49 protein-coding genes and 1 pseudogene (2 of these 50 only partly in view) are annotated in these 56,607 nt (G+C 72.8%); 24 read left to right on the top strand and 26 right to left on the bottom strand.

Annotated features, from left to right (window positions below; translation table 11 throughout):
- The 3 genes and pseudogenes from ACFZDE_RS04360 to ACFZDE_RS04350 form a co-directional block, all read left to right on the top strand.
- Positions 1-334: the end of a protein-arginine deiminase family protein gene (locus ACFZDE_RS04360; RefSeq protein ID WP_391197479.1), read on the top strand. 1,628 nt of this gene lie to the left of the window's left edge; the window shows 334 of its 1,962 coding nt (coding positions 1,629-1,962); its start codon lies off the left edge, out of view; its stop codon occupies positions 332-334.
- Positions 313-549 (top strand): annotated as a pseudogene (locus ACFZDE_RS04355) (transcriptional regulator); the annotation flags it as partial. The gene ACFZDE_RS04360 and the pseudogene ACFZDE_RS04355, both read left to right, overlap by 22 nt.
- Before the next feature lie 215 nt (positions 550-764).
- Positions 765-1,568, top strand: a complete 804-nt coding sequence (locus ACFZDE_RS04350; RefSeq protein ID WP_391197234.1) for a hypothetical protein — start codon at positions 765-767, stop codon at positions 1,566-1,568.
- A gap of 30 nt (positions 1,569-1,598) precedes the next feature.
- Here the strand turns inward: ACFZDE_RS04350 and ACFZDE_RS04345 are convergent, their stop codons facing one another.
- Genes ACFZDE_RS04345 through ACFZDE_RS04335 form a run of 3 tightly spaced genes read right to left on the bottom strand, consistent with a single transcriptional unit; the run spans position 1,599 to position 4,050 of the window.
- Positions 1,599-2,678 carry an ATP-binding protein gene (locus ACFZDE_RS04345; RefSeq protein WP_391197232.1) on the bottom strand — a complete coding sequence of 360 codons (1,080 nt, stop codon included), beginning with the start codon at positions 2,676-2,678 and terminating at the stop codon, positions 1,599-1,601.
- Complete coding sequence (locus ACFZDE_RS04340) at positions 2,671-3,345, bottom strand: response regulator (RefSeq protein WP_391197230.1); 675 nt, start codon at positions 3,343-3,345, stop codon at positions 2,671-2,673. Before ACFZDE_RS04340 ends, ACFZDE_RS04345 begins: the two co-directional genes overlap by 8 nt.
- Positions 3,346-3,354: 9 nt before the next feature.
- Positions 3,355-4,050, bottom strand: coding sequence for a VanZ family protein (locus tag ACFZDE_RS04335; RefSeq protein WP_391197227.1), 696 nt, complete (start codon positions 4,048-4,050; stop codon positions 3,355-3,357).
- A gap of 128 nt (positions 4,051-4,178) precedes the next feature.
- Between ACFZDE_RS04335 and ACFZDE_RS04330 the strand changes: the two genes are divergently transcribed.
- Positions 4,179-4,703 (top strand): ATP-binding protein, encoded by a 525-nt coding sequence (locus ACFZDE_RS04330; RefSeq protein WP_391197225.1) that lies wholly within the window; start codon positions 4,179-4,181, stop codon positions 4,701-4,703.
- On the opposite strand, the gene ACFZDE_RS04325 is transcribed toward ACFZDE_RS04330, so the two are convergent.
- Positions 4,690-5,160: an ATP-binding protein gene (locus ACFZDE_RS04325; protein WP_390990034.1), complete on the bottom strand. Its 471-nt coding sequence runs from the start codon at positions 5,158-5,160 to the stop codon at positions 4,690-4,692. The two genes, ACFZDE_RS04330 and ACFZDE_RS04325, sit on opposite strands and share 14 nt — an antisense overlap.
- A 169-nt stretch (positions 5,161-5,329) precedes the next feature.
- Here ACFZDE_RS04325 and ACFZDE_RS04320 point away from each other — a divergent pair, with 169 nt between their 5' ends.
- Complete coding sequence (locus tag ACFZDE_RS04320) at positions 5,330-5,695, top strand: anti-sigma factor antagonist (protein WP_390990037.1); 366 nt, start codon at positions 5,330-5,332, stop codon at positions 5,693-5,695.
- Positions 5,696-5,856: 161 nt separating this feature from the next.
- Here ACFZDE_RS04320 and rph read toward each other — a convergent pair whose 3' ends face one another.
- Both rph and msrA read right to left on the bottom strand, forming a co-directional pair.
- A complete protein-coding gene (gene rph / locus ACFZDE_RS04315) occupies positions 5,857-8,472 on the bottom strand; it encodes a rifamycin-inactivating phosphotransferase (RefSeq protein WP_391197477.1) in 2,616 nt (871 codons plus the stop codon).
- A 256-nt stretch (positions 8,473-8,728) separates the two neighbouring features.
- Positions 8,729-9,244 (bottom strand): peptide-methionine (S)-S-oxide reductase MsrA, encoded by a 516-nt coding sequence (gene msrA, locus ACFZDE_RS04310; RefSeq protein ID WP_391197223.1) that lies wholly within the window; start codon positions 9,242-9,244, stop codon positions 8,729-8,731.
- A gap of 364 nt (positions 9,245-9,608) precedes the next feature.
- On the opposite strand from msrA, the gene ACFZDE_RS04305 reads away from it, so the two are divergent.
- From ACFZDE_RS04305 to ACFZDE_RS04265, 9 genes are all read left to right on the top strand, one after another.
- Positions 9,609-10,136: a hypothetical protein gene (locus tag ACFZDE_RS04305; protein WP_391197221.1), complete on the top strand. Its 528-nt coding sequence runs from the start codon at positions 9,609-9,611 to the stop codon at positions 10,134-10,136.
- A gap of 397 nt (positions 10,137-10,533) precedes the next feature.
- On the top strand, positions 10,534-12,663 hold the full coding sequence (locus ACFZDE_RS04300) for a hypothetical protein (protein ID WP_391197219.1): 2,130 nt from the start codon (positions 10,534-10,536) through the stop codon (positions 12,661-12,663).
- 94 nt (positions 12,664-12,757) lie between these two features.
- Complete coding sequence (gene pelF / locus ACFZDE_RS04295; RefSeq protein WP_391197216.1) at positions 12,758-14,275, top strand: GT4 family glycosyltransferase PelF; 1,518 nt, start codon at positions 12,758-12,760, stop codon at positions 14,273-14,275.
- Positions 14,272-15,690, top strand: a complete 1,419-nt coding sequence (locus ACFZDE_RS04290) for a hypothetical protein (protein WP_391197215.1) — start codon at positions 14,272-14,274, stop codon at positions 15,688-15,690. The genes pelF and ACFZDE_RS04290 overlap by 4 nt, the downstream gene beginning before the upstream one ends.
- Before the next feature lie 52 nt (positions 15,691-15,742).
- The gene (locus ACFZDE_RS04285) at positions 15,743-16,744 is read left to right on the top strand and encodes a GDP-mannose 4,6-dehydratase (RefSeq protein ID WP_390990054.1); all 1,002 of its coding nucleotides are present in this window, start codon (positions 15,743-15,745) and stop codon (positions 16,742-16,744) included.
- A gap of 68 nt (positions 16,745-16,812) precedes the next feature.
- Positions 16,813-17,526, top strand: coding sequence for a sugar phosphate nucleotidyltransferase (locus ACFZDE_RS04280; protein WP_390990057.1), 714 nt, complete (start codon positions 16,813-16,815; stop codon positions 17,524-17,526).
- A gap of 7 nt (positions 17,527-17,533) precedes the next feature.
- Positions 17,534-18,436 carry an NAD-dependent epimerase/dehydratase family protein gene (locus ACFZDE_RS04275; RefSeq protein ID WP_391197213.1) on the top strand — a complete coding sequence of 301 codons (903 nt, stop codon included), beginning with the start codon at positions 17,534-17,536 and terminating at the stop codon, positions 18,434-18,436.
- Entirely contained in the window at positions 18,433-19,095 is a 663-nt protein-coding gene (locus ACFZDE_RS04270; protein ID WP_391197211.1) for a spherulation-specific family 4 protein, read from the top strand. Before ACFZDE_RS04275 ends, ACFZDE_RS04270 begins: the two co-directional genes overlap by 4 nt.
- Positions 19,092-19,913: an endo alpha-1,4 polygalactosaminidase gene (locus ACFZDE_RS04265; protein WP_391197208.1), complete on the top strand. Its 822-nt coding sequence runs from the start codon at positions 19,092-19,094 to the stop codon at positions 19,911-19,913. The genes ACFZDE_RS04270 and ACFZDE_RS04265 overlap by 4 nt, the downstream gene beginning before the upstream one ends.
- 17 nt (positions 19,914-19,930) lie before the next feature.
- Here ACFZDE_RS04265 and ACFZDE_RS04260 read toward each other — a convergent pair whose 3' ends face one another.
- Together ACFZDE_RS04260 and ACFZDE_RS04255 are read right to left on the bottom strand one after the other, a co-directional pair.
- Positions 19,931-21,151 (bottom strand): FAD-dependent monooxygenase, encoded by a 1,221-nt coding sequence (locus ACFZDE_RS04260; protein ID WP_391197206.1) that lies wholly within the window; start codon positions 21,149-21,151, stop codon positions 19,931-19,933.
- Positions 21,148-22,542 (bottom strand): MFS transporter, encoded by a 1,395-nt coding sequence (locus ACFZDE_RS04255; protein WP_391197204.1) that lies wholly within the window; start codon positions 22,540-22,542, stop codon positions 21,148-21,150. The genes ACFZDE_RS04260 and ACFZDE_RS04255 overlap by 4 nt, the downstream gene beginning before the upstream one ends.
- A gap of 67 nt (positions 22,543-22,609) precedes the next feature.
- On the opposite strand from ACFZDE_RS04255, the gene ACFZDE_RS04250 reads away from it, so the two are divergent.
- A complete protein-coding gene (locus ACFZDE_RS04250; RefSeq protein WP_391197202.1) occupies positions 22,610-23,242 on the top strand; it encodes a TetR family transcriptional regulator in 633 nt (210 codons plus the stop codon).
- A gap of 122 nt (positions 23,243-23,364) precedes the next feature.
- Here ACFZDE_RS04250 and ACFZDE_RS04245 read toward each other — a convergent pair whose 3' ends face one another.
- Positions 23,365-23,643, bottom strand: coding sequence for a GlsB/YeaQ/YmgE family stress response membrane protein (locus ACFZDE_RS04245; RefSeq protein ID WP_390990077.1), 279 nt, complete (start codon positions 23,641-23,643; stop codon positions 23,365-23,367).
- Positions 23,644-23,852: 209 nt separating this feature from the next.
- On the opposite strand from ACFZDE_RS04245, the gene ACFZDE_RS04240 reads away from it, so the two are divergent.
- A complete protein-coding gene (locus tag ACFZDE_RS04240) occupies positions 23,853-24,746 on the top strand; it encodes an NAD-dependent protein deacetylase (protein WP_391197201.1) in 894 nt (297 codons plus the stop codon).
- 122 nt (positions 24,747-24,868) lie between these two features.
- Entirely contained in the window at positions 24,869-25,024 is a 156-nt protein-coding gene (locus tag ACFZDE_RS04235) for a hypothetical protein (RefSeq protein WP_391197199.1), read from the top strand.
- Positions 25,025-25,033: 9 nt separating this feature from the next.
- On the opposite strand, the gene ACFZDE_RS04230 is transcribed toward ACFZDE_RS04235, so the two are convergent.
- The 3 genes from ACFZDE_RS04230 to ACFZDE_RS04220 form a co-directional block, all read right to left on the bottom strand.
- Complete coding sequence (locus ACFZDE_RS04230; RefSeq protein WP_391197196.1) at positions 25,034-25,549, bottom strand: hypothetical protein; 516 nt, start codon at positions 25,547-25,549, stop codon at positions 25,034-25,036.
- Positions 25,534-27,558: a glycosyltransferase gene (locus ACFZDE_RS04225; protein ID WP_391197194.1), complete on the bottom strand. Its 2,025-nt coding sequence runs from the start codon at positions 27,556-27,558 to the stop codon at positions 25,534-25,536. The genes ACFZDE_RS04230 and ACFZDE_RS04225 overlap by 16 nt, the downstream gene beginning before the upstream one ends.
- A gap of 192 nt (positions 27,559-27,750) precedes the next feature.
- Entirely contained in the window at positions 27,751-30,759 is a 3,009-nt protein-coding gene (locus ACFZDE_RS04220; RefSeq protein WP_391197191.1) for a BTAD domain-containing putative transcriptional regulator, read from the bottom strand.
- Positions 30,760-30,926: 167 nt separating this feature from the next.
- Here ACFZDE_RS04220 and ACFZDE_RS04215 point away from each other — a divergent pair, with 167 nt between their 5' ends.
- From ACFZDE_RS04215 to ACFZDE_RS04205, 3 genes are all read left to right on the top strand, one after another.
- Positions 30,927-32,108 carry a tryptophan dimethylallyltransferase family protein gene (locus ACFZDE_RS04215; RefSeq protein ID WP_391197189.1) on the top strand — a complete coding sequence of 394 codons (1,182 nt, stop codon included), beginning with the start codon at positions 30,927-30,929 and terminating at the stop codon, positions 32,106-32,108.
- On the top strand, positions 32,108-33,475 hold the full coding sequence (locus ACFZDE_RS04210; protein ID WP_391197188.1) for a tryptophanase: 1,368 nt from the start codon (positions 32,108-32,110) through the stop codon (positions 33,473-33,475). The genes ACFZDE_RS04215 and ACFZDE_RS04210 overlap by 1 nt, the downstream gene beginning before the upstream one ends.
- 226 nt (positions 33,476-33,701) lie before the next feature.
- Positions 33,702-34,889 carry a type III polyketide synthase gene (locus ACFZDE_RS04205; protein ID WP_391197185.1) on the top strand — a complete coding sequence of 396 codons (1,188 nt, stop codon included), beginning with the start codon at positions 33,702-33,704 and terminating at the stop codon, positions 34,887-34,889.
- A gap of 28 nt (positions 34,890-34,917) precedes the next feature.
- Here the strand turns inward: ACFZDE_RS04205 and ACFZDE_RS04200 are convergent, their stop codons facing one another.
- The 4 genes from ACFZDE_RS04200 to ACFZDE_RS04185 form a co-directional block, all read right to left on the bottom strand.
- A complete protein-coding gene (locus tag ACFZDE_RS04200; RefSeq protein WP_391197183.1) occupies positions 34,918-37,077 on the bottom strand; it encodes a SpoIIE family protein phosphatase in 2,160 nt (719 codons plus the stop codon).
- 151 nt (positions 37,078-37,228) lie between these two features.
- A complete protein-coding gene (locus ACFZDE_RS04195) occupies positions 37,229-39,304 on the bottom strand; it encodes a SpoIIE family protein phosphatase (protein WP_391197180.1) in 2,076 nt (691 codons plus the stop codon).
- Positions 39,305-39,375: 71 nt separating this feature from the next.
- Positions 39,376-40,764, bottom strand: a complete 1,389-nt coding sequence (locus tag ACFZDE_RS04190) for an MFS transporter (RefSeq protein WP_391197177.1) — start codon at positions 40,762-40,764, stop codon at positions 39,376-39,378.
- Positions 40,765-41,020: 256 nt separating this feature from the next.
- On the bottom strand, positions 41,021-41,959 hold the full coding sequence (locus ACFZDE_RS04185) for an alpha/beta fold hydrolase (RefSeq protein WP_391197174.1): 939 nt from the start codon (positions 41,957-41,959) through the stop codon (positions 41,021-41,023).
- 95 nt (positions 41,960-42,054) lie between these two features.
- Between ACFZDE_RS04185 and ACFZDE_RS04180 the strand changes: the two genes are divergently transcribed.
- The 3 genes from ACFZDE_RS04180 (at position 42,055) to ACFZDE_RS04170 (ending at position 44,132) form a co-directional block, all read left to right on the top strand.
- A complete protein-coding gene (locus tag ACFZDE_RS04180; RefSeq protein ID WP_390990111.1) occupies positions 42,055-42,669 on the top strand; it encodes a TetR family transcriptional regulator in 615 nt (204 codons plus the stop codon).
- A gap of 141 nt (positions 42,670-42,810) precedes the next feature.
- Complete coding sequence (locus ACFZDE_RS04175; protein WP_391197171.1) at positions 42,811-43,545, top strand: DUF1275 family protein; 735 nt, start codon at positions 42,811-42,813, stop codon at positions 43,543-43,545.
- A 53-nt stretch (positions 43,546-43,598) separates the two neighbouring features.
- On the top strand, positions 43,599-44,132 hold the full coding sequence (locus tag ACFZDE_RS04170) for a GNAT family N-acetyltransferase (RefSeq protein WP_390990116.1): 534 nt from the start codon (positions 43,599-43,601) through the stop codon (positions 44,130-44,132).
- On the opposite strand, the gene ACFZDE_RS04165 is transcribed toward ACFZDE_RS04170, so the two are convergent.
- Positions 44,113-44,730 carry a TetR family transcriptional regulator C-terminal domain-containing protein gene (locus tag ACFZDE_RS04165; protein ID WP_391197168.1) on the bottom strand — a complete coding sequence of 206 codons (618 nt, stop codon included), beginning with the start codon at positions 44,728-44,730 and terminating at the stop codon, positions 44,113-44,115. The genes ACFZDE_RS04170 and ACFZDE_RS04165 overlap by 20 nt on opposite strands.
- A 159-nt stretch (positions 44,731-44,889) precedes the next feature.
- Here ACFZDE_RS04165 and ACFZDE_RS04160 point away from each other — a divergent pair, with 159 nt between their 5' ends.
- Entirely contained in the window at positions 44,890-45,801 is a 912-nt protein-coding gene (locus ACFZDE_RS04160; RefSeq protein ID WP_391197166.1) for an NAD(P)-binding domain-containing protein, read from the top strand.
- Positions 45,802-45,819: 18 nt separating this feature from the next.
- Here the strand turns inward: ACFZDE_RS04160 and ACFZDE_RS04155 are convergent, their stop codons facing one another.
- The 9 genes from ACFZDE_RS04155 to ACFZDE_RS04115 form a co-directional block, all read right to left on the bottom strand.
- Entirely contained in the window at positions 45,820-47,091 is a 1,272-nt protein-coding gene (locus tag ACFZDE_RS04155) for an ABC transporter substrate-binding protein (protein WP_391197164.1), read from the bottom strand.
- On the bottom strand, positions 47,088-48,230 hold the full coding sequence (locus ACFZDE_RS04150; protein ID WP_391197161.1) for a branched-chain amino acid ABC transporter permease: 1,143 nt from the start codon (positions 48,228-48,230) through the stop codon (positions 47,088-47,090). Before ACFZDE_RS04150 ends, ACFZDE_RS04155 begins: the two co-directional genes overlap by 4 nt.
- Positions 48,223-49,119: a branched-chain amino acid ABC transporter permease gene (locus ACFZDE_RS04145; RefSeq protein ID WP_391197159.1), complete on the bottom strand. Its 897-nt coding sequence runs from the start codon at positions 49,117-49,119 to the stop codon at positions 48,223-48,225. Before ACFZDE_RS04145 ends, ACFZDE_RS04150 begins: the two co-directional genes overlap by 8 nt.
- Positions 49,116-49,916, bottom strand: a complete 801-nt coding sequence (locus ACFZDE_RS04140) for an ATP-binding cassette domain-containing protein (RefSeq protein ID WP_390990130.1) — start codon at positions 49,914-49,916, stop codon at positions 49,116-49,118. Before ACFZDE_RS04140 ends, ACFZDE_RS04145 begins: the two co-directional genes overlap by 4 nt.
- On the bottom strand, positions 49,913-50,755 hold the full coding sequence (locus ACFZDE_RS04135) for an ATP-binding cassette domain-containing protein (RefSeq protein ID WP_391197157.1): 843 nt from the start codon (positions 50,753-50,755) through the stop codon (positions 49,913-49,915). The genes ACFZDE_RS04140 and ACFZDE_RS04135 overlap by 4 nt, the downstream gene beginning before the upstream one ends.
- 385 nt (positions 50,756-51,140) lie before the next feature.
- Positions 51,141-52,418: a helix-turn-helix domain-containing protein gene (locus tag ACFZDE_RS04130; RefSeq protein ID WP_391197154.1), complete on the bottom strand. Its 1,278-nt coding sequence runs from the start codon at positions 52,416-52,418 to the stop codon at positions 51,141-51,143.
- A 191-nt stretch (positions 52,419-52,609) separates the two neighbouring features.
- Complete coding sequence (locus tag ACFZDE_RS04125) at positions 52,610-53,779, bottom strand: LuxR C-terminal-related transcriptional regulator (RefSeq protein WP_391197153.1); 1,170 nt, start codon at positions 53,777-53,779, stop codon at positions 52,610-52,612.
- Positions 53,780-54,982: 1,203 nt separating this feature from the next.
- The gene (locus ACFZDE_RS04120; protein WP_391197151.1) at positions 54,983-55,903 is read right to left on the bottom strand and encodes an alpha/beta hydrolase; all 921 of its coding nucleotides are present in this window, start codon (positions 55,901-55,903) and stop codon (positions 54,983-54,985) included.
- 609 nt (positions 55,904-56,512) lie between these two features.
- Positions 56,513-56,607, bottom strand: partial view of a snapalysin family zinc-dependent metalloprotease gene (locus tag ACFZDE_RS04115; protein WP_390990144.1) — the final stretch only. The gene runs 469 nt beyond the window's last position; the window shows 95 of its 564 coding nt (coding positions 470-564); the start codon falls outside the window, past its right edge; its stop codon occupies positions 56,513-56,515.

The following is a 56,607-nucleotide window of genomic DNA, read 5'->3' as shown; positions in this document are numbered from 1 at the left end:
CCAGCAGAAGTGGCTCGCCGAGAACCCGTCCTCGCGGGCGGCGGCCGCGGCGACGGTGACGACAGGTGCGTACGTTCCCGGTGCGGTCAACGGTCTGCTCCTGGGACGCGACCGCTACCTCGCGCCACGCCAGTGGGGTCCCGTGGTCAACGGCAAGGACCTCTTCACCGAAGCCGTCACCGCCGTCTATCAGCGGGTCGGCATGAAGGTGTCGTACATCGACGACTGGTACACGTACCACCTCGGCATGGGTGAGGTGCACTGCGGCACCAACACCCTGCGCGACGCGACGGCCGCGTGGTGGCAGGGCCCGGTGGTGAACCGCACCTCGTAGACAGCCCGGATCTCGTCGGTGAACTGTCCACCCGCAGAGAGGAGTTCGGCATCCGCTGGGGCGCGCGTCCGGAGCTGGCCGCCGATCCCGGACCGACCATGACCGTCTACGCCGCCGAGCCCGGCTCACCGTCCGAACAGGCCTTGCACCTGCTCGCTTCCTGGGCCGCCACCGGCTCCGCTGCCCATGGGCAACAGAGCCCTTCCTCGTCCACATCGGCACAGCCCGAGCATTCCGGCACCGCTGACCGGGCCTTGCTCTCCCGCGAGGAAAGGCGGTGCTCGACGGGAACAACCTGCCGCGTCGGTCCGTACCATGCCTACACCGAGGCAACATGCGGCACATGAGGCGTCCGACCTGGACGCCGGACCTGGCTTCCGGACAGGCATCGTCCGCAGGGCGCCTCCAACGCCCAGGAAAGGCAAGCAGCATGTCCGAGACGACAACTCCGGCCACCGAACTGGCATCTCAGTACATCGCCCAGGTGACCGGCGACCTCGACGCGAACGTCAAGGAACAGGAACGGGTCAGTGCGGAGATCGCGTCGCTGCAGGAGCAGCTTGCCGCGCTGCAGCGCGATCACAATGTGCTGGTGAGCATGCACCAGGCGCTCGGCATCACGGCACCGCCGACCGAGTCCGCCTCCGACTCCGGCTCCGACTCCGACTCCGACTCCGCGAGTGCCGTGGTGCCCTCTCCGCGGCGGAAGAAGGACGGCGCCGCGGCCGGCGGGAAGCAGAAGGCACGCAAGTCCACCGCCGCGCCGGCGAAGCGGACGGCCCGGAAGTCCGCGGCGAAGACGACAGGCAGCGCCAAGTCAGCAGCCACCGGTGCGTCAACGGGGACCAGCGAGACTGCGGGTGCCGGCAAGGCCGCGGCTACCACCAAGGCCGCGGGCACCACCAAGGCCGCGGGTACCACCAAGGCCGCGGGTACCACAAAGAAGGCGGGCGGTGCCAAGTCCGGCGAGCCCACCCTCGTCGAGCTCATTCGCCGCCACCTGGCGGAGCAGAAGGAACCGCGCTCCGCCGCGGAGGTCTCCACCGCGCTCGGCGAGGCTCACCCCCACCGGGGCATCGCGGCCAAGGTCGTGCGTGTGACGCTCGAGGGACTCGTCGCCAAGAGCGAGGCCGAGCGTTCGAAGCAGGGCAGGTCCGTCTTCTACACCGCGCCCTCCGCCACGTCGGCGGCCGCGCCGGGGGCCGAGGCACGGACCGAGGGCTCCGGCAGCTGACCACGCGGGGGCTTGCCCGGACCCCGCCGGCTACGACGTGCCGGGAAACCGGACCGTGGCGACGAGACCGCCGGCGGGGCGGGCGACGAGGTCGAGGGTGCCGTCGTGGGCACGGACGATGCTGTGCACGATGGCCAGACCCAGTCCCACACCCGCGTGCTCGTCGGTGCGTACGCGGTCCGTGCCGCGCCGAAAGGGTTCGGTGAGGGTCGGAACCAGTTCGGGTGACACCGGCGGGCCGGTGTTCTCCACGCGCAGCACGCTCTCGCCCTGCCGTGCCTCGGTGTGGACGGTCACGGTGCCGTCGGCGGGGAGGTTGTGGACCACGGCGTTCTGGACGAGGTTCGTCACCATCCGCAGCAGGAGTTCCCTGGAACCGCCGGCCGGGGCCGCCCCGCCGGTGACGTCGAGCGTGACCCGGCGCTGTTCGGCGAGTGGCAGCAGCGTCTCGGCGGCCTCTTCCGCGACGAGGGAGAGGTCGACGTCCTCGCGGACGAAGGCCCCGCCGTCGCTGCGGCTGAGCAGCAGCAGCGCCTCGGTGAGGCCGATCGCGCGCGCGTTGACGGCTTCCAGGCGTTCGAGGAGTTCCTCGCGGTCGCGTGTGGGGTCCTTGCGCGCGACGTCGAGCAGCGTCTGCGAGATGGCCAGCGGCGTACGCAGTTCATGGGAGGCGTTGGCGGCGAACCGCCGCTGCTCGGCGACGTGCGACTCGAGTTGTTCGAGCATGGTGTCGAAGGTGTCGGCGAGTTCGCGGAACTCGTCCTGGCGGCCTTCCATGCGGATCCGGTGGGACAGCGACCCGCTGCCCGCCGTCCGGGCCGCCTCGCTGATCCGGGTGAGCGGCGCGAGCATCCGGCCCGCGAGGACCCACCCGCCGACGAGGCCGAGCACCAGCAGCAGGCCCATCGCCACGGCCGCTGCCCGACCGAAGATGCGCGAGAGGAGGTACCGGTTGGGGGAGATCCACAGCAGGCCTTGGTCGTTGTCGGGTACATAGCGCAGCAGGTAGAGCCACACCACGGCCAGCAGGACGGCGCCGGTGACGAGGACGAGTCCGGCGTAGCTGAGGGTGAGTCTCAGGCGGGCGCTGAGTCCGGGGCGTCTACGCACGGGCGCCGCCGGTGTCGATGCGGTAGCCGACGCCCGGCACCGTGACGATGACCCACGGCTCGCCGAGCCGCTTGCGCAACGCGGAGACGGTGATGCGGACGGCGTTGGTGAAGGGGTCGGCGTTCTCGTCCCAGGCCCGCTCCAGCAGTTCTTCGGAGCTGACGACTCCGCCTTCGGCGGCGACGAGGACTTCGAGCACGGCGAACTGCTTGCGGGTGAGCGCGACATGACGTCCGTCGCGGAAGACCTCCCGGCGGAAGGGGTCGAGGCGCAGGCCCGCGATCTCTTGGACGGGGGGCCGGGCGGACGCGCGTCTGCGGTCGAGGGCCCGCAGACGCAGGACGAGTTCGCGCAGCTCGAACGGTTTGGTGAGGTAGTCGTCCGCGCCGAGTTCGAATCCGGACGCCTTGTCGTCGATGCGGTCGGCGGCGGTGAGCATGAGGATCGGGATGCCGCTGCCGGAGGCGACGATACGCCGGGCGATCTCGTCGCCGGAGGGGCCGGGAATGTCACGGTCGAGGACGGCGAGGTCGTAGGAGTTGACGCTGAGCATCTCCAGGGCGGCGTCGCCGTCGCTCGCGATGTCGGCGGCGATCGCCTCCAGCCGCAGCCCGTCCCGGACGGCTTCGGCCAGGTAGGGCTCGTCCTCCACGATCAGTACACGCATGTCCGAAGCCTAGGTGGCGCGGCATACCGCCGACGTATGAGAACTCTGCCCGGGGGTGCGCCACCAGCGGCGCGACGCCAGGGCGGCCAGCACGGCGCCGGTGGCGTTCACCAGGACGTCGTCCACGGAGGACACCCGGTCCAGTCGCAGGACGTACTGCGCGGTTTCGACCAGGACCGAGCAGCCCGCCCCGAGGGCCAGGACCCGCGGCAGCGACGCCGTCGCCGCGAACCGCATCGGGGCGAAGAAGCCCAGCGCGGCGAAGACCAGAAGGTTGCCGCCGATGCCGAGCGGGCCCATCGTGGCGAGGTCCCGCAGGGGTACCAGGCTCACCCGGGCGGGCACGGTGCCGGCTCCGCCGCCCGGCATCATGGTCATCCACAGGAACGGCACCGTCCCGTAGACCATGCCCACCTCGGCCAGCGAGATCCGCCAGGGCGACATGACACCGGCGGCACCGCGGAGGCGCGCCAGCGCCCAGGCCACCATTGTGGCCAACGGCAGCCCTGCCAGGGTGAGGAGCACGACACCGTTGAACGTGTCGAAGCAGCCGTGCCAGCGGGCGGACATGCACGCCGGAGCGGACATCATGAGGGGCCCCCGTACGACGAACAGGGCGCCCGCCAGGCCGAGGACCGCCAGGACGAGGAGCACGATGCCGCGTGTGCGGCCGGGCGTTGTTGACGGGGTCGTGTCGTGAGTCATGCCTCCATTGCAGGGGCGGGGCCGTTGCCGTGGCGTATGCGCCTTTCGATACGCCGGCGATACCCCACGGCGAGGCGGAAGACGACGGACCTGCCTCGAACGCGCTCGCGCGGCGCTAGCGTGGGGCCATGATCGTATGGCTCAACGGCACCCACGGCGCGGGCAAGACGACGACCAGTGCGCTCGTGCAGCAACTGCTTCCGGATTCACGGGTGTTCGATGCCGAGAAGGTCGGCGAGACACTCATGGACATCAAGCCGGGGCTGCCTTCGACGAACAACTTCCAGCACTGGCCACCGTGGCGGCCCCTGGTGGTCGAGACGGCCCGACGCGTCCTCGACTACACCGGCGGCACTCTGGTGATGCCCATGACCGTCCTGGTCGAGGAGTACTGGCGCGAGATCAGCACGGGCCTCACCGAACACGCCATCGAGGTACGGCACTTCGTCCTCCACGCCGACCAGGTCACACTCCGGCGGCGCATCGAGGGAGACACCGTCATGGGCCCCTCCTCGTTCCGCCTCGAACACCTGGAGCCCTACGCCGAGGCGGCCCGCACCTGGCTGCACGACGAGGCCGAGGTCGTCGACACCACCCACCTCACGCCCCCGGAAGCCGCGCAGCGAATCGCAGAGTCCGTCAAGAGGGGGTGAGCTTGGGACCTGAGCCGTCGGACAGCGGGATGCGGGCCGTGATGCGTTTGCCCGTTGTCTCTCTGCGTACCGCGAAGGTCTCGGCCACGGCCTTCACGATCTCCAGGCCGTGCTGCCCGACCCTGTTGGGGTCGGCGGGCCGGGGCGCGGGCATGGTGGGGTCGCTGTCCCGGACGGTGATCTCCACTGCGCGGGCGGTGACACTCAGGTCCAGCAGGACGGGGCCCGGGGCGTATTTGCGGGTGTTGGTGACGAGCTCGCTGACCACCAGCGCGGTGAGGTCCCTCGCGCGGGCGGAGACGGGCAGGTGCTGTTCGGCGCTCGCCCGGTCGAGGAACGCGGCGGCGTGCCGGCGGGCGTCCGCGATACAGCTGTCGTCTCCGTCCAAGGCGTAGCCGACGCGCAGGAGATGCTCGCCAGGCGTCGTACAGCCGTCACCGTCGGCATCAGGTTTCACTGGCCTCGCCCTCACTCCCCGTTCCTGCGCGCCGGTACCCGTTTCGCCGCCCTGCATGCCCGGAGGGTGTTGTTCGGCACAGCCGCGTGGGTGCATCCGGGCGGGGCGGTGGGGCAGAATCGAGTGCGCACATCCTGACCGGGCAAGCCTAAGCACATTTGAGGAGACGGTGTCCCAGCTCGAGGAAGCGGACCGGCCGAGCCGGCTCCAGGCCGAACACCACATGACCGAAGGCGTCCGTGTCGTGACGCTGCGCGGCGAGATCGACCATGACGTGCGGGAGGTGCTCAGTGAAGCGCTGCTGGTCGCGGACGGTGCGCTCCCGCCGCGGATCGTCGCGGATCTCAGCGGCGTGACGTTCATGGACTCCAGCGGCATCAACGTCTTCGTCGCCGCCCACCAGCAGGCGAGCCGCGCGGCCGGCTGGGTGCGCATCGCCGGAGCCCAGGAAAGCGTCCTGCGTGTCCTCCAACTGGTCGGCGTGGACACCCTCATCCCCTGCCACCCCACGACGGAGCAGGCCCTGATCACCTGACCGGTATCGGTGGGCCCGGATCTGCCCGGCGTGCACGAGGGTGCTCGGGGCGGTTCCGCTGAGGCACCCGCCTGCCGCCACGGCGAGCAGGCAACGGCAGATCATTCGAGGGGGCGCCGCATCTGAGGGGGCGCCCCCATCAGGGGCCGGACTCGTCCGGGTCAGGACAGGATCTCGACGTACCCGTCGCTGCCGTGCACACGGATCCGCTGGCCGTCGCGGATCAGCCGGGTGGCCCGGTCGACGCCCACGACGGCGGGCAAGCCGTACTCGCGTGCGATCACCGCGCCATGGGTCATCAGGCCGCCCACCTCCGTCACGAGACCCGCGATCCCGACGAACAGGGGCGACCAACTGGGGTCGGTGAAGACCGTGACCAGGATGTCGCCGGGCTCGAGGTCGGCCTGCCCCATGTCGAGCACGACGCGGGCCCGCCCCTCGACGGTCCCGCCGGAAACCGGCAGGCCGGCCAGGGCGCCGTCCGGCACGTCGTCACGCCCGTACGCCCCGTTGACCATCTCGCCCTCCGAGGTGAGCACCCGGGGCGGTGTGAGCGACCGGTGCGTCGGGAAGGTCTCCTTGCGCTGCCGGACGAGCCGGTCATCCACCCGGTGCGAGCGAACGGCGTCGCGCAGTTCCTCGAACGTGAGGTAGAAGACGTCCTCCCTGTCCGCGATCACCCCGGCCCGTACGAGGCGTTCGGCCTCGGCCAGCAGGGCCTGCTTGTAGACGAAGTAGCGGCTGACGATGTCGTACTTCGGGTACTCCCGGTAGCCGATGAAGGTGCGGACCCGCTCGATCATGCGCTCTGTCTCGTCGGCTTTGCTCTCCCCGCCGGGCAGCGACCGCAGGCGGGTCAGCACGTCCTGCTTCTTCTTCCACGCCTCCTGCCGGCCCTGCTCGAAGCGCCGCTGGGCGGCGCCGGGTTCGAAGTTCCGGACGTTGTCGAGGATGGCCGGCACGAGGGTGCTGGGGCTCTCGCGCCAACGGGGCCTGGTGATGTCGATCTCTCCGGCGCAGCGCATGCCGTAGCGGTCGAGATATCCCTCGATGGCGTCGCGGGCCGTGATTCCGCCCGCGTACTTCGGCAGTTCGTCCAGGAAGCCGTCGTCCTCGACGCTCCGCAGGAAGGCCACCACTTCCGGATGGGGGCGGATCGCGTCCGCGACGTCGAGCAGCGCGAGGCCCATCTCCGAGGTGACGTTGCCGGGGGCGGAGAGGGTCAGCGTGTCAGCCGCGTTCTTCTCCCCCAGCCATGCGTGCAGGTTGTCGTTGAGCCACCACGTGGCTTCCATGCCCGCCATGATCGCCTGATGGCTGAGCGGATCGGTGAGGATGCGCTTGTGCTCCTGGAAGGCCTCCTCCAGGAAGTCGAACAGGGCGGGCCCGGTCTGTGTGGCGATGTCGCGCCGCAGTGCGGCGATGGACGCCTGGCTGCGTTCGATCAGCCCGTCGACGAGGGCCGGATCGGTCTCGATCGGGGCGGGCGCGCCGCCGGCCGGGGGTCCGGCGGGGGCCGGGTCCGGGAGCAGGGGGAGGAAGCCGTCGCGGTCGAGAACGGTTTCCAGCGCGTTCCTGGTCAGGGGATCGCCTCGTCCCACGAGGTCCAGGAGGCCGGCGCGGCTCGTGGGGGTGGAGAGGACTCGGGTGGCGTCGACGAACAGTCGCCCGCCGGCCTCGGTCATCGGCGCCATGGCCGTCAGCTTCCACATGGACAGCCCGAGGGGCTTCATGGCGTCGGTCATCATCTGCTGGTGACCGACGGAGACGTAGACGCGACGGCCCTGGTCGGCGGCCTCGGGGAGGGGGAACAGGGTGGTGATGGGCCTGCTCTGCACGATCTGGAAGTCGTCGTCGCCCAGGCACCATTCGATGTCCTGGGGACGGCCGAAGTGTTCCTCGATCCGCCGCCCGAGCTGGACGAGCCGCAGGACCTGGGCGTCCGTCAGCGCCGGCTGCTCCTGCCGCCGCGCGTCGATCTCCACCTGCTGTGTTCCGCCGGTAGGGAGGGCGTGGACGGCACGCTGTTTGGCGGCGATGGTCTTCGCGACGACGTCGCCGTGCCGCACCTTGTAGACGTCCGGGTTCACCAGGCCGGAGACCAGGGCCTCGCCGAGACCGAAACCGGCGTCCACGGTGGCGACCTCGCGGTTGCCGGTGACGGGGTCGGCCGTGAAGAGGATGCCCGACGCGTGCGGGAAGACCATCCGCTGCACGACCACGGCCATGTCGACCGTGCGGTGGTCGATGCCCTGGCGCTGACGGTAGGTCACGGCCCGCTCGGTGAACTGCGAGGCCCAGCACCGGCTGACGTGCCGGAGGATCGCCGCCGGGCCGACGACGTTCAGGTAGGTGTCCTGCTGTCCGGCGAAGGATGCCGTCGGCAGGTCCTCCGCGGTCGCGCTGGACCGGACAGCGCAGGGGGTCCGCTCGCCGAGCCGGGACAGGGCGCGGGTGATCGCCGCCGCGAGATCGTCCGGGACGGCGGTCTCCTCGATGGTCCGGCGCATCCGCGCGCTGAGGGTGCCGATCGCCTCCCGGTCGTCGGGGCCCAGGCCCGACAGCTGATCCAGCAGTTCCTCGGCCGTAGGCACCTGCGCCATGATCTGCCGGAAGGCGTGCGTCGTGACGCAGAAGCCTCCCGGTACGCGGATGCCTTCGATCCGCGCCAGTGCCCCCAGGTGCGCACCCTTGCCGCCGACGAGCCCGAGCTGTGTCTCGTCCACCTCTTGAAGATCCAGCACGTACTGCTCGGTAAGCGCGGCCTGCTCGGCCATCGCGTCCTGCTCGGCCATCGCGTCCTGCTCGGTCATCGCGTCGGTCGTCGCGACACCTTCCGGTTCTTCCGCACCGCTGGTCGAGCTCGTCCCGATCTTCGACACACGCACCTCGTGTCCCCGTTTCCGCAGGTAGTGGGCTTAGGCCGACGATTCTGCGCCGAGACCCGGGCCTTGCCGCAAGCCCCCCGGTGCGCTATAAATTAGGAGAGGCAAGGAGATATCTCCTTGCCTCTGTGCTTTCCGGACCGGCCGTTCAGGCCTGTTCGCGCTTCGGCAGCCGCCAGTTCGGGCGCGGGAAGTGGCAGGTGTAGCCGTCCGGATAGCGCTGGAGGTAGTCCTGGTGCTCCGGCTCGGCGTCCCAGAAGGGACCCGCCGGCACCACCTCGGTCACCACCGGCCCCGGCCACAGCCCGGACGCCTCGACGTCGGCGATGGTCTCCTGCGCGACCCGGCGCTGCTCGTCGTCGAGGTAGAAGATGGCGGAGCGGTAGCTCAGGCCGATGTCGTTCCCCTGCCGGTTACTGGTGGTCGGGTCGTGGATCTGGAAGAAGTACTCCAGGATCGCGCGGTAGTCGGTCACGGTCGGATCGAACACGATTTCGATCGACTCCGCGTGCCGCCCGTGGTCCCGGTAGGTGGGCCGGGGCTTGTCGTTGTCGCCGCTGTAGCCGACCCGGGTACGGACCACACCGGGCAGCGTCCGGATCAGCTCCTGCATGCCCCAGAAGCACCCGCCCGCCAGCAGCGCCCTCTCCTCGGCATCACTCATGGCGCATCACCTTTCCAGCCCGTGTCCGTCCCTGCGGAACAAGCCTCGCACACGCGCTCCCCTTGTCCCGTCACCCTCTCGACAGGGGACTGACGCTCCCGGTCGTGGTCGCGGGCGGGGAAGAAGGGCCGTCGCAACCGATACGCGCCAATGTCGTCCTTCGACGCCACGGAAGCGGTCGCCAGCGTTCCGCCAGCACGGTCACCCCGGACGGTGCCGACTGCCTGGGCGAATACCGATCCCACCGTGTCTCCATACTTTCGTCACACCTCGACCACACCGTGAACACTTCCAGCCGCGCGGCGAGGAGTACCCGCATCGTGGGGCAGACGCCCCGCCCGGGCCCTGCTTAGCCTCCCAGGCCATGCGATCAACCCTGATGAGACGTTTCGGCCTCACCGCCGTCCTTGCCCTCGCCCTCACCCTGTTCGGCCTGGCCCCCGGCGCGAGTGCGGCGGACCCGGCCCCGGCGGAGCTGACCTTCGCCACCGACAGCGCCACCACCACGCCCGGCGGCTCGGTCAAGCTGTCGATGACCATCAAGAACAACAACACCTACGACGTCTGGTTCGTGTACCAGACGATCGAGCCGACCTGGCTGACCACCCAGCGCCCCGACCTCAAGTACGGCTTCTCCGGGTGCAGCCTCACCACCGCCGACGGCGCCTCCCCGTGCGCCGGCACCGGCCCGGCCAACCTCGGCGGCAACTACGGCGCCACCATCCCGCCCGGTCAGAGCCGTACGGTCACCCTGACGCTGGACGTCGCCGCCGACTCCGGCTGCAACGGCAACATCGGCTTCTACTCGTACTTCTACGCCGAGTTCAGCGACTCCACGAACGTCAGCGGCGGCCCGGTGTACACGCCCGTGACACGCGTGCTCTGCTCCTGACACTCCGTCCGGAACCGACGGCGGTGACCTGAAAGCTTCCCCGGCCGGGCAACCGCCCCGGTCTGAACCACTGGCACTGCGACCGGCGGGCCCTACAGGCCCGCCGGTGCGTCGTTCAGGCCCCGGACCAGCACGCCGGGGCTCCACGCTCACCTGCTGCGACGTCGGACCATGACCGGGAATGGGTCATTTCGCTTTCGAACGGCCCCTGTTGGGCACCTGCGCTTTTCCGTCATGTTCCGCAACATGACCGCGAAATCTCCACACAGACATCACTATGTGACGCGAACGGATGCGTGACGAACTGGCTTCTGAGGGGGACGCCGGCGACACGCAAGGGGGTGCGTCCGCTCCGCGGAGCAGTACTCATCCCTGCCCGGGGAGGGGACCTCACCGCATGAAGCGGACCACACGCACCACCGTGCTCACGGTGGGCGCGCTCATCGCCGCACTGGGCCTGCCGGCCGGGGCGGCACACGCCGACACCACGCCCCGTATCGATCTGCGGGTGCTGGTGGTGAGCGACGGCGGCCCGTCGACCGATGCCATAGCCGCCGAACTGGCCGCGGCGGGTACGCCGTACACCCGGATCGACCTCACGCGGTCCGGCCGGACCGTGATCGACGCCGATTTCCTCGCGGACACCGTGGACGGCAGGCCGCGCGCCAAGTTCCAGGCCGTCGTGCTGCCCAACGACAACCCGTTCCCGGCCGGCTCGTCCGAGATGGCGGCCCTGGCGGCGTACGAGCAGACGTACGACGTGCCGCAGGTCGACGCCTACACCTACGCCCGTCCCGAAGCCGGTCTGCAGTACCCGATCAACGGCGGCTACTCCGGCAGCATCGACGGCGAACGGGCGGAAGTGACCGCCGCGGGCAAGGCGGGCCCCTTCGGCTATCTCGACGGGGCGGTGCCCTTCGAGGACAACGACCCGGCGATCGGCGAGAGTTACGCCTACCTGTCCAAGCCCGTGGCCGGGGCCGACTTCACGCCGTACGTCGAGGCGGCGATCCCCGGGCAGTCGGGCAAGGGCACGCTCGTGGGCGAATACCGGCACGACGGCCGACGCGAGCTGGTCGTCACCTTCGTCTACAACCAGTACCAGCAGCAGTTCCGGCTGCTGGCCCGCGGCATCGTGGAGTGGATGACGGGCGGGGTGCACCTGGGTGCCTCGCGGAACTACTTCACCGTCCACGTGGACGACGTGTTCGCGGCGGACGACCGGTGGAACAGCCGCCTCAACTGCACGCCGGGCGACGTCGACTGCACCGACCCCAGTGCGACGCCCGACCCGATCCGGATGACGCCCTCCGACGTCGACCACGCCGTCGACTGGCAGAACAGCAAGGACTTCACCCTCGACTTCGCGTACAACGGCGCGGGCAGTGTCGACCACCGCGAGGACAACAACGGCGCCGACCCGCTCGCCGACCGGCTGATCGCGCGGAGGGGGGAGTTCCGGTGGATCAACCACACCTACTCGCACCCCTTCCTCGGGTGTGTCCAGGACACGAGCGTGGTGCCGTGGAAGTGCGCGACCAACGCCGACGGCAGCACCCGGTGGATGAGCCGCGACGACATCTCCGACGAGATCGCCATCAACCGGGTGTGGGGCGCGAGCGCCGGACTGCCGCTGGTGAACGACGAGTTGGTGACCGGCGAGCACTCGGGCATGAAGGTCCTGCCGCAGCAGCCGGACGACAACCCCAACCTGGCGCTCGCCCTGGACGACAACGACATCGCCTGGCTCGGTTCCGACAACTCCCGTGAGCCCGGTCAGCGCCGGGTCGGTCCGTCCACGACCGTGCCCCGCTACCCGATGAACGTGTTCTACAACGCCGGCCGGGCGGCCGAGCAGGTCGACGAGTACAACTGGATCTACACCAGTCGCGCCCAGGGAGGCAGCGGCATCTGCGAGGACAATCCGGCCACCACCACATGTCTGCCGGCGCCGCTGGACACGGCCACCGGCTATGCCGGGCACATCGTGCCGCTGGAGACGCGGATCGCTCTCGGGCACGTCCTGGCCAACGACCCCAAGCCGCACTTCATCCACCAGTCGAACCTGGCCGAGGACCGCATCGCCTACCCCGTGCTCGACGGCGTCCTGGACGGCTACAAGGAGCTGTTCTCCGAGGACACCCCCGTGGTGAACCCGCGGATGCGCGACATCGGCACGGAACTGGAGCGCCGGGCGAAGTGGCGGACCGCACTCCAGGCCGGAGAGGTCACCGCCTACCGCATCGGCGGCACGGTGACCGTCGACGCACCGGGCGGCTTGGCGGTCACCGCGACCGCTCCCACCGGCACCACACTGGCCGGGGCCGCGTTCGGCGAGGCCTACGCCGGATCGGTGTCCGGCTGGACGCCCGCCACGGGCGCCCCGCTCACCCTCACCCTGCCGGCCTCCGCGGCGGCCCCGGCCGACGGCTCCGCCACCGAGACCGCCCCGGTCACCGAGCCGGCCCCGGACACCCGGGTCCCCGCGGGCGTCAGCGACCCGGTGGGTCACGGCACAGACGGCTGAACGGCGCATTCGCGTACGACCCGAAGGTCCTGGCCGCCCGGCGGTGGCCAGGACCGGCCCGAACCACCCCACACCTCAGCCGTGGAGCACAACGATGCCCGTTCCCCAGGGCGCGCGACGTACCGGAGCGACGCGCGTCACCCTGCTCACCGAAGGCACCTACCCGCACTCTCACGGAGGCGTCAGCGTCTGGTGCGACCAGCTCGTCCAGGGCATGCCCGACCTGGCCTTCGATGTCATCGCCGTCACCGGCACCGGACGCGAGCCGGTCGTCTGGGAGCTGCCCGCGCACGTCGCCGGCGTGCTGTCCGTCCCCATGTGGGGCGCCCCGCCCGAGGGCCGCCCGCCCCGGGGCCGGTCCCGCAACCAACTCGCCGCCGCCTACGAGCGGTTCCTGACCGCGCTGCTCGACCCGCGCGCCGAGGACGGGTTCGCGCCCGCCCTGTACGCGCTGGCCCGGGCCGCTTCGGACGGGACGCTGAGCCCCTTCCTGCGCACGGACCGGGCGATCGCGATCCTCACCGCGCTGTGGAACCGCCCCGGTCTCGCCGTACGCGAGGCGCGGCCGACCCTGCACGACGCACTCACCGCGACCGCCCTGCTGGAACACGCCCTGCGCCCCCTGGCCGCCCCGGCCCCCGAGAGCGGGGTCGCGCACGCGGTGAGCGGCGGGGTCGCTGTCCTGCCGGGCCTTGCCGCCCTCGAACAGCACGGCGTTCCGCTGCTGCTGACGGAGCACGGCGTGTATCTGCGCGAGCGCTACCTCGGATACCGCACCGCCCCCTACCGCTGGCCGGTGAAGGCCGTGGTCCTCGGGTTCTTCCGGCTGCTCGCTCAGGAGAGCTACCGCCGGGCCGCCCTGATCACGCCGGGCAATCGCTACAACCGGCTGTGGGAGGAGGAGGGCGGCGCCGACCCGGAGTCGATCCGCACGGTCTACAACGGTGTCGACCCCGCCGCGTTCCCGGCGGCCGGGCCGGAACCCGACTCCCCCACCCTCAGCTGGGCGGGCCGCGTCGACCCCATCAAGGACCTGGAGACCCTGATCCGGGCCTTCGCCCTCGTCCGGGACCGGCTCCCGCACGCGCGGCTGCGGCTGTTCGGCGGGACGCCGCGCGGCGGGGAGGCCTACCGGGAGCGCTGCGAGGCGCTGGCCGCCGAGCTCGGGCACGCCGACGCCGTCACCTTCGAGGGGCGCGTCGACGACATCAAGGACGCCTACGCCGCCGGGAACGTGGTGATGCTCTCCAGCATCAGCGAGGGCTTCCCCTTCACCCTGATCGAGGCCATGTCCTGCGGACGGGCCACCGTCTCCACGGACGTGGGCGGGGTCCGCGAGGCCGTCGGTGACACCGGGCTCGTGGTGCCGCCGCGCGATCCGGCGGCGATGGCCGCGGCGGCGCTGGAGCTGCTCGGGGATGCCGGGCGGCGCAGGGCGATGGGTGAGGCGGCCCGGCTGCGGGTCATCGAGCAGTTCACCCTCCGGCAGACCATTGACACGTTTCGGTCCGTCTATCTGGAACTGGCCCATCCGGCACCGGAGCCGACGGTGGTAGCGCCGTTCGGGCTGTCCGCGCCGGTCGTCCACGGCACCGGAAGCCTCGCGCTGTGAGCGGGCCGATATCCCTCGAACCCGGGGGCGCCGAGCAGGACACACTGGCCATCCGGCTGGCCGGTCACCGCCCGCCGCGCCGCCGGCCGCGCTGGGCCCTGGACGACACCACGCTCGCCATCCGGCTGCCCCGGCAGGGCCCCGACGAGGCGGCGGTCAGCGAACTCGCCGCCGAGCTCGCCGACCGCATAGGCCCCGCCGTCCACCCCTACGAGGTGGCGGCGCTGCTGGAGGCGGAGGGACTGTCCGCCTCCCTGATCAACGAACGCTACGGCCACCCGAACCTGTTCTCCCTGGCCTCCGCCCTCTACGAGCGGGTGCCGCGCACCTTCCCCGAGCCCGCCCCGGCGGCCGATCCGTGGCGTCCCGACACGCTGCGCTGTCTGCTGCGGGGTGTGCTGTTCGCCCTGCCGGGACTCGCCTACCTGCTGACCGCGCCGCTGTGGAACGCCGGCGGGTACGCCCCCGCCCTCATCGTGGCCGGGCTGGTCTCCTGGGCGTGGGGGCAGGGGCTCGGCCACCGCGCGCACCTGCGGATGGCCACCGGGCGCCGGGAGGCGGGCCGTACGCTCCTGTTCGGCGCGCCGGTGGGAGCGGTGCTGGCCACGGCGATCGCCGCGCTGCCCGCCGGCGGCGGGCCGGTGACCCTGGTGGCGGGCGCGCAGTCGGCGTACCTGGCGGCCGCCGGTGTCCTGCTGGTGCTGGGCCGGGAACGGCTGCTGCTGGCCGCGCTCAGCCCGCTGCTCGCGGGTGCGGCCGTCCTGCCGTGGTGGGAGCCCGGCCCCGCGCTCCGGGCCGGGCTGCCCCTGCTGGCGCTGCTCGCGACGCTCACCGTCACCGGCTGGGTGCTGCGGGGTGCCCTCGGCGTCCCGGCCGTCACCGACGCGACCCGGCCGCGACTGCTGTGGTCGCTGCCGTACGGCCTGTTCGGGCTGGCCGCCGGGGTGCTGGTGCTGCTGGAGGGGCGGGAGGAGCCGTACGCGGTGATCGTGCTGACGTTGAGCATGGGACCCGCGGAATGGCTGCTGTACCGCTACCGGGGGCTGTCGGTCGCCGCGCTGCGGGCCACCGCCACGCCCGCCGGGTTCCTGCTGCGCTCGGCCGGAGTCCTCGGCCTGTGTCTGTGCGCGTATCTCGCACCGCTGCTGCCTGCGGCCCTGCTCACCGGTGCCGACCCGGTCGCCCTGCTGCTGCTCGCCGCCGTGCTGTGGACGGCGCTGCTGCTCCAGGCGTTCGGGGCGGCCTGGCCGTCGGCCGGGATCTGCCTGGCGGCTGCCGGCGGGGCCGGAGCGGTCGTCCTGTTCCGGCTGCCACCGGGCAACGCCCTGGCCCTGCCGCTGGCCTGCGGCACCGCCGCCCTGTGTCTCGCGGGGTGCGCGCTGTGGCTGCTCGGCAGGCCCGCACCGCACGCCTGAGCCCCACCCCGATTCTCCGCTCTCCTCCCAACCGATCGAAGGGACACCGCAGTTGACCTCCGCACCGCTCGCCGCCGTCACCGGAGCCGAGGGCTTCATCGGCTCACACCTCACCGAGGCACTGGTCGCCTCCGGCCACCGGGTCAGGGCCATGGCCCAGTACAACTCCTTCTCCTCCTACGGCTGGCTGGAGACCCTGCACCCGGACGTCCTGGACCAGGTGGAGATCGTCCTCGGCGACGTCCGTGACCCGGGCTCCGTGCGCGGCCTCCTCGAAGGCGCCGACACCGCCTACCACCTGGCCGCCCTGATCGCGATCCCGTACTCCTACCAGGCCCCGCACAGCTACGTGGACACCAACGTCACCGGCACCCTCAACGTGCTGGAGGCGGTGCGCGCGCTCGGCACGCCCCGGCTGGTGCACACCTCCACCAGCGAGACGTACGGCACCGCGCAGACCGTGCCCATCACCGAGGACCACCCCATCAACACCCAGTCCCCCTATGCCGCTTCGAAGGCGGGCGGGGACCGGCTGGCCGACAGCTACCACGCCAGTTTCGACACCCCGGTGGTCACCCTGCGGCCCTTCAACACCTTCGGGCCGCGCCAGTCGATGCGCGCGGTCATCCCCACCGTCATCGGTCAGGTGGCGGCGGGAGAGCGCACCATCACCCTCGGCGATCTGCGTCCCACCCGGGACTTCACCTTCGTCAAGGACACCGCGCAGGCCTTCCTCGCCGTCGGCACCGCGCCCGCAGGTCAGGTCGTGGGCCGCACCTTCAACGCCGGGACCGGCGGGGAGATCTCGGTGGGCGACCTGGTCGCGCTGATCGGCAAGGTGATGGACACCGCCCTCGACGTCCGCGCGGACACCGCCCGCATCCGCCCGGCGAACTCCGAGGTGATGCGGCTGGTCGCGGACGCGAGCCGGCTGGCCGCCGCCACCGGCTGGCGGCCCGCCCACACCCTGGAGGAAGGCCTGGCCGCCACCGTGGAGTTCTTCCGCGACCCGGCCAACCTCGCCCGCTACAAGACCGGCATCTACAACATCTGACCCCGCACAGCGGATCTCGTCCGTCACGTCCGCGCACGACCATGAAGGCGTTCACGAAGGAGGAGCCCATGCACGCAGTGATCCTGGCGGGAGGCAAGGGCGTCCGGCTGCGGCCGTACACCACCACGCTGCCCAAGCCGCTCGTGCCCATCGGCGACCAGCACGCGATCCTGGAGATCGTGCTGCGCCAGCTGTCCACGGCCGGTTTCACCAGCTGCACCATCGCCATCGGCCACCTCGGCGAGATCATTCGCGCCTACGTCGGCGACGGCTCCCAGTGGGGGCTGGCCGTCGACTACGCCACCGAGGAGAGCCCGCTGGGCACCATGGGCCCGCTGCTCAACCTGCGCGACCGCCTGCCCGAGACGTTCCTGGTGATGAACGGCGACGTCCTCACCGACCTCGACTACGCCGACGTCCTGCGCCGGCACCGCGCGTCCGGGGCGCCGCTGACCATCGCGACGTACGCCCGCAAGGTGCACATCGACTTCGGGGTGCTGACCACCGACTCCAGCAAGGTCGTGGCGTTCACCGAGAAGCCGAGCATGGACTACCGGGTCTCCATGGGCGTCTACGGCCTGTCTCGCACCACCCTCGACGGCTACACGCCCGGACTCCCGCTCGGCTTCGACGAGTTGGTGCTCGACCTGCTCAAGACCGGCAACCAGCCGCACGCCTACGAGTTCGACGGATACTGGCTGGACATCGGCCGCCCGGACGACTACGACCGGGCCAACGCCGAGTTCACTTCCCGCAAGCCGCTTCTGCTCAAGGGAGCCTGACCTCGTCATGCGCATTCTCGTCCTGGGCTCCACCGGCTATCTCGGCGCTCATATCGCGCAGCGGCTGCGCGATCTGCCGGGCGCGCGGGTCCTCGTCGGCGGCCGGTCACCGGACGCCGACGTCGGCGTCGATCTCGCCCGCGTCCGCCCGGAGCGGTTGGCGAAGGCCCTGGCGTCGGCGGTGCCCGACACCGTCGTCAACTGCGCGGGCGCGACCGGCGGCGACGCCGTCACCCTCGCCGAGGTCAACGCGCGCGGTCCCGCGGTGCTGTGCGCCGCGCTGCGCGAGGCGTCCCCCGCGGCCCGTCTGGTGCACCTGGGCTCGGCCGCCGAGTACGGCCCGGGCGTGCCGGACGCCCCGGTGCCGGAGTCGGCGGCCACCCGCCCGGTCGGCCCCTACGGTGCGACCAAGCTCGCGGGCACGGTCGCGGTGACCTCCTCCGGACTGGACGCGGTGGTGCTGCGGGTGGGCAACCCGGTGGGGCCAGGGGCGCCGTCCACCGGGCTGCCGGGGCGGATCGCCGCGCTGCTGCGCGAGGCCGGACCCGATCCGGAGGCGGTGCTGCGGCTCGGTGATCTGTCCGCCCACCGCGACTTCGTCGACGTGCGTGACGTGGCGCGGGCGGTGGTCCTCGCGGCCACGGCACCGGGCCCGCTGCCGCCCGTCCTCAACCTCGGCGGGGGCCGGGCCGTCCCGGTGCGCGACCTGGTGGGGAGCCTGGCCCGGCTGGCCGGGTTCCGGGGCCGGATCGAGGAGGGCGTGGCGAGCCCGGCCGGTTCGGCCCGCTCGGCGCAGGTGTCGTGGCAGTGTTCGGACATCTCCGCCGCGGCGAAGGCCCTCCACTGGCGTCCGGCGCACTCCCTCGATGACGCGCTGGCCGCCCTGTGGGAAGGCGGGCGCACTCCGTGAGCCTGCTGATCCCGCTGTACGTCCATCCGGCCGAGGATCCGGGTGCCTGGCACCGGCTGATCACCGCGGCCACCCGCACCTACGGTGTCGTTCTCAATCCGGCGAGCGGTCCGGGTGAGGTCCCCGACCCGGCGTTCACCGCCGCGGCGGGTGCGCTGCGGGCCGCGGGTGCGCGGCTGCTGGGCTACGTCGACACCGATTACGGGGTGCGCGACCCCGCGGAGATCGCCGAGGACGTACGGCGGCACCGCGAGTGGTACGCGGCGGACGGCTGCTTCCTGGACCGGGTGACGGCGACGGCGGACGGGCTGCCGGAGTGCCGTCGGCTGGTGCGGACGCTGCGTCGGCTGGGTGTGGGGACGGTCGTCCTCAACCCCGGTGTCCACCCGGCTCCGGGGTACGCCCGCCTCGCCGATCTGACCGTCACCTTCGAGGGGCACTGGTCGACGTACGTCTCCGCCTTCAGCCGGCCGGCGTGGACCGCGCGACACGCACCCGAGGGGCTGTGCCATCTGGTGTACGGCGTGCCCGAGGCGCTCGTTCCGCTGGCCGTTCGCACGGCGCACGAGCGCGGGGCGGCGGTCTGCGGCCCGGTGACGGGCGAACCCCCCAATCCCTGGGCCCAGTTGACGCCGGCTCTCGCCGGGGCGGGGCGATGACCGGGCGGGCCCTTCCCCGTGCGGCGCTGCTGACCGCGTTGACGGCCGTGGCGCTGACGGGCTGCTCCGGCGGCGCCGAGCCGCCCGCGGACCGGCACGGTACGGCGTCGCCCTCACGGGCCGTGTGGAAGCCGCGGCCGGGTCTCGCCTGGCAGTGGCAGCTCGACGGCAGGGTGGACGCGTCGGCCGACGTGCCGGTCTATGACATCGACGGGTTCGAGAACTCCGCCGCGGACGTGGCCCGGCTGCACCGCGCGGGGAGGAAGGTCATCTGTTACGTCAACGTGGGCGCGTGGGAGGACTTCCGGCCGGACCGGGACGCCTTCCCGCGTTCGGTCCTCGGCGAGCCCAACGGCTGGTCGGGTGAGCGGTGGCTGGACATCCGGCGGGTGTCCGTCCTGCGGCCCCTCATGGAACGCCGCTTCGACATGTGCCGCGACAAGGGTTTCGACGCGGTCGAGCCCGATCTGGTGGAGGGCTACGGCAACGACACCGGCTTCCCGCTCACCGCACGCGACCAGCTCGCGTACAACCGCATGATCGCGGCCATCGCGCACGAGCGGGGGCTGTCGGTGGGGCTGAAGAACGACCTCCCCCAGATCCCCCAGCTCGTGGACCACTTCGACTTCGCGGTCAACGAGGAGTGCGCCCAGTACGACGAGTGCGGAGCGCTCTCCCCGTTCATCAAGGCGGGCAAGGCGGTGTTCCACGTGGAGTACGAGGAGCCGCGGAGCGCCTTCTGTGCCGAGTCGCGCCGGCTGAGGCTGTCGTCGATGCGCAAGAAGCCCGAGCTCGGGGTGTGGCGGAGCCCTTGCTGACAACGCGGCTGCCATCGCTACCGGTCGGGGGCGAAGTCGGGCAGGGTGAGTGCCGAGTGGGCCGGGCGGCCCGCGCCCGAGGTCAGGGCGCCGAGGCGGCGCAGCATGTCGTTGCGCCGCTCCAGGGCCCGGGCCGTGGTGGGGAAGAGCGCGGCGTCGCCCTGGCCGATCTGGTCCTGGTTCAGCGTCACGAAGCCCCGGGTGCCGTGTTCGTATGCGGCGAAGCCTTCGGCGGCGTCCCGCCGGGCCAGGGATCCGGCGAGCATGTAGGCACCGACGAGGGCGAGGCTGGAGCCCTGCCCGGTGAGGAACGAGGGCGCGTAGGCGGCGTCGCCCACCAGGGCGATCCGGCCGCTGGACCAGCGGGGCAGGCGGATCTGGCTGACCACGTCGGCGAACAGGTCGTCCGCGTCGCGCAGGGCTGCGATCATGCCCGGCACTTCCCAGCCGGCGTCGGCGAAGGCCGTGGCGAACAGCTCCCGTTGGGCTCCCGGGTCGCGGAGGGCGCCGGGGGGTGGTTGCGGGTGCGCGACGTTGAGGAAGGCGTGTACGTGGTCGCCGTCCCCCACGGCGTAGAGGGCGGCGGCCCGGCCGGGTGCGTTCCACATCATGACCTCGTGGGAGAGGCCGAGGTGGTTGGGCAGGGTGAATCCGGCGAAGCAGTACCCGAGGTATCGGTGGAACCGTTCCTCGGGGCCGAACAGGAGCTCCCGGGTGTGCGAGTGCAGTCCGTCCGCGCCGAAGGCCAGGTCGAAGGTGCGCCTGCCGCCCCCGCGGAAGGTGACGTCGACGCCGTGGCCCGACTGGTCGGCGCTGTCGACGGAGTCGCCGAACACGAACTCCACGTCGTCACGGACCGCCGTGTACAGGGCGTCGGTCAGATCGCCGCGCCGCACTTCGAGGTCGCTTCCTTCGTCGCCGCCGGCGACGGTGTGCGGGGCGATCGAGGCGACCGTGCCGCCGGTTTCGTCGAGGAAGGTGAAGCGGCGCGTGTCGACGTGTGCGTCGCGCAGTCGTGGCCAGATGCCCATCCTCCGGACGACCTCCAGTGCGGTGCCGCGCACGTCGACGGGGTAGCCGCCGCCGCGTAGGGCGTGCGCCTTCTCCACCACCGTGACGGCGTATCCGTAGCGGTTCAGCCAGTACGCGAGGGCGGGGCCCGCGATACTGGCGCCCGAGATGAGGACGGTGCGCCTGCGCCGGGTGCGGTGGCCGGCGAACCGGTCGGTGGGGGTCACTTCCTGACTCCTTTACCGAGGGCGGGAACGACGAGCAGGGACAGGGCCGTGACGGCGCCGGCGAGGAGGAACCCGGCGGAGAAGGCGGATTCGGCCGGGTCCTCCAGCCCGGGGCGGGTTCCGGCGGTGAGGACGGCACCGCTGACCTGCACGCCCGCGGCGAAGCCGATCACGCGGGTGACCAGGACCAGGCTGGTGGCGGTGCCGGTGTCGCCGTGATCGACCCAGGTGGCGGTCCTGACGACCATCGCCGTGACGCAGACGCCACTGGCCAGGGCGATCAGCGTTTTGCCGACGACGAGGTGCCAGATCTCGGTGTGCGCGAACGCCATGGCGGCCAGCGTGAGCGTCATGACGCCGATCCCGGCGGCGACCACGGCCGTGGCGCCGAAGCGCCGTGCCGCGAGCCCGCCGAGCGGCCCGCTGACGGCCCCCGCGACGGCGCCGGGCAGCAGGTACTGCCCGATGGCGGTGGAACTGGCCCCGAAGCCGTACCCGTCGCCGGACACCGCGAACAGCTGCGGCACCAGGTACATCGACACCGCGGTGCCCACGCAGACGGCGAACGTGATCGCGTAGGAGCTCCACATCCCGGGCCGCGCCAGCAGGCGCAGGTCGACCATGGGTGAGGGCGAGCGGCGCTCGACGGCGATCCATCCGGACACGAGGACGACCAGGAGCACGACGAGGGCCCCGAGCGCGAGGGGCCGACTGCCGGCGTCGGGTGCCAGCGAGAGCCCGGTCATGAGGGTCAGCAGCACGCCGCTGAGGAGCAGCAGGCCCGGCAAGTCGATGCGGGCGTCGGCCCGGGCCGGCGGGTCGTCCGGCATCAGCCGGTGGACGAGGAGGGTCGCCGCGACGATCGCCATCGTCGGTATCGCGAACATCCAGTGCCGGGACAGTCCTTCCGCGATGGGCCCGGCCATCAGCGTGCCCAGCATTCCGCCGCCCACGAACAGGCCGCTGACGACGCCGATGGCCACCTGGGACTCGCCGGTGGGGAGGTGCTTGCGCACCAGGATGAACGACAGGGGCATCGCCCCCACCATCGCGCCCTCCAGCACCTGACCGAGCAGCAGGACCGGCAGGTTGGGTGCCAGGGAGGAGATCAGTCCACCGGCCGTGACGACCCCCATCAGCCGGAGCATGACCCGTTTCCCGCCGTGGCGGTCGCCGAGGTTGCCCGCGACGGGCGTGACGAGGGCACCGGTGATGAGCATCGTGATGCTGAGCAGCGCCCCTTGGGCGGGGCTTATCGATAACTCGCGTTGCAACAGCGGGAGTGTCGGTGTGACCACCGATTCGAGGGCTCCGGTGGCGGCCGCCAGCAGTCCGAGAGCCGCGACGGCGGCCTTCCCGACGCGGACCGGGGGAGCAAGGGTCGTGGTCATGGACGTCCTTTCCTTCGACTCCCGAACTACACTACACGGTGCAGTAAAGTCGGGTTAGGATACGGCCATGCCGACCACGAAGACACTGCGCGAGGGGTCCACGCGGAAGCGGGCCGCCATCCTCACCGCGGCCCGGGAACTGTTCCTCTCCGACGGCTTCGACCGGACCAGCGTCGACGCGGTCGCCGCCCGGGCCGGGGTGTCCAAGCGCACGGTCTACGACTACTTCGGCGACAAGCAGACGCTCCTGCAGGCGGTCGTGGACGGGGTCGGCCAGTCCCTGGTCAGCACGATCGGGCAAATCCTCGACGACACCCTCACCGAGCCGACCGAGGCCATCGACCTGGAGGACGTCCTGGTCACGTTCTCGATGCGCATCGCCACCGACATGCTGGGCTCGGCGGAGTACGCGACGTTGCAGCGCCTGGTCCGGACGCAGTTCGGTCAGCTGCCGAACGGGGGCGAGAACTCCCTGGCGGACGCCCCCGACGAGGCGCTCGCCGAGCGGTTCGCCGCCTTCGCCGCCGCCGGGCTGCTGGACGTCCCCGACGCACGGCTCGCGGCCGACCAGTTCATCGCGCTGACCTTCGGCGTCGCGCTCAACCGGTACGGTTCCGCCAACGCCGCGGAGGACAGCCGCGTCCGGCCGCTCGTCGTCGAGGGGGTGCGGACCTTCCTGCGGGCCTACCGGGCCGGGTAGGACCTGGACCGATCGGACCGGATACATCCTGAGGGCTCCTTTCCCGCACGTGCGGGAAAGGAGCCCTCAGGATGTATCCGGATGTACGCGGTTGTTGTGCGGAACCTTCAGCCCTCGACGGGTCAGGCGTGACGGTGCGAGCGCCGGTTGCCGGTGAACACCCGGTACAGGGCGAGCAGGATGAGGGAGCCGACGATCGCGGCGATCCACGTGGACAGGTCGAAGAAGCCGTCGATGGAGTCCACACCGAAGATGACCTTGCCGAGCCAGCCGCCGAGCAGACCACCGACGATGCCGATGAGCATGGTGATGATGATGCCGCCCGGGTCCTTGCCCGGCATCAGTGCCTTGGCGATCGCGCCGGCGAGGAGCCCGATGATGATCCAAGCAATGATGCCCATGGTGCGTCTCCGCTTCGTCGTATAAGGATTCTGTTAAGTCATCGGGTGCGCCGATCCCGCGCTCCCAAACGTCTCCGTCCGATATCGGCTCTGCGGGCCCTGCCCCGACAAGGGTTGACGGGTGGTCCGATACCGCGTCCCTCCTCAAGATCGAACGCTTCACGGACCGTACCCGGACGTCGGCGGCCGTCGTTCCGTACCCTGGCGGCATGCGCATGCGCCCCACGCTGAGCTGGACCCCTGCCGGGGATCTGCCGCCGGCGACCACGGATCTGGCACCGGTCGCCGATGCGCTGCGGGCGGGTGGAGTGCTGGTGCTCAGCGGAGCGGGGATCTCCACGGAGTCGGGCATCCCCGACTACCGGGGTGAGGGCGGGAGCCTGAGCCGCCACACACCGATGACCTACCAGGAGTTCACCGCCGACGCCCGGGCCCGGCGACGGTACTGGGCCCGCAGCCACCTCGGCTGGCGCACCTTCGGCCGGGCCCTGCCCAACGCCGGCCACCGGGCCGTGGCCGATTTCGGGCGGCAGGGTCTGCTCGCGGGTGTCATCACCCAGAACGTGGACGGCCTGCACCAGGCCGCGGGCAGCGAGGACGTCGTGGAGCTCCACGGCACCCTCACCCGGGTCCGCTGCCTCTCCTGCGGTGCCTTCAGCCCGCGCCAGGAACTCGCCCTGCGGCTGGAGGAGGCCAACCCGGCGTTCGCGCCCGTGGCCGCCGGAATCAACCCGGACGGGGACGCCGACCTCACGGACGACCAGGTCGCGGACTTTCGCGTGGTGCCCTGCGCGGCCTGCGGCGGCACACTCAAGCCGGACGTGGTGTTCTTCGGCGAGTCCGTGCCGCCGCAGCGGGTCGAGCACTGCCGCGAGCTGGTCCGCGCGGCGAACTCGGTGCTGGTCCTCGGCTCCTCGCTGACGGTGATGTCCGGGCTCCGCTTCGTCCGCCAGGCGGCGCAGGAGGGCAAGCCGGTGCTGATCGTCAACCGGGATCGGACCCGGGGAGATCAGTACGCCCTCACCAGGGTTTCCCTGCCCCTGGGCACGGCACTCACCGCCACCGCGGACCGGCTCGGCAGCACCCCTGGGAGGTGGTCGTGATGGCACGGGCCGGCGAGCTGAGAGTGCGGCCTGCGGCGCGCCCTGGAAGGATCGTGCCCGGCCGTGTTCCGGGAGCTGACCGATCCCCGGAGGATCCCGACCCCGAGGACCGGGAGACGGTGGTGACGCGGTCGTTGCGCGAGATCGACGCCGGGCGGTGCGAACTGCTCCTCGACCAGGGCGACTTCGCCACGGAGGGGCGACGGGCCCTTCACGAGGAAGGCTGGAGTCAGAGTCTCGGCGAGCTCGGGGAGCTGCTCGCGTCGCGGCGGGATTGATCGCGCCGGTCAGTGTCCGGCGGCCGCCTTCACCAGGGCGACGGCCACACCGATCGCGGCGTCCGCGAGGCCTGCCAGCAGGGCCGCCAGGGCGCCGCCTCCCATGCGCAGTCCGCCCACACAGCCCCACAGGAAGAGGGAGACCACGCACACGCCCGCCGCCGCCAGCAACGCGGCGTCCAGGGTCAGGACATCGAGCGCGGCCAGGGCGATCAGCACGGACGGGCCCACGGCGCAGGACAGCAGGGGGCTGCTGACGTACAGCATGCGGCGAAGCTCCCGGCCGGTGGCGAGGTGCCGGTGGACGGTGCGGTGGGCCTGCTGGTCGGCGACGAGCGCGGCGAGCCAGAGCCCGACAGCGGTCGTCAGGACGGCGGCGACGGCGCCGGGTGCGCTCACCTCGCCGAGGGACAGACCGACCACCACGGCGATCATCGTGATCGTCGCGTAGATGCGTTCCTTCAGACGGTCCGCCAGGACGCCGGCCTCCGCGCCGGGCGGCACATCCGCTAGCGGGTGTTCCACCGGCTGAGACCCTTCACGCGGCGCAGGACCGCCGCCGTCAGCCTGACCGGCGCCACGCGCAGCACCAGGGCGTCCCCGGGGCCGCCCGGGAGTGGCTTGGCGTAGTAGGGGCGGCCGAGCCGGGACGCGCGGAACCACCGGGTGCCGGACAGGTCCGTCGCGGGGGGAACGGGGATGCGCCCGGCCGGGTCGTCCGTGCGGAGGGTCAGGGTCCACCGTCCGGGTCGCAGGGTTCCCACCGGCAGGTGGGCGGTGAAGTCGGGGCTGCCGTCGCGCGCGTACAGCGGGGGTACCTCCCGCACCGAGCCGCCGTCCTCTTCGGCGTGCAGGGCGGTGACGGGGCGGCCCTCGGCGTCGTCGGTCAGGTGGCCGCCGACGACGAGGGTGGCGGGTGCGCCGGTGTGCCAGGCGATCCGGGTCACGCGGCAGATCGGAGCGACCTCGGCTTCCCTCAGTTCCAGGGAGAAGTCGCCGTCCGGGGTGAGGAAGGGACGGGCGGTGGTGGGACCGTGCCCGGGCCGGGGGCGGCGGGTCAGGTGCCGCCGCGGTGGGGCGTGCAGGCCGCCGTCCGTGTCCGTCCTGGCCCGGCGGAGCCGCACGGTTCGGCTCACTCCCTGGGCGCGGACGTCCAGGTAGAGGTTCCACCGGCCGCCGCCGAGGGGGGCGCCCGAGTCGACGGTGTCGAGGTCCACGCAGGCGGTGAAGCCGGTCGCCGCGTCCCGGCCGTGGTGCGGGCTCGTGCCGACGGTCGCGGGCACGTGGATCTCCGGGTGCCGGAAGCCGCTCGGGCGCAGGATCAGCCGGGTGTCGGACTGGAGGGGGCCGAGGGACTCGATCCGGGCCTGACCGGCGAGTCGGAGCACATCGCCGTCGCCGGTCCAGGCGGCTTGGGACAGTTCGTGGTGGACCGGGACGCGGCTCGTGACGTCGAAGCAGATGTCCGGGACCGCCTTCGCGGGGTCGCGGAAGAAGGGGTGGGACCAGTAGACGCGGCCCTTGTCCACCACGTTGCCGCGCGCCGCGTCCTCCTTGGCGTGCCGGGCGACGGTCATGAGGTCCTCGAACCGGTCGGCGCGCAGCAGATGGACGATCAGCCGGTCCTGCGGGGCGATCGACTGGAAGACGCCGTCGCTCACGTAGGTCAGCGCCCAGTGCCGGAACTGCGGGTAGAAGAACTCCCGTGCCCGCTGTTCGCTCTCGCCGGGCAGCAGGGCACGCAGCGGCCCGCACAGTTCCCACTCCACGTGGCGGCGCATGATCCGGTCCTGGCGCGGTCCGGGCTCCAGGAAGCGGGCGACCGTTTCGAAGCACAGCCGGGTGCCGTCCATGCGGTGGACGAGGTCGGCCGCGGTGCGGGTGAGGTTGTTGCCGTTCTGGCGGTTGCGTGAGTAGTAGCAGTCGTAGTCGGCGACCACGGAGATGCCGTCGGCGTTGAGGTAGGCGGCGGCGGTGAACGGCTTGTCCTCGCAGTTGCGGTACGGCGGGAACCTCAGGTTCAGCCGTTCGATCAGCGAGCGCCGGAACAGCTTCCAGCAGCCCAGGGTGCGGTAGGCGGCGGAGGAGAAGATGTCCGTCCGGGGCTGGTTGTGCGAGAAGACCGCGGTCGGCACGGCGCGTCCGCCGACCGACACCATCTTGCCGAGGACCACGTCGGTGCGGTTCTCGTCCGCCATGGCGACCATTCGGCGCAGGGCGTCCGGTCCGAGGTAGTCGTCGGAGTCGAGGAAGAAGACGTAGTCGCCGGTGGCCCGGTCCAGGCCGGTGTTGCGTGGCACTCCGGCCCCTCCGCTGTTGGGCCGGTGGACGACGTGCAGGCCGGGGCAGGTCTGTGCGAGGCGGTCCAGTTCGCGTCCGCTGCCGTCGGTCGAGCCGTCGTCGACCGCGATGATCTCGATCCGGTCCGGACCGAGCGTCTGCTCCATGACGGAGGTGACGCAGCGCGTCAGTTCCGGCATCGCGTTGTACGCGGGGATGATCACGCTCACGCGGGGCGGGGTCGTACGGGACATGGGGGCTCCGGGCCGTGGGGGGTGGTGCGGCGACGGGTGCAAGCAGTCCGGTTCCTGGCGGCACGCGGCTCCATGGAGCTTGCGACGGGTCCGCTCGCGGCGCCCCGCGTGAGGCGCCCTCCTACGCTGTCGGAGTGTGGGAACCACCCGTCCGGGCGCGGGTCGGCAGCGCCCGTGACGTCCCTGCCCCGGTCATGGTGCCGGGGCGTCCTCGCCGGAGGCACCCCGGGACCAGGCCGCCGCGTACGCCTCGGCGCCCAGGGACGCGCGCACCCGTCGCTCGGCGGCGAGGTGCGCCTCGTGGAAGGGGCGCAGGCCGACCAGCGCCACCCCCGTGTCCCGGCGCATGCGGTGGGCGGCTCCCAGGAGCCACGCCGCCCGGCTGCCGTCGCCGGTGGCCGCCACCGCCCAGGCCAGTGTCTCCAGACCCCAGACCGGGCCCCAGCTGTCCCCGATCGCCTGCTGGCGCGCCAGGGCCCGTCGCAGGGGGGCCAAGGCCCGCCGGGCCTCGCCATGACGCAACTCCACGAGGCCCGAACACCACTGGGCCCAGGTTCCCGCCCATTCGGCTCCGCTCGCCTCGGCCTCGGCGACGTACACGTCCCGAGCCGACGAGGCCGAGGCACGGGTACCGAAGAACGCCTCCGCCATCGCCCACAGCATCGTCGCCATGTGCGCGTCGCCGGCCTGCCCCGCGGCACGGAACCGGTCCCGCGCCTCGGCCAGCAACGCGCTGCTGGCCGGGTCGCCGCGGACCAGCATGGCGTGCGCGCCCTCGATGTACGTCACCGGCGCCGCCGACGGCCCGTCGGGCAGTTCCCGGGCCACGGCACGGCATTCGGCCAGGAACGTCTCGGCCGCGGGGTTGTCTCCCTGGCAGAGCGCGATCCACGCCTTCATCGCCAGCGCGCCGGCGATCAGCGTCGGTGTTCTCGTGGTCACCGACGGCTCCTCCGCGGCGAGCAGCCGTTCCAGCCAGTGCCGGCCCTCCCCCAGCGTGCTGCTGAAGAACCAGCAGCGGGTGCGGGCCAGGTTGACCGCGATCTCCAGTCCGTCACCCGCCAGGTCGGGTCGGCTCGCGCAGTGGTCGAGGGCGGTGCGGAGGTTGGGCAGGTCGGTGCGCAGCCGGACCAGCCAGTCGACTTCACGCGGCCCGCACCACTCCTCACCGGCGCGTACGGCGGTCGCCCGGTAGAACCCGCTGTGCCGCACCCGCAGCAACGTCGTGCCGTCTTCCTCCTGGAGGCGCTGCCGGCCGTACTGGCGAATGGTCTCCAGCAGGCTGTACCGGGCGCGGTCACCGGAACTGTTGACCGCCACGATCGACTTGTCGACCAGCCCGGCCAGCAGGTCGAGCACGTCCTCCCGGGGCACTCCCCCACCCGCGCAGACCGTTTCCGCCGCTGCCAGGTCGAAGCCGCCCGAGAACACGGACAGCCGGTTCCACAGGAGGCGTTCGCCTTCGGTGCACAGGTCGTAGCTCCAGTCGACGATGCCCCGGAGGGTGTGGTGACCGCGGGCCGACGTGCGCGGCCGCGGCGCGGACAGCAGGCGGAACCGGTCGTCGAGGCGTTCCAGGATCTCCTCGGCCGTCATCGCGCTCAGGCGTACCGCGGCGAGTTCGATGGCGAGGGGGATGCCGTCCAGCCGCAGGCACAGCTGGGCCACCGCCCGGCGGTTGCGGGCGGTGAGCCGGAAGGCGGGGGCGGAACCGGCGACACGGTCCAGGAGGAGCCGCACGGCTTCGGAGCGCAGCAACGGATCGTCGGTTTCGGCGGAAGCCGGAACTCCGGTCGGGTCGCCAGCTCCCGCCCCCACGACCGCGACTTCGCCCGCGACTTCCCCCGCGAGATCGCCCACGACATCGCCCGCGGCCCCGACCGCGGGTTCCCGGCGGGCGGGGGTGCCGCCCGCGGTGCCCTCCACGGCGGGCAGGGTGAGCGGCGGCACGGTCAGGACGTGCTCGCCGGGTGTTCCCAGGCGCTGCCTGCTCGTGGCCAGGACGCGCAGTCCGGGTGCTGCCCGCGCCAGCCGCAGCACGAGCCCGGCGACGTGCTCCACCAAGTGCTCGCAGTTGTCCAGGACGAGCAGCAGCCGACGGTCGCGCAGATGGTCGGCGATCGCGTCCGCGACAGGGCGGGCGGAGTGGTCGCGCAGGCCGAGCGCCTCCGACACGGCCCGGTCGAGGAGGTCCGCGTCGCTCAGCGGGGCGAGGTCGGCGAGCCGGACCCCGTCGGCGAAGGAGGGCGCGGCTTCGGCGGCGGCCCGCAGCGCCAGCCGGGTCTTGCCCACACCGCCCACTCCGGTGAGGGTGACGAGCCGGGCGGCCCCCAACAGGCGCCGCACCTGCGCCACCTGTGCCTCACGGCCGACGAACGTGGTCATCTCCACGGGCAGTTCGCCACCCCCCGGCGGTGCGGCCGGCCTCGCCTCCCGCGCCCCGGTCAGGTCCGGGGCGGCTGCCAGCAACCGCCCGTGGACCTGTCTGAGCCCGGCCCCGGGCGCGACGCCCAGCTCGTCGGCGAGCAGCGCGGTGACCTCGCGGTAGCTCTCCAGTGCCTCGCCCTGGCGTCCGCAGTGGAAGAGCGCCAGCATGCGCTGCGCCCAGAAGTGTTCCCGCAGCGGGTACTCCCCGATGAGGCCGCGCAGTTCGGGCAGGACGTCGGCGGCCCGGCCGAGGGCCAGGTCCGCGTCGATCCGCAACTCCAGTGCGTCCAGGCGTTGTTCGTCCAGCGCGGCCACCACGCCCCGGACGAGGTGCGCGGGCAGGTCCGACAGCGGGTCCCCGCGCCACAGCCCCAGGGCCTCGCCCAGCAGCGGGGCCGCGCGCGCCGGTGCGCCTTCGGCCAGAGCCGTGCGGCCCTGGCGGACCAGGGTGGTGAAACGGTGCAGGTCCAGGGCGTCCGGCGCGGTCTCGATCACATAGCCGTGGGGGCGGGTGAACACCGGTGCACCGCCGACGGGGCAACCGAGGGCGCGCCGCAGGCGCAGGACGTAGTTCTGGAGGGTGTTGCGCGCACGACCGGGCGGGTTCTCCCCCCAGAGCCGGTTCACCAGCGTCTCCACGGTGACCACTTGGTTGGACTCGGCGAGCAGAGCCGCCAGCAGCAGCCGGACCTTTGCCGCGTCGATGCGCACGGGCCACCCGTCGCGCAGGACTTCGAGGGGTCCCAGGACCCTGAACTCGTACCGCGTACTCACCGCTCCCCCGGTCACTCGCCCGCGGGCCGCCACCACGGCACCGCGTGCGCGAAGTGACCGCCCGGACACGCATTGTAGTCACCGCGTGACCGGAAGGTGACCGGCGTGAGGACCCGGGCGGGGACGGTGGGCCCGGCGTTCACGGCACACGGTCCCGGAGTCCACACATGGCTTTGAGCAACCCCCGACACCCGCGCTCCGCCCCCGGGCGGACGTCGTCCCCGGCACCTCGCACCGCGGTGACCCTGGGCGAGCATCTGAGAGGGCAGATGCGGCGCATGTGCGGCGCGGCCGGGTTCGCGGCCCGCGGCGACGGCTCCGCTCGGGCCCTGTCCGATCTGCTCGACCTGCTCGGTCCCGCGGCCGGCCGGCCCCTCGCGGCGGGCCCGCCCTCACGCTCGTTCGTCTGCGACGACCACTCCCCGGTGGAGTTCTCCCTGGCGTTCTCGGCCGGGAGCCCGGTGTCCCTGCGCCTGCTGGTCGAACCCGGTTGCTCGGCCGGCACGCTCGAGGAGAACGGCCGCCTCGGCCGGCAGGCCCTGGAGGCACTGGCCGCACGGCGCGACTTCTCGACCGAACCGGTGCGCCGGGTCGAGGACTTGTTCTTCCCGTCCGTGATGGACGGTTCGTTCGCGCTGTGGTGCGCGATGGATCTGCGGCAGGACCTGCCCGTGGGCATCAAGGTGTACGTCGATCCGCAGGCCGGGGGCAGAGAGCGGTCCGCGCAGGTCACGGAGGAGGCACTGAACCGGTTCGGATTCGGCCGGGCATGGCCCGCGCTGCGGGACCGGGCCATGCCCCGCGGTCAGGACAAGGACGAGATCCTGTTCTTCGCGCTCGACTTGGGCCGTTGGCACTCACCACGGGTGAAGGTCTACGTCGCCCACCACGGCAGCACCGCCGCCGAGGCGCACTCGGTGTCGCGCCTGCTGCCCGGGGAAGCGGCGGAGCGGGCGGGCGAGTTCTGCCGCGTCGTGGCGGGCGGTCCCGGACGCTTCGTTCACCGGCCCCTGGTGTCCTGTCTGTCCTACACCGAGCGGGACCGGGCACACCCGAGTGGCTGCACCGTGCACGTACCGGTCCGCGACCACGCGCCGGACGACGAGGTCGCCCGGGACCGGGCCGTGGCCGTGCTGCGGCGTCACAGCATGGATCCCGGTGTCCTCGACCCCGCGTGGGCGGCGATGACGTCGCGCCGCCCGTGCGACGGGGTGGGACTGATCACGTACGTGTCCCTCGCGCAGAGCACGTGGCAACCGCCGCGGGTGAACGTCTACTTCTCGCCGGAGGCCTACGCGGTCCGCCCTCCGCGCGCCACGAACCGCGTTCAGGAAGGGTGGGCGAGGTAGTGGAGCCCTACAGGATCAAGGTCGTCGAGCCGATTCCGGTGACGACGCGGGCCCAGCGCGAGCGGGCCCTGCGCCGTGTGCACCACAACCTGTTCGGACTGCGGGCCGACGAGGTCACGATCGACCTTCTCACGGACTCCGGCACGGGTGCCCTGTCGGCAGCGCAGTGGGCCGCGGGCATGGCCGGTGACGAGTCGTATGCCGGATCCCGGTCGTTCTACCACTTCCGGGACGTGGTCCGTGACCTGACCTCCTACCCCTGCGTCCTGCCGGTCCACCAGGGCCGGGCGGCGGAACGGATCCTCTTCTCCGCCCTGCTCACGCCGGGGCGGATCACGCTCAGCAACACCCACTTCGACACCACGCGTGCCAACGTCGAGCTGACCGGGTGTCAGGCGGTGGATCTGCCCTGCCCGCAGGCCCGGGACCTGGACAGCGACGAGCCGTTCAAGGGCAACATCGATCTGTGTCGGCTGGAGGAGGCCCTGCGGGGCCCCGACGCCTCCCGGATCGCCCTGGTCATCATGACGCTGACCAACAACGGCGAAGCCGGCCAGCCCGTCTCCATGGACAATCTCGCCCGAGCGGCCGCCCTGTGCCGGGAGCACGCGGTGCCGCTCTTCCTCGACGCCGCGCGCTTCGCCGAGAACGCCTGGCTGGTCACCCAGCACGAGGCCGGCTACCGGGACATGAGTCCCCGACAGGTCGCCGAGCAGGCGTTCCGGATGGCCGACGGGTGTCTGATGAGCGCGAAGAAGGACGGCATCGTCCACATCGGCGGCTTCCTCGGCCTGCGTGACCGCGCCCTGGCCGAGCGGTGCGAGCTGCTGCTCATCGCCACGGAAGGCTTTCCCACCTACGGCGGTCTGGCCGGCCGGGACCTGGACATGGTCGCCCAGGGCCTGCTCGAGGTGACGGAACCCGGCTACCTCCGGGCCCGCGCCGATGCCGCCCGGCATCTGGCCGGCCTGGCCCGCGAGGCCGGCATCGACATCGTCGAGCCCCCGGGGCTGCACGCCCTCTACCTCAACGCGGGCCGTCTGCTTCCGCACATCCCCGCACACCGCTTTCCGGGCCACGCGCTCGCCTGCCGGCTCTACCTCGAAGGCGGCATCCGCTCGGTGGAGCTGGGTTCCCTCTACCTCGGCAGCGAGGACGAGAACGGCACCCCGGTCGCCGCGGCACCCTACGAGCTGGTCCGGCTCGCGCTCCCCCGCCGGACGTACGGCCTCGGGCACCTGAACTACGTCGGCGAGGTATTCGCGGCCACGGTCAAGGACAAGGAGCGGATCCCCGGCTACCGCCTGGTCGAACAGCCGCCGCTCCTGCGCCACTTCCGCTGCAAGCTGGAGCCGCTCCCGCACTGAAAGCGGGAACACCCCTTCCGATGAGGCGCTGTGTGCCGTGTCACACCCGAAAAGTTCCGCCTAAGTTGTCTGCATCACAGCGGAAATGTCCATTTGGCGTCCATGCTCGAACCGGACGTCGGCTCCCGAAGTGGGGCCCCTCGGCAATCCCTTGGGCACACACTCGAAAGTGACCCAGGACACAGCCCTCGTGACATTCTCCCCGCCCCTCGGAAGGTGCCCCATCATGGCCGCATACCTCTGCCCGCCTGCCGTGATACACGGCGAGCACGCCGTGAAGACCAGCGAGATCGTGGCGGAGGTGAGCGACCGGCACCCCGATGCGGCGTGGGCGCCGCGGGTCGACGGCATCGCGGCCAGTACCGGCATAGCGACCCGCGGGTGGATGCTGCCCCTGGAGAACGCCGTCGCCCCCGGCGCGGGCGGCGCCCTGCGCCACGTCGGCGTCGAGCCCGCCCAAGAGGCGCTGCTTGGGGGCGGGTTCAGCCGACAGGACGTGGACCGCGCGATCGCCGCCCTGGAGACCGTACCCACGCCCCAGACCGTCCAGGAACGCACCGCGCCCGCCTGGGAGGCCGTGCAGGCCTACGGGGAGCGCGCGGCGCGCGGGGCCCTGCAGATCGCCGGGCTGGACGCGGCGGACGTCGACTGCCTGATCACCAGTCACTCCACCACCCCCGCACTGCCGGGCCTGGACATGTCCCTGGCCAACAGGCTGTCGCTGCGCGGCGACACGATGCTGTTGCCGGCCACGCAGTGGGCCTGCATCGCCGGGACCCGCTCGCTGGCGCTGGCGGCCGACCTCGTGGCCGCCGACCCCGACCGGGTGGTCCTGGTCGTCATCTCGGAGGCCCTGAGCACGACCTACCAGCCCGCGGACGACACCCTGGAGTCCCTGATCGTCCGGTTGCTGTTCGCGGACACCGCCGTCGCCGCGGTGGTCACGGGCCGTCCGAGGCCCGAGTCGGTGCTGCGGCTGGACTCCGCCTGGCACCACACCCTGCCCGGCACCCAGGACCTGCACCGCCTGGAGACCCGGGAGGACGGCACCCACTTCGTGATGGACCGGCGTGGGCCGCGTGCCGTACAGGAAACGGTCACCGCGATGTGGGAGTGGCTGCGCATTCGGTACCAGGACGACCCCGACGCCTGGCACCCCGACGTACTGCTCGCGCACCCCGGCGGGACCCGCGTGCTGGAGTACATGGAGCAGACGATGCCCGACACATGGCCCTCAGGACTGCTGGACTACAGCCGGGACAGCTACACCAGCGGCAATCGCGGAGGCGCCGCCGTGTTCGACATCCTGCGGCGGGCGCACGACGCCGGACGGCAGAAGCCGGGCGACCGCGCCGTGCTGTACGCGGCGGCTCCGGGGCTCACCGCCACCGCCCTGGAAGGACAGTGGCTGTAGCGGGCCGGCAGCAGGTGGCCCGACCGGGTCACCTCGCGACCTCGGCCCAGACGACCTTCCCGGTGTCCGTCCACCGCACCCCCCACCGGGTGGTGAGCCGGTGCACGATGCTCAGGCCCCGGCCGCCGTTGTCGAGCAGATCGCCCCGCCTCAGGCGTGGTCGGCCGTTGCCGCTGTCGCCCACCTCGCACAGCAGGCCGTGTCCGGCCCTGATCAGCCGCACCGTGACGGGCCCCTCGGCGAACCGCACCGCGTTCGTGACCAGCTCGCTCACCAGCAGCAGCGCGTTGTCCCGGGTGTCGTCCCTGGCCCCCCACCGGCCCAGCAGCGCGGCGACCTGCTCGCGGGCCCGGCCGGGGGCGTCGCTGCGGGCGGGCAGCCGCCAGGTCGCGGTGTCCTCCTTGCGGTAGCCGATCATCCGTGCGAGCAGCAGGGTCACGTCGTCGCGCTGCGGCGCGGGCGCCAGCGTGGCGACGACGCGCCGCGCGGCCTGCTGCAGGGTGTCCCAGGGGTGCACCGTGGACAGGATGTCCGACAGCCTGTCGATGCCCTCGTCGATCGACAGGGTACGGTCCTCCACCACGCCGTCGGTGTAGAGCGCGAGCATGGAGCCCGGCGGCACGCCGATGGTGTACACGTCGAACGGCTCCCGCAGCGCGAACTCGGCGCCCAGGCCGGGGTGGGGCCGGATGGAGAGCGGGCCCGCGCGCCCGTCCGGGGTGACCAGGACCGGGGGGAGGTGCCCGGCGCTGGACAGCGTCACCTGGTGGCTCACCGGGTCGTAGAGGGCGATGCAGCACGTCGAGCCCAGGGCGCTGTAGCCGGCGGCCAGTCCGGACTCCGCGTCGTCCAGCACCGTCACGGTCTCGTCCAGGTGCTCCAGCACCTGGTCGGGCGCGAGGCCGGCGGACAGCAGCGCACGGGCCTCCATGCTGAGCTGGCCCATGGTGGCCGCGGCTCCCAGACCGTGTCCGACGACGTCACCGACGACCAGCGCGGTTCGGCCGTCGGGCAGCGGGAAGCTGTTCACCCAGTCGCCGCCGACGCCCGCGCTGTCGGGGGTGGCGGGCTGGTAGACGCTGGCGATGTCGATGGTGTCGTCGCCGGCCCGGGGCAGGAGCCGGCGTTGCAGGGCCAGCACCTGGGTGTGCTCGCGCTGGTGCTGACGGGCCAGGTCGACGTGGTGGGCGGTGCGGGCCACCAGCTCTTGCAGGTCGAACAGTTCGCCGTCACGGAAGGGGCAGTCCGCCCGCCGCCAGACCTCCGCCACCCCCAGCACGACGGGCGGTGCGCCGTCCAGGACCAGGGGTATGCAGGCCAGACCCGCCGACCGGTCGCCGGGCACCAGGGCACGCACCACGCGTGGACTGCCGAAGACCCGCTCGAGGGCCTCACGGTCGGGGATGACGATGGTCTGCGGGGCGTCGTCGCGCAGTACCGCCTGGGCCAGCAGGCGGCTGGCGTCCCCGGGCAGATCGTCGCCCGGGACCAAGTAGCCCTCGGGCCACACCCGGTCCGGTACCAGGGCCGCCCGCCGCAGGTGGATGCGCCCCTGTGCCTTTCCGGTGACGCCCTCGCCCGTCCACACGGCGAAGTCGAGGTCGACGGCGGCCACGTCTCCCCAGGCCAGCAGGGACTCCGCCAGCGACTGGGCCGTTTCCCCGATGTCCAGTGAGGTGCCGATGGCGGTCTCGGCGGCGTAGAGGTGGAGCCTCCTGGCCATGGCGATCACCGAGACGGTCAGGCCCTCTTCGGGTGCCGCGGCGGGCAGGATGCTCATGGAGACCACCAGCTCCGACCCGTCGCCCCGCCGCAGTCGCTGGATGCGGGCGACGTGCGCCTCGCCGCTGTCGATGACCTGCCGCAGCCGCCGGGTGACCGTCGGCACGTCACCGGGGGGCAGGAGATCGACGAACGGCTTCCCGGCTCCCGCGTCCAGACCCGCGAACACCGGCGCTTCCAGATTGCAGCGGGTGATGATCAGGTCCGTGTCCAGGTTGAGCGCGCCGAGGATCTGCTCCTGACGGCCGGCAGCCGGGTTCTCGGGGGCCGGGCGGGCGACGGGATCGCCCGGCGCTTCGGCGGTGCGGACGGGCGCTGCCGCTCCGCCACGCGGGATGTAGCGCCCCAGAGCGCGGCTGACCAGGTCGAACGCCGAGGAGGACGAGGGCGAGGGTGTGGAGTCCATACGGCTCTCTCAGCAATCCCCGGTGCGGGTGGTGCCGGGGTTGTTCTCGGACCCGTGCGGCGGAGCCCCGAGTCCCTGACCGCACACCTCATTGAATAACACCGGGGGCCGCTTCGCACACACCGGCGACCGCGACGGGTCCGGGATCGGCTCACCGCGCGGTCAGGGGCTGCGCATGGGCGATGAGCAGGGCGACGTCGTCATGGTCGGCGGGCTGCCGCAGTTGCTGGAGCAGCCGGTCGCAGGTCTCCTCGGCGGAGGGGTGCGGTGGGGCCAGCAGGCGCAGGAGGTGGTCCAGGCGTTTGTCGATGGGTTCGTCGCGGGTCTCCACCAGGCCGTCGGTGTAGAGGATCAGCTGATCGCCGGGGCGCATCTCGATGGCCGAGGTCTCGAAGGGGCCGCTGCCGACGCCCAGGGGGGTACCGGTGGGCAGGTCGAGCAGTTCGGGTGGCCCGCCGGAGCGCACCAGGACCGGGGGCAGGTGGCCGGCGCAGGCCACCTGTACGAGGTGCTCGTGCGGGTCGTAGACGGCGTACACGCAGGTGGCGATGTAGGGGTCGAGGCCCTCGGTGATCTTGTCGAGGTGGGTGAGGATCCGGCTCGGTGCCAGGTCGAGGTCGGCGAGGGTGGAGGTGGCGGTGCGCAGCCGGCCCATGGCGGTGGCGGCCGGGATGCCGCTGCCCATGACGTCGCCGACCGCCAGGGCGGTGCGGTCCCCGCTGAGGGGGATGATGTCGTACCAGTCGCCGCCGACCTCGCTGAAGGCCTGCGCGGGCCGGTAGCGGGCGGCGATCTCCAGGCCGGGGCGGCGGGGCGAGGGCCGGGGCAGCAGGCTGCGCTGGAGGGTCTCGGCGGCGCTGCGGATGTGCTGGTGCAGGATGGCGTTGTCGATGCTCAGCGCGGCGGAGGAGGCCAGCTCGCAGGCGAGGGTGAGGTCGTCCTCGTCGAAGGGCTGCGGGTTGCGCGCGCGGGCCAGGCCCATCACTCCGATGATCTCGCCGCGGGCGATGAGCGGGACGGCCATGTCGGTGTGGACCCCGGCTTCGGCGAGCAGCCCGGCGGCGTGGTCGTCGGTCGCGATCCGGCTGAGGTCACTGCTGTCGAGGTGGGTGATCAGCAGGGGCTTGCGGGTGCGGAGGCAGTGCGCCGCCGGATGGTCGGTGTGGTAGGTCGTGAGGTGGCCGGGGGCGATGATCGCCTCTGAGGCGTTGGTGGGGTAGGCCGTCTTGACCGCCAGGGCGCGCAGCAGTGCCGGGCCCTCGCCGCGGTCCGGGCGGCCCGTGCGCAGCACGGAGTCCAGGATGTCGACCGCGATCATGTCGGCCAGGTCGGGCACCAGGACGTCGGCCAGTTCCTGGGCGGTCCGGTCCACTTCGAGGGTGGTCCCGATGCGGGCCGAGCCGTCGGCCATGAGGCGCAGGCGCTGCTGGGCCCGGTCGGCCTTCATGTCCGACTCATAGCGGTCGGTGACGTCCACGACCACGTTGGCGATGCCCAGCACCTGTCCGCCCGGGCCTTCGAGCCGGTAGAACGACACGGCCCAGGCGTGGTCGTGGTCGGGGTCGGCCCGGGTGCGGCCCACCACCTGCTCGTCGACCAGGGGCCGGCCGGTCTCCAGGACCTCCTTCATCTGGTTCTCGGCGGTCGTGAAGGGCGCGCCGGGCAGGATCTCCCGGAAGTGGCGGCCCACGTGCTCGGTCTCCGGGACGCCGTGCATGGCGGCCAGGGCTCCGTTGACGGCCACGTACCGCAGCTCGGAGTCCAGGACGGACAGGCCGATGGGCGCCTGGGTGACCAGCTGGCTGGACAGCGCGACCTTGCGCTCGACCTGCTGCACGGTGGCCCGGTCGGTGGCGAGCCCGAGCGCGTAGTGGTCGCCGACGTTGTCCGTCAGCCGCATGTTGCGGAACTCCACGGTCCGGGTGGTGCCGTCCTTGCGCCGCACGGGGAAGGTCCCCGCCCACCCCCGGCCGGTCTCCATCACCTCGGCGAACAGCGCGAGGCCCGCCTTGCGGTCCTTGGGGTGGATCAGCAGGGCGGCCGCGAACTGTCCGACCGCTTCGTCGAAGGTGTAGCCGAACAGTTCCTCGGCCTGGGGGCTCCACATGTCGATGCGCCCGTCGGCCTCCACGAGCACCGCGGCGACGCCCAGGAGGTCCATCAGCCCGCTCGGGCCGGATGCCGCCTCCTGCGGATCACCGTCCGGAGGCTGTTTGGCTCGGCTCATCACATTCGCCCCTTAGGCCTGTCGACCTCACCCTTCCAGCCTTCCATATGTCCCGGTTCCACCCGGGACGATCAGGTGTCCCGCGCGGCGTCCGGGGGCGGTGTCCGGCCGGCCGCCGGCGGTGTGTGGTGCGGGGCCGGAAGCTCACGCCCCGGACGGGCGAGCGGGGAGAGGGCCATCACGAGCGGGGACAGCAGCATGCCCGCGGCCGTCACCAGCAGGGCGGTGCGCAGCCCCCACTCCCCCGCGAGGTGTCCACCGGCCAGGGAGCCGAGCGGGGCCAGGCCCATGCCGGCGAAGGTGATCGTGGCCGCCGCGCGGCCCTGCAGTCCGTCCGGAGTGACGGCCTGCCGTACGGCCATGACGGTGACGTTCACCAGCTGGCCGCCGAGCCCGAAGACGAAGCCGGCCGTGAGGAGGACGGGGACCGTCACCGGGGAGCCGCTGTGCAGAGCGGGTACGCCCAGGAAGGCGCCGTCGCCGAGCGCCGCCGCGCACACGAGGACCGGGCCGTACCCGAACCGGCGTGGCAGGCGGGCCGCCAGCAGCGAGCCGAGGAGCGCCCCCGGTCCCGCCGCGGCGAGCGCCAGCCCCACGACGGTGCCCGGCAGGTGCAGTTCCCGCGGCAGGAACAGCAGGTAGACCGTCATCATGGCCGCGAAGGAGAACTGGAACGCGGCAGAAGCCAGGCACACGCTCCGGAGCACGGAGTCGGCCGCGACGAAGCGCAGGCCTTCCATGATGCGCCGCCCCGTCCGCGGGGCGGTGGTGCCGGGGTGCGTGCCGCCGAGCCCGGCGCCCGTGCGGGGCTCCTTCGGGCGCTCCGGCATCGCCTCGTCCCGGCGGATCCGCCGGATCGACAGGCAGGACAGCGTGAAGAACAGTGCGCTGGAGGCGGCGGCGATCGGTGCCGACAGCAGGGACACCAGCGCTCCCCCGAGGGCGGGTCCGCCGATCTGCGCCGCGGACCGGCTGCCTTCGAGGGCGCTGTTGCCCCGCACCAGGTGGTGGCGTTCCACCAGCCGGACGAGCGAGGCCTGGTAGGCGACGTCGAAGAACACGGACAGCGCCCCGACGGTGAAGGCGAGCGCGAGCAGGCCGGGCATGCCGAGTGCGCCGAAGAGGCCGGCCGCGGCCACCGCGCCCAGGGCCAGGGCCCGGCCCAGGTCCGTGAGCACCATGGTCGTGCGGGTGCGCCATCTGTCCACCCAGGCACCGGCGAGGAGGGACAGCAACAGGATCGGCGCCTGCCCCGCGGCACGCAGGACGCCCAGTTCGCCGGCGGTGGCGTCGAGTGTCAGGACGGCCAGCAGCGGCAGGACCACCAGGCTTGTGTGTTCCCCGAGTTGGGAGGCGCTCTGGCCCACCCAGAGGCTGCGGAAGTCGGTGTCCCGCCACAGGCCAGGGTGAGCGGACCGGTGGGAGTTCGGATCAGCGGAGGAGGCGGAGGGCACGGGCATCCCTTGTGTCGCGGGCAACGAGGCCCGCCACCGCACGCACGTCAGATGCGTCGGTGGTCCGGGCGGAGAAGGCTCGCTGTGCCGCGACGTCGAGGGCGGCACGCGATGACAGGCCGGTCATGGCCGACGAGGTCAACGCGCGCTCGGGACACCGACCATGTGATCGCTCCTCTGGGTGGCTCGCCGTGTCCGGAACTCCAGGCGCCGTCGGGCCGGCGCGGAAGGCGGCGCCTCCCGGCCGGCCCGGTCCCCGGGCTCAGGACGTGTGGTGCAGGATCTCGGCCGCCAGGCGTTCGTCCAGCGCCCTGGGCAGCGTGTGCCCCATGCCCTCGATCAGCACGAGGCGGGCGCCGGGGACGGCGGCGGCGGTGGCCTCGGCGTGTGCGGGCGGGAACATCGGGTCCTCCGTGCCGTGCAGGACCAGGGTCGGTGCGGTGACCGAGGCCAGGTCGGTCGTCGAGCCCGACCCCGCGGCTCCTGCGAGGGTGTGGTTGAGCCCGGCAGTCAGATCACGCGCCCGCTCGTACACCCGCTGCTCCATCGCGCGGTACTCGCCCTCGTCGAACGGCAGCACCCGTCCGTGCAGGACCCGCCACAACGGCAGCCGGACGGCGAGGTACTCCTCCAGGTCCGCCTTCGGATCGGGGAAGGACGTGGTGAGCGCGGCCAGCAGTTCGGGGCTGGGCGGCGGCAGTTCCCCGGGCAGCGGGGGCTCGCCCTGGAGCGCGCGCCGCACCGCCGAGGCGGTGTCCGTACCGAGGGGTTGTGAGGACAGGCTCGTCAGGGTCAGGACCCGGGACGCGTGGCTGACGGCCAGCCGCTGGGCGAGCAGGCCGCCGAGGGACGCCCCCACCAGGTGGGCCCGTGGGATGTCGAAGGCGTCCAGGACGGCGAGCGCGTCCGAGGCCATGTCGGCGACGGTGTAGGGGTGGGTGGTGAAGTCGACGGTGGAGGAGCGACCGGTGTCACGGTGGTCGTAGCGGAGGACCTGTCTGCCGCCGTCGACCAGCCGGCGGACGATGCCGTCGTTCCACTGGATGCCCTGGGCCTGTGCGCCCATCACCAGCAGTACGGGTGGGTGGCCGGGATCACCGAAGCTCTCCGCCCACAGCTCCAATGCGCCGGTGCGGACGATCCGTTCGTCGCCCGCCGGGTGGTCGTGCGTGTACGTGTTCTCGAGGTTATTTTCCCGCATGGTCGTTCAAGATAATGGTTGGCGGCGTCCTGCGCACGGGGTTTTCCGTCCGGCCGGGTTGGACGCCGTGGGTGCCGTCCGGGCAACCTGAGCGCATGGCCGGAGTCAAGGGGCAGGTGCAGAAGCGGGGCGTGGCGCGTCGACGCGCCATGGTCGACGCCGCGATCGAACTGTTCGCACGTCAGGGGGTGCGCGGCACCGGAGTGGCCGCGATCGCGGAGCGCGCCGGTGCGAAGCCCTCGGCTCTCATCCACCACTTCGGCAGCAAGGACGGACTCGTGCGGGCCGTGCTGGAGGAAGCCGACCGGCGCGCCCTGGAGCGGCTGTCCGTCCCGGCCGACGCCGAACCCACCCTGGACCAGGCGTTCGACTGGTTCGTCCGGGACGCCGAGCACACCGCCGCCACGGAGGGGCAGTTGGCCGCGCTGCACACCACGCTCACCGCGGAGAACCTCCAGCCCGGCTCCGTGCTCCACACCTGGTTCCGGGACCGCGGCCGGGCCCTGCGGGCCCACCTGTCCGCCCTGTTCACCCGGGCCGTCGCCGACGGCTCGGCCCGGCCCGGCCTCGACCCGGCGCTCCTGGCGGCGGAGACGGCCGCGTTCATCGAAGGCGCGCATCTGCTGTGGCTGCTCGACCCCGAGCAGGTGGATCTGACCGCCCTTCACCGCAGCTACTTCGAGGGCTTGACGGCCCGGCTCAAGCCCTGACAGGACATACGGCCGCCTCCCCGCCCGGGTACAGGGAGCGCTTCACCTCGCCCGCGCCTTCGGTAGCCCGCCCGTAGCCATCGGCCGCGTGTCCCGGCCACGGTCCGGTGGCGGGCCCCCCGCGCTGCTCACACTGGCCGCATGTCCGATGCGTCCCCGGTCCCCGCACCCCACGCCCGGCGGGTTGCCGTCATGACCGTGCTCACCGTGCTGGCCGGTGCCGTCGACGCCGTGAGCTTCCTGACCATGGGAAAGGTGTTCTGCGCGCTCGCGACCGGCAACGTGCTCTTCCTGTCGTTCGGGCTCGCCGGGGAGAGCGACGTCCCGGTGGCCCGACCCGCCGTCGCGATCGGGGCGTTCATGGCCGGGGCGGCCTGCGCGGGGGTCGTACTGGTGCGGCTCGCCGGGCGCGGACGGCCGTGGATCGCGGTCGGGCTCGTCTTCGAGGCCGTGCTGCTGGTGTGCGCCGGTGTGCTGGCCCTGACGCGATACGGCACCGGCGCCATCGCCGCCGAGGACGACCACGGGGTCGTCGCACTCGTGGCGCTGGCCATGGGTGTGCGTGCCTCCACCGTTCTGCGCGTCCATGTGCCGGGCATGCCGACGATGCTGACCCAGTCGGCCATCGCCAACCTCATCAACGACGTGCTCAGACGCCCCTGGGCGGCGCTGCGCGGGATGACGGCGCAACAGCGGCTGGCCCGGACCCGGTGGACTGCCACCGCGGGCGGGATCTTCGGCGGCGGTGCGCTCGGCGCGCTGCTGCTGGTGCCGCTGGGCACCGGCCGGGCGCTCCTCGTGATCGCCGCGGTGGTGCTGCTGGTCGCGGCGGTGGGCAGGATCGCGCCGTACGGGGAGGACGAGCCGGGTCCATGAGGAATCCCGAGCCGCGGTTCGCACTCTCGCCTCCGCGTCGGCAGGATGGGCCCATGACCGAGATCCGCACGCCCCGCCTCCTGCTGCGCCGATGGCTGGAGGACGACCTCGTCCCGCTGTCCGAGATCCACGCCGATCCGGCGGTGATGCGCCGCATCGGCGACGGCGCTCCGCGCTCCGCGGAGCGGACCGCGCGGGACATCGAGGCGTGGGAGGAGGAGTGGGACGAGGAGGGGTTCGGGATGTTCGCCGTGGAACTCCTGGGCTCCGGTGAGCTGGCGGGCGCCGTCGGTCTCTCCGTGGCCGGGTCCCCCGCGGAGATCGCCGGGCAGGTGGCGATCAGCTGGCGGCTCGGGCGCGTGTTCTGGGGTCAGGGCTACGCCTCCGAAGCGGCCCACGCCACCCTGGAGTTCGCCGTTCAGGACCGGGGTCTCGACCGGGTGGTGGCCGTGCGCCGCCTCGCCGACACCGCCTCCGCGAACGTCCTCGACAAGCTCGGCATGCAGACCGAAGGCACCGCTCAGGACCCGGTCCACGGCCATGACCTCGCGGTGTACGGCATCGATCTCACGCAGTATCAGGAGTAGGGCCTGTTGTCCGGATCATGGCGGCGTCGAGGAGCGGGCCCAGTTCCCGGGCCACGGTCGTCAGGGCCCTGACGTCCCGCTCGGCACGGGCGAGGAGGATGGCCCCCTCCAGGCTGCTGATCATGAGCGTGGCGAGTGCGCCGGCCCGTTCCTCGGGCACGCCCATCCCGGTCAGGGCCCCGGCGACCGCACCGGTCCAGGTGGCGAAGGCGGCCGAGGCCGCCTCCCGCGTGGAGGGGACCGACTCCGCGCGGTCCACCGTGGCCGCCGCGACCGGGCAGCCGCCGGCGAACCCGGTGGCCTCGTACTCATCGGTCCACTGCCCCACCATCGCGGCGAACAGCGCGCTCGGCGTCGGCTCGGACAGCGGGGCCAGGAAGCGGGCGACGCGGTCCGCGGCGTATCGCCCGGCCCAGCCCACCGCCTCGTCGACCAGCTGCGTCTTGCCGCCGGGGAAGTAGTGCTGGAGCGAGCCGCGCGGGGCCGCGGCGCGCTCGGCGACCTCGCGCATGCCGGTGGCGGCGACTCCCTCACGGCGGATGAGCTGGGCCGCGCTGAAGACCATCCGCTCACGAGGTCCCCGTTCCGCCTTCGCCACGCTCGGCCTCCCTCAGCTCTCCGGCACGCCGGCCTTCTGGCACGCCCTCGCCGGCTCCCACCCTATGACCGTCGTCATAAGGAGGGCTACTATGACCGCTGTCATAGTCGAGGGCGGCGACGGCTCGGCTGCCGTGCGAGCCGCGGGAGGCGGTGCGTCATGTACGTCGGTTTCATCGGTCTCGGGGTCATGGGCCGGCCCATGGCCCTGAACCTCGCTCGCGCCGGGACCCGGCTCGTGGTCTGGAACCGCACCCCCGAGCGCTGCGAGCCGCTGCGCGCCGCCGGGGCCGAGGTGGCGGCGAGCGCCGCCGACGTGTTCCACCGTGCCTCCACCGTGTTCCTGATGCTGGCCGACGAGACGTCCGTGGACGCGGTGCTGGGGCGCGGCACCCCCGACTTCGTCCCGCGCGTCGCCGGCCGCACCGTCGTCCACATGGGCACGACCTCGGCCGAGTACTCCTGCGGCCTCCAGGAGGACATCCGGGCCGCGGGCGGGCGCTACGTCGAGGCCCCGGTCTCCGGCAGCCGGGTCCCCGCCGAGCGGGGTGAACTGGTCGGGATGCTGGCGGGCGACGAGGACGCCGTGGCGACCGTCCGGCCGCTGCTCGCGCCGCTGTGCCGGGAGACGTTCGGCTGCGGGCCCGTCCCGGGCGCCCTGCTGCTGAAGTTCTCCGTGAACCTGTTCCTGATCGCCGTGGTCACGGGGCTTGCCGAGGCCTTCCACTTCGCCGAGCGGCACGGACTCGACCAGCGTCTCCTCCGGGACGTCCTGGACGCGGGCCCCATGGCCAGTGCCGTCTCCCGGGGGAAGGCGCCGAAGCTGCTGGAGCGCGACTTCTCGGTCCAGGCCGCCGCCGCGGACGTCCTGAAGAACAACCGCCTGATCGCCGAGGCCGCCCGCGAGGCCGGCCTGGCGTCCCCGCTGCTCGACGTGTGCCACGCCCTCTACGACGAGACCGTGCGGCGGGGCCACGGCGGCGAGGACATGGTGGCCGTCCTGCACGCCCTGGAGGCCCGGACCGCCGGCGCCCCCGTGCCACGGCGCCGGGTCACCGACGGCTCTGCCTGAACTCCTCGGACCTTGCCGTCAGTTGCGCGCGGCGAGGTACTGCTCGACGCCCGGCGCGATGTGGGCGTTCTCGACGTTCACGGCGGCACCCACCGCCTTGGCGTCCGGCTTGTGCACATAGGTCGAGGTGCTCGCGGGCCGTGCCTTGTCGGAGAAGTTCTGCGGCGAACCGAGGCCCACGTCGACGCTGGACTGGGAGCGGTGGGCCTTGACCACGTCCTCGCGGGCCAGACTGCCGTTCTCGCAGGCCTTCTTCAGGTCGGTGCCCATCAGCAGAGCGGCGTTGTAGCCGGAGAGCACGCCGGAGTCGACCAATGAGCCCGGGTACTTCTTCTTGTAGGAGGCGACCATCGTGCGGACCCCGGCCACGTCGGAGCTGACCGCCGGGACGGCGCTGACCACGTTCAGCATGGCCGCCAGGGCCGGGGCGGCCGGAGTCTTCATCAGCTGCGGGGCGTAGCCGGGGGCGCTGCTGACGACGGGCACCTTCAGGCCCCGGGAGGCGGCGACCCCGACCAGCGACGCCGTCTGGGCCGGGCCGGCGCTGATGAGGATCGCCTTGACGCCCTCCTTGCGCAGTGCCGACACCTGCGCGGACAGGTCGGTGTCCGTCGCCTTGATCTTCTGACCGGCGATCTTCAGACCCGCCTTCTTCCCGGCCCACCGCGAGCCCTCCAGCGCGTTCGCGCCGTAGTCGCCCTCGAAGTAGACGTGGCCGATCGTGTCGCCCTTCGCCAGGCCCTTGGTGCGGGTGAGGAAGTCGACCGCGGCGATCATGTCGACGTCGTAGGTGGTGCCCAGGACCTGGACCGAGTCCCGGTCGAGCAGGGAGGCGGCCCAGGCCTGCGGGAAGGTGAGCACCTTGTCCCGCTCGATGTCGTCGAGCAGTGCGGCCATCACGGGCGAACCTATGACCTGGGGCAGTGCCACGACGTCCGCGGAGATGTCGGCGTAGGCGGTGACGGCCTTCTGGACGTCGTAGCCGTGGTCCTTGACGACGATCTCGATGCGGCGGTCGCAGATGCCGCCACGGGCGTTGACCTCGTCCGCCCACATCTGCTGGGCCTGCACGATGCTCTTGCCGAGGGTGGCGTAGGGGCCGGTGAGGTCCGTCAGGGCGCCGAGTCTGATGGTCTTGTCGGTGACTCCCGGGCCGGTCTTGATGCCGTCGGCGCCGTCGTCGGTGCTCCCGGAGGACCCGGCCTTGGAGCTGCATCCTGTGCCCGCGAGCAGCAGGGCCGCGAGGGCGGTGGCCAGAAGCGTTCTGGTGCGTGGTGCGGTGGGGTTCACGGGGTGGGCTCCTTGGCTCGTGCGGCTGACGTGGGCGGCGGGGAAGCGCAGGTGGTGCCGGCGACGGGCGGTGGGGCGGCTCGGCGGCCGCGCAGGCGTGCGCGCAGGCGGCGGACCAGGCCGTGCAGTCCGTCGGGGGCGAAGAGGAGGATCAGGACGATCGCCGCTCCGTAGAGGTAGCGGGCGGCCTCGGTGGGGCCGACCGTGCCGTCGGTGGTGCCGGGGGCGGCCACCAGGGGGAGCTGGTCGGCGTAGCGGGTCATCAGCAGCGGCAGGGCGGTGACGAAGACGGCGCCCGCGGTGGCTCCGGCCACCGATCCGAGCCCGCCGATGACGATCATGGCAAGGTAGTCGACCGACAGCACCAGGCCGAAGTAGTCGGGCACCACACGGCGGAAGGAGAGGGCGAGCAGCACCCCGGCCAGGCCTGCGTACATCGACGAGACGACGAAGGCCGCCGAGCGGTGCCGGGCGACGTTCACGCCCATCACGGCCGCCGCGGTCTCGCTGTCGCGCAGCGCCGCCAGGGCACGCCCGGGTCGGCCGCGCAGCAGTCCGCGGGCGCTGAACCAGGTGAGGGCGAACAGGGCGATGCCCAGATACCAGAGCCGCTCCTCGGCGCCGAACGGCACACCCAGCAGCGTCAGTTCGGATGCGGCGGAGAAGGAGAAGCCGCCGAGTTCCAGGGGCGGCACCGAGCGGCCGTTGAAGCCGCCGGTGACGGAGTCCGCGGTGAGCAGGACGTGGTGCCCGAGGAAGACCAGGGCGAGGGTCGCGACACCCAGGTAGACGCCGCGCACCCGGCCCGCGACGGGGCTGAAGAGCCCTCCGGCCGCCCCGGCGAGCAGGACCGCGAGGACGGCGGCCACGGCGGTGGGCAGCCCGGGCCCGGGCTCACCGGCCAGCCACACATAACCGTAGGCGCCCACGGCGAGGAAGAAGGCGTGGCCGAGGGAGAGTTGGCCCGCGGTGCCGGACAGCAGCCCGAGGCCCACCGCGCCGATGGCCGCCGCCATCGAGAACAGTCCGATGCGCAGCCAGAACGCGTCGAGGTAGAAGGGCAGCGCGCACAGGACGACGACGGCCGCCGAGGTCCGGACCAGGCGGACGGCGCCGGCGCGGGAGGGTCGCTCAGACACGGACCGCCGCCTTTCCCCCGAACAACCCGGTCGGCCGCACCAGCAGCACCAGGACCATCACCGCATAGGGCGCGACGTCACCGAACCCCTCGCCCAGGACGTGCAGATCGGACTGGTAGCCCGCGACGAGTGCCTCGGTCATGCCGATCAGCAGGCTGCCCGCGAGGGCGCCCGGTGGGGAGGCCATCCCGCCGAGGATCGCCGCCGGGAACGCCTTCAGGGCGATCTGCCCGGTCGTGCGCTCCAGCCCGGGCGCCGGGAACGCGGCGAGGAAGACCGCCGCCAGGGCGGCCAGCGCTCCGGCCAGGCACCAGGCCAGCATGCGGATGCGCACCAGCCGTACGCCCATCAGGGAGGCCGCCTCGACGTCCTCGGCCGCGGCGCGCAGCGACAGGCCCCAGGAGGTGTACCGGAACAGGGCGAAGACACCGGCGATGACCACGGCGGAGACCACGATCGCGGCGATGCGGCTGTCCGCGACGGTGACCGGGCCGAGCCCGCTGACCGAGTCGCCCCAGGGGTCGCCGAGTGAGAGCAGGTCGCCGCCGATGCGCCGGGACAGGTCGGTGAGGATGAGGATGTCGACGCCGATGGTGACGATGGTCTGCACATGGGCGCCGTGCGGGTCCGGCCCGCCGGCCTGGAGCAGGAAGCGGTCCATGGCACCGGCCACGGCCGCCGTCGCCAGGACGGACACCGCGAGGGCTCCGGCGAAGCCGAGGTCGTCGTGGAGTACGGCGGTGAGGTAGCCGCCGAGCAGCAGCAGGGAGCCGTGGGCGAAGTTCATGACGCCGGAGGCCTTGAAGATGATGACGAAGCCGAGCGCGACGAGGGCGTAGACCGCGCCCAGGGCAAGGCCGTTGAAGAGGGTGTCCAGGAGGGTGGTCATGCCGCGTCCTCCCGTTCGGCGCCGGTGCCGAGGTAGGCGCGCAGCACCTCGGGGTCGCCGCGCACCTCGTCGGGGGTGCCGTGTGCGATGGCGCGGCCGAAGTCGAGGACGGTGACCTCGTCGGCGAGCCGCATCACCAGGCCCATGTCGTGCTCCACCAGTACGACGGACAGGCCGAGTTCGGCGCGTACGGCGTGCACGACCTCGACCGTGCGGGCGCGCTCGGCCGCGTTCATCCCGGCGACCGGCTCGTCCAGCAGCAGCACGCTGGGCTCCAGGCAGAGGGCGCGGGCGAACTCCACGCGTTTGCGGTCGCCGTAGGAGAGCAGGGCGACCGGGGTGTCGAAGTGGGCGCCGAGTCCGGTGAGTTCGGCGATCTCACGGGCCCGGGCCAGGTGTGCGCGCTGTTCGCGCCGCACGTGCGGCAGGCGCAGCGCGCTGGCGGTGAATCCGGCCCGGGACAGGGCGTGGCGGCCGAGCATCAGGTTGTCGGCGACCGTGCCCTGGGTGGTGACGATGTTCTGGAAGGTGCGGGCCACGCCGAGCGCGGCGATGCGGTGGGGTGCCAGCCGGGTCAGGTCGGCGTCGCCGAGGCGCACGGTGCCGGTGGCGGGGCGGCACAGGCCCGACAGCACGTTGAAGCAGGTGGACTTGCCCGCTCCGTTCGGCCCGATGAGCGCGTGGACGGAGCCCGGGGCGACGGTGAAGGACACCGCGTCGAGGGCGGTGAGCCCGGCGAAGCGGACGGTCACGTCCGTCACGGCGAGTTCGGGCGGTGCGGTGGTACGGACGGTCACGCGGCTCCCTGCCCCTCGGTGGTTCCGGCTCTGCGCGCGGTTTCGGCGCCTTCACCGGTGGTCGTGGCGCCTGCTTCGGCGGTCTCGCCCAGGTACAGCCGCTTCACGGCGTCCGTGCGGGCGAGCTCTTCGGCGGGCCCGGAGAGCCGGACTTCGCCGACCTCCAGGACGTGGGCGGTGTCGGCGAGGGACAGCGCCATGCCCGCGTTCTGCTCGACGAGCAGCACGGCGGTGCCTTGTGCGTTGATCTCCCGGACGACCTCGGCGATCCGGTGGACCATCTGCGGGGCGAGGCCCAGTGAGGGCTCGTCGAGCAGCAGCAGACGGGGCGCGGCCATCAGGGCCCGGCCGATGGCGAGCATCTGCTGCTCGCCGCCGGAGAGCAGACCGGCCGCCTGCCGGGTGCGTTCGGCGAGGCGCGGGAAGAGCGTGAAGACCCGCTCCCGGGCCTCGGCTACCTGGTCCGGGCGGCGCCGTCCGAGACCGAGGCCGCCGGAGCGCAGGTTCTCGTCGACGCTGAGCCCGGCGAAGACCCGCCGCCCCTCGGGGACCTGGACGACCCCGGCGCGCACCGCGGCGACCGGGTCCCGCCCGTCGAGTCGCGTGGCGCCGTAGCGGACACGGCCGGCCGTGATCGCGCCGCGGTGCAACCGCAAGGTGCCCGACACCGCCCGCAGCAGGGTCGTCTTGCCGGCGCCGTTGGCGCCGAGCAGGGCGACGACCGTGCCGTGCGGGACGGTCAGGGACACGGAGCGAAGGGCGGACACGGCGCGGCCGTAGGTCACGTCAAGGCCCTCGACGTGCAGGGCGGGCTCCTCGTCCGGTGGTGCTTCGGACATCACGGCTCCTCGGATCCGTGCCGTGGGCACGGGTGCTTCGGGGGAAGGGCCCGTGCCGTGGGCACAGGTGCTTCGGGGGAAGGGCAGCTCACGACAGCACGGGCGCGGAGGGGCGGTACAGGCGTTCGGGCCGGGTGGCTGCACGCTCCCAACGTGGGCGGGCGGGGATTGTGCGGCTGCCCAGGGTGGGGGTGTGCGACCCGGCCGGGGGGGACGGGGGCGACGCCCCGGCCGGGCAGGGGGCGCGCGATGGACTGGCCGGGCAAGGGTGTGTGACGGCCCGGCCGGGCAGGGGTGAGCGCGACGGACTGGCCGGGCAGGGGGGGTGCGGCCCGGCCCGGCCCGGCCGGTGGGAGGGTCGTGTGGCTGCCCGAGGAGCGGGCGGTCAGCCGCGCGGGAGTCGGCGCGCCGTCAGGGCGAGGCTGATCTCCACCACGTCGTGCGGGCGGGCCAGGGAACGGCCGATGAGCTGCTCGCAGCGGCGCAGCCGGTTCAGGACGGTGTTGCGGTGGCAGTACAGCCGTTCACCGGCGCGCTGGGCGGAACCTTCGCAGGCGAACCAGGCGGCCAGGGTGTCCAGCAGTACGTCGCGGTCGGCCGGTTCCAGGCGGAGCAGGGGGCCGAGCACCCGCTCGGTGAGGGTCGCGCCGAGCTCCGGGCAGGAGACGACCAGCGCCGCGGGGAGGTGTTCGGTGAGCCGGACCGTGCCGCCCTCCGGTGGGCAGATGCTCAGCGCCAGGTCGGCCAGGCGCCGGGCGTCGCCGACAGCGGCGAGCCCGGTCACGGCGCTGCCGACACCGACCCGGCGGCCGGCCGGGGCGTCACCGGTCAGGCCCAGGGCCGCGAGGGGGTCCCGGTCGCCCTTCCCGTCACTCTCGTCGTCCTCGCTGCCGACCAGGACGATGCCGTGGGCCACGTCCACTCCCGAGTGGAGGAACACGGTGCCCCCGGGCGGGGGCTCGTGCGGCGGGCCGCCGGAGATCGCGACGACGACGTACCGGCCGTGCTCGGGCAGTCCAAGCCGCTCGGCGGTCTCGGGCAGGTCCGCGATCCGGCTCGTGCCGTCCAGCAGGGCCGCGGCCAGCAGACGCACCCTGTTCTCGCGCCGCCAGGCGAGCTGCCGCTCGGCCTGCCGGTAGGCGTCCGCGACGAGGGTGCAGTGCTCGTCGACGAAGTTCCACACGTCGGTGGCCACGTGCACCAGCAGCCGGATGTCCTCGGGCTCCGAGCGGGTGGTCTCCTCGACCAGCCGCTGCCACACCAGCGACCCGCCCAGCCGGAACGCGTGCAGCAGGGCGTCCAGCGGCAGTCCCTGCTCGGCCCGGGCGACACCGATCCGCCAGGTGCAGCGGTGGGCGGCCTCACGGGTGCCGCGCGGGTCGAGCAGCGAGGTCACGCTGTGCCGCAGCGAGCGGTGCACCTCCTGCCAGGTCCCGGCGTGGTCGCTGTCCAGCGCGGTCCGGTACGCCGGTTCCTGCTCGCGCAGGACCGCCAGCAACCGGTCGGTCAGGTCCGGCAGGTCGTCCAGCAGGACGCGGGCGGCCCGGTGCAGGACGCGCAGCGCGTCGGCGTCGATCAGCGACCGGATCCGTCGTGCCCGCGGCCGCGGACCGGGTGCCGGCCCGGCGCGGAACGTCGTACGTGTGCGTGCGGCAGGATGCATGGCGGTCCTCCCCCGACTTCGGCCTCCCGGCGGCCCCCGGCGCCGTCCGGGCGCGGCGGCGTCCGGCGGGTGCGTGGCCCGTACGGCCGTCGTCACCCGTGTGACGCTGCTTCGAAGGATGACATACCGTCTGGTCGGTCCCCAGGGGTCTGCGGGGTCTTCTCGGTGCGGTCGCCGAGAATTCCGGGGGCTCAGCGCTGCTCTTGGTCGACCATGCGGGCCAGTTCGACGCGGGAGCGCACGCCGAGGGCGGCGAAGACGTTGCGCAGGTGGTAGTCGACCGTGCGGGTGCTGACGGCGAGCCGCTGGGCCACCTCCCGGTTGGTGGCGCCCTCGGCCACATGGCGTGCGATGCGCAGTTGCTGCGGCGTCAGCACCGACAGCCCCGTGACGGGCTCCTTGCCGGACAGGGCGCCGTTGGCGCGCAGTTCACCCCGGGCCTGATCGGCCCAGGCTCCGGCTCCGCAGCGGTCGAAGCCCACCAGGGCGGCTCCGAGCAGGCCGCGCGCCTCCCGCAGCCTGCGCCGACGCCGTAGCCACCGGCCGTACAGGAGCTCGGTGCGGGCCCGCTCGAAGTCGCCGCTGGACTCGTCGTGCAGGGCGAGTGCCCGCAGGTAGAGGCCGTCCGCTTCGCGGTCGTCCGTGGCGAGCAGGGCCCGGCAGCGGGCGTACTGGGCCGGGGCGTGCGGATCGGCACCGAAGGCGGCCCACCGCCCGAGGCCGGCGACGACGCCCCACGCCTCCTGGGGCTGCCCGGCCAGAACGGTGGACTCCACGAAGCAGGGCACGGCGAGCATCCAGACCGCGAAGTGACCGCGCCGGGGGCCGGGGCCGACGAGGGGGCCGAGCCGGTCGGCGGCGTCCAGGGGACGGCCGCGGGCCAGGTCGGCGCGGGCGGTCGCCCACTCCGCCAGGGTCGCCGCCTGCGCCAGGCCGTGGCGGCGGGCGGTGGCCAGAGCGGCGGAGGCGTACCCGGCGACCGCGGCGGTGTCCCCCTCGATCGACGCGGCCAGGGCGAGCATCGCGTGGTGGCTCGCCGCGGTGTTGCGGTAACCGGCCATGACCGCGGCGCGTACACCCTCCTCGGCGTGGGCGCGCGCCTGCGCATGACGGCCGGCGCGCAGTTCGCCGTAGGCGAGGTACTCCAGGGCGCGTGCTTCCAGGGCGGCGGATTCCGTGGTCCGGGCTGCCGCGAGGGCGCGGGCCCCGGCGGTGCGGGCGGCGTGCACGTCCCCGAGCAGCAGGGCCGACGCCGCAGCGCGCAGCAACCGCTCCGGACGGTCGTCGCGGCGGGCCCGGTCCAGTACGCGCCGCAGGGGCCCGGCGGCGTACTCCGGCTGCCGGGCCAACAGGGCGCGCATACCGTCCCGGTAATCACGGAGAAGCGGATCACGGATCCACCCGCCCGGCCTGGGAGCGGAGGCGGGGCCTGGTCCGGGGGCGGCACCGGGTCCGGGGGCGGCACCGGGTGCGGGGGCAGAGCCCGGCCCACCCGGCCCGGAGGCTGGGACCGGTCCTGAGGTGGAGGCGGAGCCTGAACCCGAGGCGGAGCCCTGCCCGAGGGCGGAGGCGGAGGCGATGCCTGGTCCTGAGGCGGAGACACGGCCTGATCCGGAAGCGGAGCCTGACCCGGGGGCGGAGCCCGGTCCGGAGGCGGAGGCAGAGGCGGCACCGGGTCCGGGGGCGGAGCCCGGCCCACCCGGCCCGGAGGCTGGGCCCGGTCCGGAGGCGGAGGCAGAGGCGGCGCCGGATCCGCAGGTGGAGGCACGGCCCGATCCGGCGGCGGAGCCCGGCACGAGGGCCGCGGCAGAGCCCGGGCCAGGGGTCGCGGCAGAGCCCGGGCCGGGGGGCGCGGCAGAGTCCGGGCCGGGGGCCGGGTGCAGGTCGGGGGTGGGCTGTTGGGGTTGGTCGGCGGCGGAGTCTCTCGCAGGCGCAGGGCCCTCACCTGTCCCCGGGGCACCGCCCTCGGTGGCGCGGAGCCCGGCGGCGGGGCGGCCGTCCGCCGGCCCTGCTGCGTCCGGGCCGTCGAGGGTGGCCAGACAGGCCGTCACGTCGCCGGCCGCCCAGGCGGCGTCCGCCGCGCCGAGGTGTGCGGCCTCGGCGGTCTCCGGAGCGTCGGCTGCCAGCAGGGACGCGGCCAGCAGCAGGGTCTCGCGCGCGTCACCCACGGGCCCGTCGAACAACTGACGCCTGCCGCGCGCGAGTTCGGCACGGGCCCGGGCCTCGGTGGCCGACAGGCCGAGCTCTCGGCCGTTCCGGCTCCCCGCCCGGGAAACCGTACGCACCCTGCTGCTGTCTCCCGTCATCCCACGGAGGCTACTTGCGCGTAGGAAGGACCGGAAGGCTCTCGTCCGCGCACTCCGGCACGCAAACCCCTGGCTTCACCTGGGCGTTGACCGGGCCCGGCCGGTGGGGGGATTGTGCGGCGGCCCAACGGACGGCCGCTCGGGCAGTGCCCGGTCACGCCACCGGCGGCGGACGCGGTCTCGCGTGCGTCCGCCGCCGTGCCCCCGTTCACCGGACCCCGACCGCCGCGGCCCCCGTGGCCCGGTGTGCGGAACGGGTCAGGAACCGTGCGGGCAGTTGCCCCGGTACTCCTCGATGGTCAGGCTCGGCCGGGGCAGCGGGCACAGGAACTGCTCGTAGCGGGTGTCGTTGTCGATGAATCGCTTGAGCCAGGAAATGCTGTACTTCGCGATCGTCGTGTTCGACGAGTTGGGCGTGAAGTGGGTCGCGGAGTTCAGCTCCAGGTAGCCCCGGTCCAGCGAGGACGACAGGCTCGTGTAGAACGGTTCGGCGTGCGAGGCGACCGGGGCGATGGAGTCGCCGTCGGCGCCGAAGATCAGGGTCGGGGTGGTGACCTCGGGCCAGGTCTTGTCGAGGTTCCACGGCGTCAGCGGGATCGCCGCCTGAAGGGCCGGACGCGACTTGGCGGCTTCCAGGCTGCCGCCACCGCCCATCGAGTGCCCCATGACGCCGAGGCGGCTCGCGTCGACGCGGGTGCGGACCGAGCTGCGCTCGGTGAGGTGGTCGAGGGCGGCCAGCAACTGACGGCCCCGGGAGTCGGGCTGGTCCAGCGTGGTGAGCGTGTCGATGGTGAACACGACGAACCCCTGCGAGGCCAGGCGCGGTCCGAGCCAGGCGATGGACGACTGGTAGGCGGTGTAGCCGGGCGAGATGGCCACGGCGCCGAAGGTGCCGTCACTGGTGGACGTCGGGTAGTAGATCGTGCCGCCACCGAATCCGATGGCGGACAGCGAGGAGACGGTGGTCTGCGACACGGCGTACGGACCGCGCGACGCCTCGATGGAAGCGGTGGTGGGGGCCGGACCGCGCTCGTAGGGGTTGTCCGCGGCGTGGGCCCCCGGGCCGGCCAGGGGGCCCAGGGCCACGGCGAGGGCGAGTGCGGCGGTGGCTCCGGCGAGGCGTCCGGACCTGCGCCCGCGGGCGCGGGTCGGTGCGTCGGTGTGGGGGTTGAGGTGCACGACGAGTCGTCCTCTCTGTCGTGGCGATGGGCCGTTCCACGGGCACGCGGGACCTGGGGCGTCTGCCGCGTGCCCGCGGTCGGGCACCGCCGTTGGGCTGGCCGTGCCACTGTCGGGGACCGGGCGTCGCGCGCGGACCGGCAATGTCACCGGTCTTGGGCAACGCCTGTGAGAGTGCGCGCCCTTGGCGGAGAGGCGGTGGTCGTGGCCGGGCCTCATGTGTCAGACGGTGGTGCCGGCCGCCGTGCGGGAGGGCCGGCCATGGTCCGGGTCGAGGACGTCGCCGACCGGGCCCGTCCGCCACGGACTCGCGGCGGACGCGCCGGTCGGTCCCCGCCGCGGCGGCCGGATCGGTCGGCCCCGCGGCGGGTCGGTCGGCCCGGTCGGCCCCGCAGCGGAGGTCGCTCCCCGGGGCGTCGGCAGCACATGCGGCATCCGGTGCAGCCGCGGCAGCCGACAGTTCGCCACGGGCAGCCGCCAGTTCGCCGCGGCACGGCACGGCACGGTGACCGTGCCGACTGGGGAACCGTCACGGCTCGCCGCCCTACCGATCGGCGGCGAGCGATCCGACGTCGGCGCGCGGGGTCTTCACGCGTGAAGCGACACGCGTCAGTCCACGATCACCCCCGTACGCATCTCCCGGGCCCGACCCGCGAGTTCACCGCCGAAGTTGCCCTCGACCTCCGCCTTCTCGGCCGCGTCCG

It is taken from the genome of Streptomyces sp. NPDC007929 (assembly GCF_042959065.1).
In the GTDB taxonomy this organism is placed as follows: domain Bacteria; phylum Actinomycetota; class Actinomycetes; order Streptomycetales; family Streptomycetaceae; genus Streptomyces.
This window is presented reverse-complemented; position numbering and strand designations above follow the sequence as displayed.

Excerpts from the sequence above, each read along its gene's own strand:
- ACFZDE_RS04170 (WP_390990116.1), top strand. The coding sequence starts at position 43,599 with ATGACCGAGATCCGCACGCCCCGCCTCCTGCTGCGCCGATGGCTGGAG.
- ACFZDE_RS04175 (WP_391197171.1), top strand. The coding sequence starts at position 42,811 with ATGTCCGATGCGTCCCCGGTCCCCGCACCCCACGCCCGGCGGGTTGCC.
- ACFZDE_RS04185 (WP_391197174.1), bottom strand. The coding sequence starts at position 41,959 with ATGCGGGAAAATAACCTCGAGAACACGTACACGCACGACCACCCGGCG.
- ACFZDE_RS04335 (WP_391197227.1), bottom strand. The coding sequence starts at position 4,050 with ATGACTCACGACACGACCCCGTCAACAACGCCCGGCCGCACACGCGGC.
- ACFZDE_RS04250 (WP_391197202.1), top strand. The coding sequence starts at position 22,610 with ATGCCGACCACGAAGACACTGCGCGAGGGGTCCACGCGGAAGCGGGCC.
- pelF (WP_391197216.1), top strand. The coding sequence starts at position 12,758 with ATGCCCGTTCCCCAGGGCGCGCGACGTACCGGAGCGACGCGCGTCACC.
- ACFZDE_RS04350 (WP_391197234.1), top strand. The coding sequence starts at position 765 with ATGTCCGAGACGACAACTCCGGCCACCGAACTGGCATCTCAGTACATC.
- ACFZDE_RS04330 (WP_391197225.1), top strand. The coding sequence starts at position 4,179 with ATGATCGTATGGCTCAACGGCACCCACGGCGCGGGCAAGACGACGACC.
- ACFZDE_RS04275 (WP_391197213.1), top strand. The coding sequence starts at position 17,534 with ATGCGCATTCTCGTCCTGGGCTCCACCGGCTATCTCGGCGCTCATATC.
- msrA (WP_391197223.1), bottom strand. The coding sequence starts at position 9,244 with ATGAGTGATGCCGAGGAGAGGGCGCTGCTGGCGGGCGGGTGCTTCTGG.
- rph (WP_391197477.1), bottom strand. The coding sequence starts at position 8,472 with ATGGCCGAGCAGGCCGCGCTTACCGAGCAGTACGTGCTGGATCTTCAA.
- ACFZDE_RS04245 (WP_390990077.1), bottom strand. The coding sequence starts at position 23,643 with ATGGGCATCATTGCTTGGATCATCATCGGGCTCCTCGCCGGCGCGATC.
- ACFZDE_RS04280 (WP_390990057.1), top strand. The coding sequence starts at position 16,813 with ATGCACGCAGTGATCCTGGCGGGAGGCAAGGGCGTCCGGCTGCGGCCG.
- ACFZDE_RS04190 (WP_391197177.1), bottom strand. The coding sequence starts at position 40,764 with ATGCCCGTGCCCTCCGCCTCCTCCGCTGATCCGAACTCCCACCGGTCC.
- ACFZDE_RS04195 (WP_391197180.1), bottom strand. The coding sequence starts at position 39,304 with ATGAGCCGAGCCAAACAGCCTCCGGACGGTGATCCGCAGGAGGCGGCA.
- ACFZDE_RS04340 (WP_391197230.1), bottom strand. The coding sequence starts at position 3,345 with ATGCGTGTACTGATCGTGGAGGACGAGCCCTACCTGGCCGAAGCCGTC.
- ACFZDE_RS04130 (WP_391197154.1), bottom strand. The coding sequence starts at position 52,418 with ATGCATCCTGCCGCACGCACACGTACGACGTTCCGCGCCGGGCCGGCA.
- ACFZDE_RS04265 (WP_391197208.1), top strand. The coding sequence starts at position 19,092 with ATGACCGGGCGGGCCCTTCCCCGTGCGGCGCTGCTGACCGCGTTGACG.
- ACFZDE_RS04205 (WP_391197185.1), top strand. The coding sequence starts at position 33,702 with ATGGCCGCATACCTCTGCCCGCCTGCCGTGATACACGGCGAGCACGCC.
- ACFZDE_RS04145 (WP_391197159.1), bottom strand. The coding sequence starts at position 49,119 with ATGACCACCCTCCTGGACACCCTCTTCAACGGCCTTGCCCTGGGCGCG.
- ACFZDE_RS04255 (WP_391197204.1), bottom strand. The coding sequence starts at position 22,542 with ATGACCACGACCCTTGCTCCCCCGGTCCGCGTCGGGAAGGCCGCCGTC.
- ACFZDE_RS04125 (WP_391197153.1), bottom strand. The coding sequence starts at position 53,779 with ATGCGCGCCCTGTTGGCCCGGCAGCCGGAGTACGCCGCCGGGCCCCTG.
- ACFZDE_RS04225 (WP_391197194.1), bottom strand. The coding sequence starts at position 27,558 with ATGTCCCGTACGACCCCGCCCCGCGTGAGCGTGATCATCCCCGCGTAC.
- ACFZDE_RS04160 (WP_391197166.1), top strand. The coding sequence starts at position 44,890 with ATGTACGTCGGTTTCATCGGTCTCGGGGTCATGGGCCGGCCCATGGCC.
- ACFZDE_RS04180 (WP_390990111.1), top strand. The coding sequence starts at position 42,055 with ATGGCCGGAGTCAAGGGGCAGGTGCAGAAGCGGGGCGTGGCGCGTCGA.
- ACFZDE_RS04305 (WP_391197221.1), top strand. The coding sequence starts at position 9,609 with ATGCGATCAACCCTGATGAGACGTTTCGGCCTCACCGCCGTCCTTGCC.
- ACFZDE_RS04200 (WP_391197183.1), bottom strand. The coding sequence starts at position 37,077 with ATGGACTCCACACCCTCGCCCTCGTCCTCCTCGGCGTTCGACCTGGTC.
- ACFZDE_RS04240 (WP_391197201.1), top strand. The coding sequence starts at position 23,853 with ATGCGCATGCGCCCCACGCTGAGCTGGACCCCTGCCGGGGATCTGCCG.
- ACFZDE_RS04135 (WP_391197157.1), bottom strand. The coding sequence starts at position 50,755 with ATGTCCGAAGCACCACCGGACGAGGAGCCCGCCCTGCACGTCGAGGGC.
- ACFZDE_RS04300 (WP_391197219.1), top strand. The coding sequence starts at position 10,534 with ATGAAGCGGACCACACGCACCACCGTGCTCACGGTGGGCGCGCTCATC.
- ACFZDE_RS04215 (WP_391197189.1), top strand. The coding sequence starts at position 30,927 with ATGGCTTTGAGCAACCCCCGACACCCGCGCTCCGCCCCCGGGCGGACG.